This is a genomic window from Natronospirillum sp., from assembly GCF_022565775.1.
Taxonomy (GTDB): domain Bacteria; phylum Pseudomonadota; class Gammaproteobacteria; order Pseudomonadales; family Natronospirillaceae; genus Natronospirillum.
Window position 1 is genome coordinate 1 of record NZ_JAIUMC010000008.1, and the last position, 57,671, is coordinate 57,671.

General features: G+C 59.7%; 47 protein-coding genes (1 of these 47 running past the window's edge). 27 read left to right on the forward strand and 20 right to left on the reverse strand.

The features are described 5' to 3' along the window. Positions 1–80 precede the first annotated feature (80 nt). The 5 genes from LAT62_RS03330 to acnA all read right to left on the reverse strand — a co-directional run bounded on the left by LAT62_RS03330 (position 81) and on the right by acnA (position 10,814). Complete coding sequence (locus LAT62_RS03330; RefSeq protein ID WP_293378941.1) at positions 81–359, reverse strand: type II toxin-antitoxin system RelE/ParE family toxin; 279 nt, start codon at positions 357–359, stop codon at positions 81–83. 101 nt (positions 360–460) lie between these two features. Further along, positions 461–1,039, reverse strand: a complete 579-nt coding sequence (locus LAT62_RS03335) for a hypothetical protein (RefSeq protein WP_293378943.1) — start codon at positions 1,037–1,039, stop codon at positions 461–463. Positions 1,040–1,211: 172 nt separating this feature from the next. After that, on the reverse strand, positions 1,212–1,523 hold the full coding sequence (locus tag LAT62_RS03340; protein ID WP_293378945.1) for a hypothetical protein: 312 nt from the start codon (positions 1,521–1,523) through the stop codon (positions 1,212–1,214). Then, positions 1,517–7,525: an RHS repeat-associated core domain-containing protein gene (locus LAT62_RS03345; RefSeq protein ID WP_293378947.1), complete on the reverse strand. Its 6,009-nt coding sequence runs from the start codon at positions 7,523–7,525 to the stop codon at positions 1,517–1,519. The genes LAT62_RS03340 and LAT62_RS03345 overlap by 7 nt, the downstream gene beginning before the upstream one ends. 559 nt (positions 7,526–8,084) lie before the next feature. Beyond that, entirely contained in the window at positions 8,085–10,814 is a 2,730-nt protein-coding gene (gene acnA / locus LAT62_RS03350; RefSeq protein WP_293378949.1) for an aconitate hydratase AcnA, read from the reverse strand. A gap of 596 nt (positions 10,815–11,410) precedes the next feature. Here acnA and LAT62_RS03355 point away from each other — a divergent pair. From LAT62_RS03355 to LAT62_RS03365, 3 genes are all read left to right on the forward strand, one after another. After that, positions 11,411–13,129: a DEAD/DEAH box helicase gene (locus tag LAT62_RS03355; RefSeq protein ID WP_293378951.1), complete on the forward strand. Its 1,719-nt coding sequence runs from the start codon at positions 11,411–11,413 to the stop codon at positions 13,127–13,129. 265 nt (positions 13,130–13,394) lie between these two features. Further along, entirely contained in the window at positions 13,395–13,841 is a 447-nt protein-coding gene (locus tag LAT62_RS03360; RefSeq protein WP_293378953.1) for a hypothetical protein, read from the forward strand. Continuing rightward, entirely contained in the window at positions 13,802–15,622 is a 1,821-nt protein-coding gene (locus LAT62_RS03365) for an ATP-binding protein (RefSeq protein WP_293378955.1), read from the forward strand. Before LAT62_RS03360 ends, LAT62_RS03365 begins: the two co-directional genes overlap by 40 nt. On the opposite strand, the gene LAT62_RS03370 is transcribed toward LAT62_RS03365, so the two are convergent. Continuing rightward, positions 15,616–16,155: an acyl carrier protein phosphodiesterase gene (locus LAT62_RS03370; protein WP_293378957.1), complete on the reverse strand. Its 540-nt coding sequence runs from the start codon at positions 16,153–16,155 to the stop codon at positions 15,616–15,618. The genes LAT62_RS03365 and LAT62_RS03370 overlap by 7 nt on opposite strands. A 168-nt stretch (positions 16,156–16,323) precedes the next feature. On the opposite strand from LAT62_RS03370, the gene hemE reads away from it, so the two are divergent. After that, entirely contained in the window at positions 16,324–17,409 is a 1,086-nt protein-coding gene (hemE, locus tag LAT62_RS03375) for a uroporphyrinogen decarboxylase (protein ID WP_293378959.1), read from the forward strand. On the opposite strand, the gene mtgA is transcribed toward hemE, so the two are convergent. After that, positions 17,403–18,098: a monofunctional biosynthetic peptidoglycan transglycosylase gene (gene mtgA, locus LAT62_RS03380; RefSeq protein WP_293378961.1), complete on the reverse strand. Its 696-nt coding sequence runs from the start codon at positions 18,096–18,098 to the stop codon at positions 17,403–17,405. The two genes, hemE and mtgA, sit on opposite strands and share 7 nt — an antisense overlap. Positions 18,099–18,109: 11 nt before the next feature. After that, positions 18,110–18,769: an alpha/beta fold hydrolase gene (locus tag LAT62_RS03385; RefSeq protein ID WP_293378963.1), complete on the reverse strand. Its 660-nt coding sequence runs from the start codon at positions 18,767–18,769 to the stop codon at positions 18,110–18,112. Positions 18,770–18,894: 125 nt separating this feature from the next. Here LAT62_RS03385 and LAT62_RS03390 point away from each other — a divergent pair, with 125 nt between their 5' ends. From LAT62_RS03390 to radA, 3 genes are all read left to right on the forward strand, one after another. Continuing rightward, positions 18,895–19,287 (forward strand): thioesterase family protein, encoded by a 393-nt coding sequence (locus LAT62_RS03390; protein ID WP_293378966.1) that lies wholly within the window; start codon positions 18,895–18,897, stop codon positions 19,285–19,287. A 71-nt stretch (positions 19,288–19,358) separates the two neighbouring features. Further along, positions 19,359–20,594 carry an EAL domain-containing protein gene (locus tag LAT62_RS03395; protein WP_293378969.1) on the forward strand — a complete coding sequence of 412 codons (1,236 nt, stop codon included), beginning with the start codon at positions 19,359–19,361 and terminating at the stop codon, positions 20,592–20,594. Between the two features lies 1 nt (position 20,595). Then, positions 20,596–21,969: a DNA repair protein RadA gene (gene radA / locus LAT62_RS03400; RefSeq protein WP_293378972.1), complete on the forward strand. Its 1,374-nt coding sequence runs from the start codon at positions 20,596–20,598 to the stop codon at positions 21,967–21,969. A 324-nt stretch (positions 21,970–22,293) separates the two neighbouring features. Here the strand turns inward: radA and LAT62_RS03405 are convergent, their stop codons facing one another. Further along, entirely contained in the window at positions 22,294–23,103 is an 810-nt protein-coding gene (locus LAT62_RS03405; RefSeq protein WP_293378975.1) for a cyclic nucleotide-binding domain-containing protein, read from the reverse strand. Between the two features lie 519 nt (positions 23,104–23,622). Next, the gene (locus LAT62_RS03410) at positions 23,623–24,786 is read right to left on the reverse strand and encodes an OmpA family protein (RefSeq protein ID WP_293378978.1); all 1,164 of its coding nucleotides are present in this window, start codon (positions 24,784–24,786) and stop codon (positions 23,623–23,625) included. Between the two features lie 190 nt (positions 24,787–24,976). On the opposite strand from LAT62_RS03410, the gene LAT62_RS03415 reads away from it, so the two are divergent. From LAT62_RS03415 to LAT62_RS03425, 3 genes are all read left to right on the forward strand, one after another. Then, complete coding sequence (locus LAT62_RS03415; protein WP_293378981.1) at positions 24,977–25,555, forward strand: hypothetical protein; 579 nt, start codon at positions 24,977–24,979, stop codon at positions 25,553–25,555. A gap of 85 nt (positions 25,556–25,640) precedes the next feature. Further along, a complete protein-coding gene (gene msrB, locus LAT62_RS03420) occupies positions 25,641–26,060 on the forward strand; it encodes a peptide-methionine (R)-S-oxide reductase MsrB (RefSeq protein ID WP_293378984.1) in 420 nt (139 codons plus the stop codon). Next, positions 26,057–26,317, forward strand: a complete 261-nt coding sequence (locus tag LAT62_RS03425; RefSeq protein ID WP_293378987.1) for a hypothetical protein — start codon at positions 26,057–26,059, stop codon at positions 26,315–26,317. The genes msrB and LAT62_RS03425 overlap by 4 nt, the downstream gene beginning before the upstream one ends. Here the strand turns inward: LAT62_RS03425 and LAT62_RS03430 are convergent, their stop codons facing one another. Next, positions 26,318–28,279 (reverse strand): ATP-dependent helicase, encoded by a 1,962-nt coding sequence (locus tag LAT62_RS03430; protein WP_293378990.1) that lies wholly within the window; start codon positions 28,277–28,279, stop codon positions 26,318–26,320. It abuts the gene before it with no gap. An 89-nt stretch (positions 28,280–28,368) separates the two neighbouring features. Continuing rightward, positions 28,369–28,602: an RSP_7527 family protein gene (locus tag LAT62_RS03435; RefSeq protein ID WP_293378993.1), complete on the reverse strand. Its 234-nt coding sequence runs from the start codon at positions 28,600–28,602 to the stop codon at positions 28,369–28,371. A 144-nt stretch (positions 28,603–28,746) separates the two neighbouring features. Here LAT62_RS03435 and gcvA point away from each other — a divergent pair, with 144 nt between their 5' ends. Together gcvA and LAT62_RS03445 are read left to right on the forward strand one after the other, a co-directional pair. Further along, the gene (gene gcvA, locus LAT62_RS03440) at positions 28,747–29,658 is read left to right on the forward strand and encodes a transcriptional regulator GcvA (protein WP_293379089.1); all 912 of its coding nucleotides are present in this window, start codon (positions 28,747–28,749) and stop codon (positions 29,656–29,658) included. Next, the gene (locus LAT62_RS03445; RefSeq protein WP_293378996.1) at positions 29,655–31,151 is read left to right on the forward strand and encodes a methyltransferase domain-containing protein; all 1,497 of its coding nucleotides are present in this window, start codon (positions 29,655–29,657) and stop codon (positions 31,149–31,151) included. Before gcvA ends, LAT62_RS03445 begins: the two co-directional genes overlap by 4 nt. Before the next feature lie 13 nt (positions 31,152–31,164). Here the strand turns inward: LAT62_RS03445 and LAT62_RS03450 are convergent, their stop codons facing one another. Then, a complete protein-coding gene (locus LAT62_RS03450; protein ID WP_293378999.1) occupies positions 31,165–31,725 on the reverse strand; it encodes a glutathione S-transferase family protein in 561 nt (186 codons plus the stop codon). A gap of 210 nt (positions 31,726–31,935) precedes the next feature. Here LAT62_RS03450 and LAT62_RS03455 point away from each other — a divergent pair, with 210 nt between their 5' ends. Continuing rightward, positions 31,936–33,252, forward strand: a complete 1,317-nt coding sequence (locus LAT62_RS03455; RefSeq protein WP_293379002.1) for a DEAD/DEAH box helicase — start codon at positions 31,936–31,938, stop codon at positions 33,250–33,252. 9 nt (positions 33,253–33,261) lie between these two features. Here the strand turns inward: LAT62_RS03455 and LAT62_RS03460 are convergent, their stop codons facing one another. The 3 genes from LAT62_RS03460 to LAT62_RS03470 form a co-directional block, all read right to left on the reverse strand. Further along, positions 33,262–33,702 carry a universal stress protein gene (locus LAT62_RS03460; RefSeq protein ID WP_293379005.1) on the reverse strand — a complete coding sequence of 147 codons (441 nt, stop codon included), beginning with the start codon at positions 33,700–33,702 and terminating at the stop codon, positions 33,262–33,264. 79 nt (positions 33,703–33,781) lie between these two features. Beyond that, entirely contained in the window at positions 33,782–34,297 is a 516-nt protein-coding gene (locus LAT62_RS03465; protein WP_293379008.1) for a DNA-deoxyinosine glycosylase, read from the reverse strand. 9 nt (positions 34,298–34,306) lie between these two features. Further along, positions 34,307–34,633, reverse strand: a complete 327-nt coding sequence (locus LAT62_RS03470; RefSeq protein WP_293379010.1) for a DUF2288 family protein — start codon at positions 34,631–34,633, stop codon at positions 34,307–34,309. A gap of 129 nt (positions 34,634–34,762) precedes the next feature. Between LAT62_RS03470 and LAT62_RS03475 the strand changes: the two genes are divergently transcribed. The 3 genes from LAT62_RS03475 to LAT62_RS03485 all read left to right on the forward strand — a co-directional run bounded on the left by LAT62_RS03475 (position 34,763) and on the right by LAT62_RS03485 (position 38,569). Next, positions 34,763–35,779, forward strand: coding sequence for a Gfo/Idh/MocA family oxidoreductase (locus LAT62_RS03475; protein ID WP_293379013.1), 1,017 nt, complete (start codon positions 34,763–34,765; stop codon positions 35,777–35,779). Positions 35,780–35,961: 182 nt separating this feature from the next. Then, positions 35,962–37,929 carry an acetate--CoA ligase gene (gene acs, locus LAT62_RS03480; protein WP_293379016.1) on the forward strand — a complete coding sequence of 656 codons (1,968 nt, stop codon included), beginning with the start codon at positions 35,962–35,964 and terminating at the stop codon, positions 37,927–37,929. After that, positions 37,922–38,569, forward strand: a complete 648-nt coding sequence (locus LAT62_RS03485; RefSeq protein ID WP_293379019.1) for a response regulator transcription factor — start codon at positions 37,922–37,924, stop codon at positions 38,567–38,569. Before acs ends, LAT62_RS03485 begins: the two co-directional genes overlap by 8 nt. A 33-nt stretch (positions 38,570–38,602) precedes the next feature. Here LAT62_RS03485 and LAT62_RS03490 read toward each other — a convergent pair whose 3' ends face one another. Beyond that, positions 38,603–39,475 carry a hypothetical protein gene (locus LAT62_RS03490; protein WP_293379022.1) on the reverse strand — a complete coding sequence of 291 codons (873 nt, stop codon included), beginning with the start codon at positions 39,473–39,475 and terminating at the stop codon, positions 38,603–38,605. 229 nt (positions 39,476–39,704) lie between these two features. Between LAT62_RS03490 and LAT62_RS03495 the strand changes: the two genes are divergently transcribed. Both LAT62_RS03495 and LAT62_RS03500 read left to right on the forward strand, forming a co-directional pair. Then, positions 39,705–42,407: a G8 domain-containing protein gene (locus LAT62_RS03495; RefSeq protein ID WP_293379025.1), complete on the forward strand. Its 2,703-nt coding sequence runs from the start codon at positions 39,705–39,707 to the stop codon at positions 42,405–42,407. Beyond that, positions 42,388–43,173, forward strand: a complete 786-nt coding sequence (locus LAT62_RS03500; protein ID WP_293379028.1) for a LamG-like jellyroll fold domain-containing protein — start codon at positions 42,388–42,390, stop codon at positions 43,171–43,173. The genes LAT62_RS03495 and LAT62_RS03500 overlap by 20 nt, the downstream gene beginning before the upstream one ends. Here LAT62_RS03500 and LAT62_RS03505 read toward each other — a convergent pair. Then, positions 43,161–43,556, reverse strand: coding sequence for a hypothetical protein (locus LAT62_RS03505; RefSeq protein WP_293379031.1), 396 nt, complete (start codon positions 43,554–43,556; stop codon positions 43,161–43,163). The two genes, LAT62_RS03500 and LAT62_RS03505, sit on opposite strands and share 13 nt — an antisense overlap. Positions 43,557–43,632: 76 nt before the next feature. On the opposite strand from LAT62_RS03505, the gene LAT62_RS03510 reads away from it, so the two are divergent. Continuing rightward, entirely contained in the window at positions 43,633–44,379 is a 747-nt protein-coding gene (locus tag LAT62_RS03510; protein ID WP_293379035.1) for a spermidine synthase, read from the forward strand. Next, complete coding sequence (locus LAT62_RS03515) at positions 44,363–45,529, forward strand: FAD-dependent monooxygenase (RefSeq protein ID WP_293379038.1); 1,167 nt, start codon at positions 44,363–44,365, stop codon at positions 45,527–45,529. Before LAT62_RS03510 ends, LAT62_RS03515 begins: the two co-directional genes overlap by 17 nt. A gap of 4 nt (positions 45,530–45,533) precedes the next feature. Here LAT62_RS03515 and LAT62_RS03520 read toward each other — a convergent pair whose 3' ends face one another. Continuing rightward, positions 45,534–49,010, reverse strand: a complete 3,477-nt coding sequence (locus tag LAT62_RS03520) for a PAS domain-containing hybrid sensor histidine kinase/response regulator (RefSeq protein ID WP_293379041.1) — start codon at positions 49,008–49,010, stop codon at positions 45,534–45,536. Between the two features lie 172 nt (positions 49,011–49,182). Here LAT62_RS03520 and LAT62_RS03525 point away from each other — a divergent pair, with 172 nt between their 5' ends. The 5 genes from LAT62_RS03525 (at position 49,183) to LAT62_RS03545 (ending at position 55,622) form a co-directional block, all read left to right on the forward strand. After that, positions 49,183–49,461 carry a DUF4212 domain-containing protein gene (locus tag LAT62_RS03525; RefSeq protein ID WP_293379044.1) on the forward strand — a complete coding sequence of 93 codons (279 nt, stop codon included), beginning with the start codon at positions 49,183–49,185 and terminating at the stop codon, positions 49,459–49,461. Between the two features lie 18 nt (positions 49,462–49,479). After that, entirely contained in the window at positions 49,480–51,246 is a 1,767-nt protein-coding gene (locus LAT62_RS03530; protein ID WP_293379047.1) for a sodium:solute symporter family protein, read from the forward strand. Positions 51,247–51,323: 77 nt separating this feature from the next. Then, positions 51,324–53,171 carry a DUF294 nucleotidyltransferase-like domain-containing protein gene (locus LAT62_RS03535; protein ID WP_293379050.1) on the forward strand — a complete coding sequence of 616 codons (1,848 nt, stop codon included), beginning with the start codon at positions 51,324–51,326 and terminating at the stop codon, positions 53,169–53,171. 59 nt (positions 53,172–53,230) lie between these two features. Next, positions 53,231–53,920 carry a 3'-5' exonuclease gene (locus LAT62_RS03540; protein ID WP_293379053.1) on the forward strand — a complete coding sequence of 230 codons (690 nt, stop codon included), beginning with the start codon at positions 53,231–53,233 and terminating at the stop codon, positions 53,918–53,920. 133 nt (positions 53,921–54,053) lie between these two features. Further along, positions 54,054–55,622, forward strand: a complete 1,569-nt coding sequence (locus LAT62_RS03545) for a PAS domain-containing methyl-accepting chemotaxis protein (RefSeq protein WP_293379056.1) — start codon at positions 54,054–54,056, stop codon at positions 55,620–55,622. On the opposite strand, the gene LAT62_RS03550 is transcribed toward LAT62_RS03545, so the two are convergent. Then, a complete protein-coding gene (locus tag LAT62_RS03550) occupies positions 55,612–55,914 on the reverse strand; it encodes a GIY-YIG nuclease family protein (RefSeq protein ID WP_293379059.1) in 303 nt (100 codons plus the stop codon). The genes LAT62_RS03545 and LAT62_RS03550 overlap by 11 nt on opposite strands. Before the next feature lie 68 nt (positions 55,915–55,982). Between LAT62_RS03550 and LAT62_RS03555 the strand changes: the two genes are divergently transcribed. Then, the gene (locus LAT62_RS03555) at positions 55,983–56,759 is read left to right on the forward strand and encodes an AraC family transcriptional regulator (RefSeq protein ID WP_293379062.1); all 777 of its coding nucleotides are present in this window, start codon (positions 55,983–55,985) and stop codon (positions 56,757–56,759) included. Positions 56,760–56,899: 140 nt separating this feature from the next. Continuing rightward, positions 56,900–57,671, forward strand: partial view of a bifunctional proline dehydrogenase/L-glutamate gamma-semialdehyde dehydrogenase PutA gene (putA, locus tag LAT62_RS03560; RefSeq protein WP_293379065.1) — the 5' portion only. 2,408 nt of this gene lie beyond the right edge of the window; 772 of the gene's 3,180 nt are visible here — the first part of the coding sequence; it begins with the start codon at positions 56,900–56,902; the stop codon falls past the right edge of the window.

The following is a 57,671-nucleotide window of genomic DNA, read 5'->3' on the forward strand; positions in this document are numbered from 1 at the left end:
ACAGGCCCAAAGGTTCCAGACAAAGCTCGCGAATCACCTCGCCAGGGTGAGGGGGATTGTGCATCTGCATGGGCTGCACCTCAGTGATAGTCTTCGTAGTTCACGACCTCGGCATCTCCGTCTTCAAACCGGAATGTAACACGCCAGTTGCCACTCACTGTGACCGCCCAAACCCCAGAACGATTACCTGACAGGGCATGCAATCGAAGGCCTGGCAAATCCATATCCTTGACGTCTGAAGCCACATTCAACCGGCCAAGAATGAGCCGTAGCTTTGCGGCATGATTCGCCTGAATCCCCGCCGTGCTGCCGGTTTTGAAGAACTTCGCCAATCCTTTGTGTTTGAAGCTGCGAATCACTGTAAACTGTAAGCTATTACGTATCAGGTATCAAATTTTGCCGTGTTGGACCACATCCATCTAATCTCCCCAAGGGTGTGTTTTTTGCCACTGAGACGAATTTACTTCTTCTCTATTTTCTCCATGGCCGTAGCCTGCTTTTCGATCTCTTCCAGCAGATACTGCCAGCCGGACATATAGCTGGATATTTTGGTTTTCATCTTGCCCTGACGAATCACATATTGCCCGGAAGCGGGATAACAGGTGAGTGTGAAGGGTTGAGTCAGGTCGAATACCTTGGTGGCCCAGATTGATTTGTAAGTGAGAGTACCGTTTTCAATGGTGAAGCGGACGCTGGGGTAGTAAGTCACTCCAAATATAGAGGCGAGGAGGAATCCAAAAAGTCCCAACAGTATTGGCCACTCCTCGGACAATTGTTCCGTATCACTTATTCCCTCGTATACCCCATAAGCAACGAGTCCGCCAAACAAGAGAACGCCGAAGCCCAATAAAGCGATAGATCCCCTGCTGAACTTGTAGGTGCCACACTCAGGTTTTGAGCCCGCCTTTTCGATTAGGTATGCGAAAACCACGAGGCTTGCAGTGGTGGCAAAATAGATAAAGCCTTGGTTCACCGGTTGCTCCTTTCCGTTTTGGTCGTTTTGTTTGTCTGACCGCGCCGATGACATCCTGTCGCGCACAGGGTGCGCTCCTACGGTCGAGGCCTGCGGTAGCGACCTATTCGGCACCACGGGTGGGCAAGGCTCAAACGTGCCACAGTGGCAAAGCCTTGCCCACAGTGTTCATTAACGCCGGGGAGCGGTCATTATATGGGTGACAAATAATCAACTAGGGAGCCTCTGAATCGATCATTCAGAGGCTCCCTAAGTGTTGGTTAACCCATATTGCAGTAACGAGAATTGCCGCAACTACTGACAAACATGAAAAAGCCAGAAATGCCAATTTTATAATACCTCCGTGAACTTTGTACGCGTACACGGAATGCATAAAGAAGGCAATCATGAAGGCAAGAAATGGAAATGGTATAAAAAATGCCCATGCGGCCTCATCAAAAGATGGTCTAGCTGCCCTTAAGTAAAACAAAACAACTGCAATAAAAATTGCTAAAGCAATAGTTATCCAAAGCCATTTAGCCTGTTTTCTTCTATATCCATAAATTACCATGCTATACCCACCGTATATGTGCCACCAAACCCTAGTTTTGCTCCCATTTCTTTATTTGGGCTGAGCGTATTGTATAGGCTTCCGCTTTCTGTAAAGTCAGCAGATAAGTTGCCATCACAGGTTATGCCAGAAGTTATCCCAGTTTGACCGAACCAGCCACCTGCTATTGGACCAAAAGATCCACCAGCCCAACCTTGAAAACCAGTGTAAGCTTCAAGACCATCGTACTGTTGTCCATTATTGGGTGTCGGAAAAGAGCCCTGAGGATTATATGAAATTCCTCCTCCAAGACCAAAGCCAGCACCTACGGTAAAAAACCATTTATCGTTACTTCTACCGAAAGTTATATTACCTCCCTTGCCGATAAATGCATTTACTCTTATGCTCCATAAACCATTTATGTCCACATAGTTTATGGGATCTCCATAAGCATAAACATAATGATTCAACCCACCTTTAAATCCAATCGGATCCTTGGTCGTCCACCTTCCCACTTCAGGGTCATAATCCCGCGCCCCAAACCTCACCAATCCGGTATCACGGTCATAAATACCACCGGCATAGCCGAAGGGCTGGAAGCCGGGGTTGGTGTCTTGGGTGACATTGCCCCAGGCGTCGTAGTCGAGGAGCTGGGCGATGTCGCCGGTCTGGGCGTCGATGACCTGGCGTACGCTGCCGAGGTGGTCGCTGATGAGGCGGTAGCGGTTGCCGCCCTTGATCATGTAGCTGGGCACGTGGCCCTTGTCGCCATAGACAAAGCGGGCAATTACGTTGTTGTTGCCGTCCAGTTCTGCGACGGGGTTAAGCTGCCCCTGATACAGGAAGCCCTGTTCCAGTTCGCCATCGCGTTTTTTGCCCACGCGCCGATTCTGGCCGTCGATCACATACTCGATCTTGGTGCCATCGGGCAGGGTGACCTGGCGCAGGTTGGAGAAGGCGTCATAGTCGTACAGTGTGGTGTCGCCGGTGACGGTGTCGGTCTTCCGGGTCAGTTCGCCGTTGGCGGTATAGCGGTACTCATGGTCGCCATACTGGATAAGTCGGTCCTGGGCGTCGTACTGGGCGATCTGGGTACCGTTCTCATGGGTCCGGTTGCCATTGTCGTCATATTGCCAGGAGCCGACCACTTCGCCGTTCCGGATGACCTGATCCAGCCGGTCGTTCTGGTCATAGCGGTACTGGTACTCGACCGTGGTGCCGTTGACGGTCTCTGTTTTGCCGGTAATGCGGCCGGCGTCGTCCCGCTGCAGGCTGTAATGGAACACGGATGAACCGGAGTGGCTGGCGCTGTAGGCCGACAGTTCGCCCAGGTCATTGTAGCTGAGGCTGGTGTCGAGGTTGTCCAGACTGGTGCCGGTCAGCAGCGCATTGCCAGAGTGGTACTGGAGGCTCAGGTCGCCGGCTTCCGTTACCTGGCTGTCCTCATTGTATTGCCAGCTCAGGGTGTCGCCATTGATCGACTGGCTGATCGGTTCGAAGTAGTGGTTGTACTCGTAACCCAGGGCGCCTTCTATGGTGCCGCTCCAGTCGGTGCCGGTGAGCAGGAAGCCGTCATACTCATAGTCGATGTGCTGGCCACCCGGGGCGGTCAGGCGTTTCAGTTGCCCGCTGTGGATGGGGTCGTCGGCGCCGAAGTACTCATACAGATAGCTGCCCGTGTCCAGCGATATGGCTTCCAGCAGGCCGCTGGTGTCGCCATAGCCCAGGTTGATACTGGCGCCGTCCGGGCGAATCTTCTCGGTCAGTTGCCGATCCAGATTGTAGATATAGCGTGTGGTCGGGTGGTCAGCTCCCATCGGGTCTTCGGTCGCCAGATCATTGGCCTGTGGCGGCCGATAGCGCTCGATGTCTTCCCGTGAGGTGTAGTAGAAGCGATGGCGTTCGCCGGTACCCAGCGTGATTTCGGTAAGCTGGCCTAGCGCATCATAGTCATAGTGCACCTGGCTGCCGTCCGGATTGAGCTGAGACGTCACCCGCCCCACGGCATCGTTGGTCAGGTTGACCGACTGGCCGAGGGCATTGGTGACCCGGTTCAGATAACCGAAGTGGTCATAGTCGAACTCCACCGAGCGCTCGCCATGGGTACCGCGGTCGATACGGGTGGGGCGGCCGCGATCGTCATAGTGATAGCGGATGTCGGTCAGGTTGCCGGCCTGGGCGCGGTCCAGCAGGCCTTCCTCATTGAGCCACTGGGTGAGGCTGCGGCCTTCGGGGCTGGTGTGGGTCCAGGTGAGCTCGGAGGCATCGTAGGTAGAGACGCTTTCCCGGTCGTTCACCGTGCTCAGGGTCGTCAGGGTGTTGTGACTCAACTGATCGTTCTCGTCATCCAGCGATGCGCTGCGCTCGGTGGTGGCCTCGAGGGTAAGGCCACTGGGGGTTTCGATACGTTCGGACGAGGGCACGGGGGACTGCATGCCGAAACGCGGGTCCGGGGTATAACTGCGGCTGATCTGGGTGCCATCCGGCCGGGTGATGTCGGTACCGGCATCGGTATGAATCCGTTCGGTCCGGCTGCCATCGGGTGATTCATTGATGTAGATGCGCTCGTCGGTGCTGCTTCGCTGCACGGTGAATTGCGATACCCGCCCTTCGCCACTGATCATGTCCGTGCGGTAGCCGTTGCTAAGTTCGGTTCGCTGAATGGTCCAGCCGCCGCCGTCGGGTGCCTCGTCCTGTATCAGACGGCCGTTCTCGTCATAGTGAAAGCGGTTGGCGTGGTTGTTCGGCGTCTCGAACCGGGTCAGCAGGCCATCCGATGTGTACTCCATCGACCAGCGCTCACTGGCCGGGTTGCTCAGACTCACCAGGTGGCCGTTGTGATCCAAAGTCAGCTCCGTGCGCTGACCCTCCGGTGCCACAATGGCGGTGGCAGAGCCGTCGGACATACGTTCGATCTGCGTGGTGTTGTCGTGCTGGTCGGTCACGCTGATCAGCAGGTCATTGTCGTCATACTCGAAGGTGTAGAGGGCAACGCCAGTGGTGGTATCCGTGGTGCGAATGTGGCGGTTGGTACTGTCGAAATGGAAGAGGCGGGTGCCGTCTTTGGAGGGGATTTGAGTCTCATTCTCTGCATTTGGAATCGCCAGCGGGAGTCGAACTAGGCGTATACGATGATTTTGTGTATCTGCCGTGTAGAGATTGCCTTCGCCATCCAGAGCAACTCTATAGGGGAAATTGAGTTCGGCTTGGCTGGCTAGTCCACCATCGCCAGTGAAGCCTTGGTTGCCATCACCAGCCAAAGTGTGAATGACACCATCTGGACCTATCCAGCGTACGCGATTGTTACCTGTATCTGCTATGTAGAGATTGCCGCCACCTGAGGAGACCCCCCATGGTACATTCAGAGCAGCATCTGTTGCGCGCTCACCATCGCCGGAAAAGCCCCGGCTTCCATTACCCGCAAATGTCTCTATGATGCCATCTTGACTGATCCGACGAATTCGGTTGTTCTCCGAATCCGCGATGTATATGTTGCCCAATCTGTCAAGTTCGATACCAGTTGGGCTGTTCAACTGAGCCTCTGTTGCCGGGCCACCGTCACCGGAATAGCCACCGCCAAATCCTGAACCTGCTACTGTTTCTATATTGCCTTCCGAGTCTACTCGGCGAATACGATGACTGCTGTAATTCACAATGTAGAGATTGCCCGCGGTGTCCAAGGCTATATCTACTGGATTATTAAGCCGTGCCTGCGTGGCTGGCCCCCCATCTCCGGAATTGCCAACGACGCCATCACCAGCCACGGTTTCAATAACACCGTCGACGCCGACCCTGCGAACGCGATGGCTATGAGTGTCTGCGATGTAGAGATTTCCGAGATTATCTAGGGCAATCCCGTGAGGGTAATTCAATCGAGCCTGAATAGCCGGGCCCCCATCGCCGGAAAAGAATCCGTTTTGATTTCCAACACCCCCTGAGCCAGCTACAGTCTCGATCATGCCATTTGGGCTTACCCTGCGGACGCGGTGGTTCACAGTATCAGCTATAAATAGATTTCCAGTTTGATCGACTACTGCCCCAATTGGGCTATTCAGTTGAGCTTGAGTGGCAAAGTCGCCGTCTCCGGTGAACCCCTGCCCTATCCCAGTAATGGTATCGATCACACTACCAACGTTGGATTGCTGTTCGCCATTCCCCATTAGAAGCTTGCCGCGCTTGGAATCAAACATGTGGTGAACATCTAGGGACCATGCGCCAACTGTATCTGGTCTCACAGGCAAGGAACCCGTCAGTTGGAATTGCTGGCTCTGGTCAAGCACCATTGACTGGCAGTCACTGCGAGTGCCGACTGCCTCACCAGTATCGCCGAATTGAGCCCAAGCCTGACTGAAGTCAGAGCGGGCACTATAGTAAACACAGGGGTAGTAATGGCTGATGGTAATGTGGGCATCATGGTCCCCTCGCACCTGACGTCCAAAACCATCTCGTCCATCCCACTCGAATCGGTACTTTTGATTTGGGGCGGCACTAAAATATTCTCTAAAATGCTGCCCGGCGACGCGGATATCAAGCCGTATTTTTTCTAGGCTGGGGGGGACACTCGGCCCGCTGACGGCTATGTCGGCGACATTGTTCTTGTAGCCGGGTGTTCTGTCGCTGCGATAGACCAGCTCAAACGGCGTGCCGGCTACGGGCAGGCTTTCGCCCAGGGTCTGGCGCTGGGGGCTGATGACACAGCCGGGGCACTCGTTTTCTTCATCCGTGTTGTCGGGCTGGTAGAGGTTGTTGGTTTCCGGTGTGGGCACATTCGGCCGCTCGGCATCCAGCGGCGGGCCATAGGGCCAGTTGCAGTCCCAGGGGGTGAAGTGGTTGACGGGGGTGCGCCAGAGGGTCTTGCCGGCGTCATATAGATCGGCCAGCTTTTCCTGTTCTGCCGTATCAATACCCAGGGCGGCCAGTTCTTCTTCGGTGGCGGGGGTGCCGTCGCCTGTTACATCCAGTATGGCCAGATCCGATTCGATGCTCAGAATCTCGATCACGCGGCCGTTGTCGCCGGCTTTCCAGACGGCATCTTCATAGTCGTAGTAGCCGGCGGGGACGATTTCTCCGGTGGGAAAGTCCAGGAAGTTGTCCACATAAAGCGGAACCGGTTGATCAAAGTCGACCCGATTGGAGCCGGCAGCGATGGCTTCATCGACACTGAGTTCCACGGCATAGGTATAGGCGCTGGTAGGCGGCAGTTCGCCGGGCATGGCTTCAAAGCCATTGTCGCCCACCGTGTATTCGGTGGCTCGGACATTCAGTTCGGTCAGGGCCTGGCTGCTGCCATCCGGCAGGGTCATGCTGGCCTGGGTGCCTTCGGGGAACAACAGGGTGGCCTGACGGGTGCCGTCGGCGTCGGTTTGCGGGCTGCCCTGGGCGACCTGCAGCGGCTGGCCGTTGCCCAGTTCAACGGTGGTGACCTCAGGGTCCAGCGGGATCATGACGATGTCGTCGGCAAAGTCGAAGTCGTTCCACTGAGGTTCGACGGCACGCTGGATCGGCAGGTAGCCGTCTTTCTCGTAGTGGACGATCAGCCGCCCTCCGCCATTGACCACCAGATCAAAGGCGCCGTCGGCCCGGCTGAGTGTGCTGCCGAGTTGCGGTTGCCTATGAATGCTAACCGTGACGCCATGCAACGGGTCGTTGTTGCGGTCGAGTACCCGGCCGCGCACCACGGCGACCCGGTCTTCATCGAGGCTGTCCGGGTTCAGGTCTTTCTGAATCGGGGTGTCGGCAGAGAACAGGAATTCGACCTGCTCGAAAAAGCCGCCACCACCTCCGGCGGGGATTTCCGGGGCGATGGTGGCGGGGTCGGGAGGCAGGTCGGAGAGGTCCGGGCCGGAGTCTGTGTCGTCTCCTGAGTCGGAGCCGCCTTCGCTACCTTGAGAGCCGCCGGAGCTGTCATCCGGGGAGGATTCCGATGAATCGGAAGTATCGCTGGAGGCACTTGTTGAGCTGCCGCTTTCGCAGCCCCAGAGAACAAGCATTGCAAAGATGAGCGTCAGGAGACGTATCGGCATGACCTGAAGTCCTTTTCCACAGAGGTGCCTGGCTGTGCCGGCCGGCGGGTTTGTTTCGGAGCCGGCGGTTCTGCCTGTGCATTCCATGCACAGTGGTGCGCCGGGCCCTTTGTTCGCAGGGTATGAATTTACCGGAAAATGACCTGAACCTGGGGATAGTCAGGGCAGAAGTGTGACGGGGTGGGCAAAAAGATTGGGGTTTGGGGTTGGGGGAAGGGCGCCTGGCGGCGCCGAGTGCGTGAGCAAGCTCACAGCCTACAACGGAGGCTTATCTGTAGGCTGCGGCCCTTGGCCACGCACAAGCCGTTGGCACCATGCGTGAGCAAGCCCGAGACGTCGGACCGTACAGCCTACAACGGAGGCTTATTCTGTAGGCTGTGGCCCTTGGCCACGCACAAGCCGTTGGCACCATGCGTGAGCAAGCCCGAGACGTCGGACCGCACAGCCTACAACGGAGGCTTATCTGTAGGCGGTGGCCCTTGGCCACGCACAAGCCCTTGACACCATGCGTGAGCAAGGCCCGAAACGTCGGACCGCACAGCCTACAGGGCTCCGCCCCTCAGGCGGCGCCGATCATGCGGCGCAGTACGTAGTGGAGGATGCCGCCGTGGCGGAAGTACTCCAGTTCATTGCCGGTGTCGATGCGGCATTTGGCCTGTACGGTTTCGGTTTTGCCATCCGGGTAGGTGATGGCAACCGGTACCGTCTGCCCGGGCTTGAGGTCGTTCAGACCCTTGACGGTGAAGGTCTCTTCGCCGGTCAGTTTCAGGCTCTTGCGGTCGACGCCGTCGGGGAACTGCAGCGGCAGTACACCCATGCCCACCAGGTTGGAGCGGTGGATGCGCTCGTAGGATTCGGCCAGCACAAAGCGCACGCCGAGCAGACGGGTGCCTTTGGCGGCCCAGTCCCGCGAGGAGCCGGTGCCGTATTCCTTGCCGGCGATGATGGCCAGTGGCTGGCCTTCGGCCTGGTAGTTCATGGCGGCGTCATAGATGGCCATCTTCTCGCCGGAGGGGATATGGCGCGTCACGCCGCCTTCTTCGCCCGGCACCATTTCGTTGCGGATGCGCACATTGGCAAAGGTGCCGCGCATCATCACTTCATGGTTGCCGCGCCGCGAGCCGTAGGAGTTGAAGTCTTTCGGCTCCACGCCATGCTCTTTCAGGTAGCGGCCGGCCGGGCTGTCGGTCTTGATGGCGCCGGCGGGCGAGATGTGGTCCGTGGTGACGGAGTCGGCCAGCATGGCCAGTGGCCGGGCGTCGATGACGTCCTCGATCGCTTCGGGGGTGCGGCCCATGCCCTGGAAGAAGGGCGGGTGCTGGATATAGGTGGACTCGGGCCAGGCGTAGGTCTGGCCTTTCGGGAACTCGATGGCTTTCCAGTCCTTGTCGCCTTCGAACACTTCGCCATATTCCTTGCGGAACATGTCGGTGCGCACCTTCTCGACCGCGCCGGCGATCTCCTTGGTGCTGGGCCAGATGTCTTTCAGATAGAGCGGGTTGCCGTTCTTGTCTTCGCCGAGCGGATCTTCCGACAGATCAATCCGCACCGTGCCGGCCAGCGCATAGGCCACCACCAGCGGCGGTGAAGCCAGCCAGTTGGTTTTCACCAGCGGGTGCACCCGGCCTTCGAAGTTGCGGTTGCCGGACAGCACCGAGGCCACGGTCAGATCAGCGTCGCTGATGGCCTTTTCGATGCTCTCGTGCAGTGGCCCGGAGTTGCCGATACAGGTGGTGCAGCCGTAGCCAACCAGATTGAAGCCCAACTTGTCGAGCCAGTTCAGCAGCCCGGCGCTGTCGAGGTATTCGGTGACCACCTTGGAGCCCGGTGCCAGTGAGGTCTTGACCCAGGGCTTGCGGTCCAGACCCTTCTCGGCAGCCTTCTTTGCCAGCAGACCTGCGGCCATCATGACGCTGGGGTTGGAGGTGTTGGTACAGGAGGTGATGGCGGCAATGGCCACATCTCCATGCTTGATGCGATGTGTCTTGCCGTCGATGGTGAACTCGGCTTCGCCCGGCGGCAGGCCGGCACCCACGGCCGCACCTGCGCCGCCTTCGGCCTGCATGGCCTCGTCGCTGGTGGCGATGGTTTTGGACTGGGTATCCATGAAGTCGGCGAAGGCGCGCTTGACGTTCTGGATGGCCACCCGGTCCTGCGGGCGCTTGGGCCCGGCCAGGCTGGATTCCACTTCGGTCATGTCGAGTTGCAGTGTGCTGGTGAAAACCGGCTCATCACCCGGCTTGCGCCACATGCCCTGTGCCTTGCAGTAGGCTTCAACGCGTTCGACCACCTCCTGCGGGCGCCCGGTGAGGCGCAGATATTCCATGGTGACTTCATCCACCGGGAAGAAGCCACAGGTCGCACCATATTCCGGTGCCATGTTGGCAATGGTGGCGCGATCCGCCAATGGCAGTTCGGCCAGGCCGTCGCCATAGAACTCGACAAACTTGCCGACCACGCCATGCTTGCGCAGCATCTCGGTGACGGTCAGTACCAAGTCGGTGGCGGTGATGCCTTCTTTCATCTGGCCGGTCAGCTTGAAGCCGACCACTTCCGGAATCAGCATCGACACCGGCTGACCCAGCATGGCGGCTTCGGCTTCGATGCCGCCGACGCCCCAGCCGAGAATGCCGAGGCCGTTGATCATGGTGGTGTGCGAGTCAGTGCCCACCAGCGTGTCCGGGTAGGCCTCCAGCACGCCGTCGACTTCCGAGGCCCAGACAGTCTGGCCCAGATATTCCAGGTTCACCTGGTGGCAGATGCCGGTGCCGGGGGGCACAACGCGGAAGTTGTCGAACGCCTGCTGGCCCCAGCGCAGGAAGGTATAGCGCTCGCCGTTGCGCTCCATTTCATGGCGCACATTGGCTTTGAAGGCGCCGGCGGTGGCGTATTCATCCACCATCACCGAGTGGTCGATGACCAGATCTACCGGCGACAGCGGGTTGACCTTTTCCGGGTCGTCGCCCAGTGAAGCCACGGCGGCGCGCATGGAGGCCAGATCGACCACGCCGGGCACGCCGGTGAAGTCCTGCATCAGAACGCGGGCCGGGCGATAGGCAATTTCGCGGTCGGCCTTGCCGGCCTTCTGCCAGTCGACCAGGGCCTGAATGTCGTCGTTGGTGACGGTGTCGTTGTCGAAGTTGCGCAGCTGGTTCTCGAGCAATACTTTCAGCGAGAAGGGCAGGCGGTCGATGTTGCCGAATTGTTCGGCGGCTTTGGGCAGGCTGTAGATGCGGTATTCTTTGTTGCCTGCTTTGAGGGTATCTGTCGTAGCTGCCTTGGTGTTCATGTCGAGCTCCATTGAGTTTGGAACGAATAATCCATGTCTATTGTAACTCGATTGAGGGTGGTTTGCCGTGGTTTCAAGGGTGGGTTTAGTCGACAGATGACAGTCGACGGTTGTGAGTTGTGAGTTGTGAGTTGTGAGTTGTGAGTTGTGAGTTGTGGCTCAATTGTAGGCTTGGGGCCGCAAGCCCCCACAAGGCGGCTTCGCCGCCAAGCGCAGGCAAGCCAGCGCCCACAACAAAGCCACCATTGTAGGGGCCGGCCTTGGCCGCGCTCAGAGGACGACATGCTCATAAAGAAAAAACGAGCATTCGGGGAGCGGTTGCTGTATAGTCCGCGACTCAAAATTTGAGCCCGCAGTCAAAGTCCTACCGGAATCTGCTCAACGGAAAGTACCTCTGGCACCGTCTTCCCTGACCCCGCCACAGATAAACGCTCGTGGAAAGGCTGACCTTTACAGAGTCGTCAGCACACATGATCAGTACCCGACCGGGTTTTGCGCACGTCGAAAAAACGGGGTAATGCCAGCCAGAACGGCCGGCACTGGGCATTCATGTGTGCGATTCACAGAGTGAATCCTGAAAAACAGGTACTTTTTTAATGACTGAAGTCATCTCCAATGACGTGGCCGTTACTTTTGCAGATCTGGGTCTGCCCCAGAATCTTGTCACCGGTGTTGCCAACCTCGGCTACGAAACCCCTTCTCCGATTCAGGCTGCTGCCATTCCGCCGCTGCTGCAAGGCCGTGACGTACTGGGCCAGGCGCAGACCGGCACCGGCAAAACCGCTGCCTTTGCGCTGCCCTTGCTGGCGCGCATCAATGTCAGCCTGAACGCTCCCCAGGTACTGGTGCTGACCCCGACCCGGGAACTGGCCATTCAGGTGGCTGAAGCCTTTACCGCCTATGCCCGCCTGATTACCGGCGGTCACTTCCAGGTGCTGCCGATCTACGGTGGCCAGAGCTATGGCATCCAGTTGAAGGCACTGAGCCGCGGCCCGCAGGTTGTGGTGGCCACGCCCGGCCGTCTGATGGACCACATGAAGTCGAACAAGATCGATCTGTCCCGCCTGCAGGCGCTGGTACTGGACGAAGCCGACGAAATGCTGCGCATGGGCTTTATCGACGATGTTACCACCGTCATCGAAGCCTGCCCGGAAGGCCGTCAACTGGCCATGTTCTCCGCCACCATGCCGCGCGAGATCGCCCGCCTGACGCAGACCTACCTGAACAAGCCGGAACATATCCAGATTCAGGCGACTGCCTCCAATCTGGCGCAGATCGAGCAGTCCCATATTCTGCTCAAGCAGCACCACAAGCTGGATGCGCTGACCCGTCTGCTGGAAGTCGAAGAATTCGACGGCGCCATCATCTTCGCCCGCACCAAGGCCGCCACGGTGGAACTGAGCGAGAAGCTGACGGCCCGCGGCTATGATGCTGCACCGCTGAACGGTGACCTGTCACAGCAGCAGCGTGAAGCCACCATCGAGCGCATGAAAAGAGGCAAGATCGACCTGATCGTCGCCACCGACGTGGCCGCCCGCGGTCTGGACGTCAAGCGCATCGACCTGGTCATGAACTACGACATCCCGCTGGACGTCGAAGCCTACACCCACCGGGTTGGCCGCACCGGCCGTGCCGGTCGTACCGGTCGCGCCATCATGCTGGTGACCCCGCGTGAGCGCCACCTGCTGAAAGCCATTGAACGCCATGCCGGTCGCTCGATCGACAAGCGTGAGCTGCCGTCAGGCAAGGATATCGAGCAGAGCCGGGTTCAGACTTTCCGCGCCGATCTGGTCAACATCATCGGCAGCGAAGACCTGAGCGAGTTCGAAAAGCTGCTGGCCGAACTGCAGCAGCAGATCGACGTGCCGGTAGAAACCCTGTCTGCAGCCCTGCTGGCCATGGCCCAGAAGGACCGCCCGCTGAACGTGGCCGCCCAGTTCCAGGACATTGTTGCCGATGTGCGCCCCGAGCGCACTGAGCGCCGCAATGATCGGGATCGCAAGCCGGGTAAGCGCGTCGATACCAGCAACATCCGTTTCGAGAGCTACCGCATCGAAGCCGGCCGCCAGCATGGCGTTCGGGTGGGTGATATCGTTGGCGCCATCGTCAATGAAGCCGGTATCGAGAAGGCGCATATTGGCCGTATCAGCCTGCAGGAAGACCACAGCGTGATCGACCTGCCGGAAGGCATGCCGAAGGAACTGCACCAGCACCTGAGCAAGGTTCGTGTACGCCACCAGCCGATGCGCCTCAGCCGCGTTACCGGTGGCCACACCGAAGGGCGTCAGCCGGTGCGTCGCCCGCGCAAGAGCTGAACCTGACCATCTGAAAAGGCCTGGTGTCGATGTCCGTGCAGCACTGCATGGGCCTCGGCGCCTCGTGCCAAGAAAAAGTCTGCTTTTCACCCTTCACCAGAGTTGCCTAAACAGTGTACAAACCGTAACCTGTGCGATAAGCGTCAAGCGCAGTGTCAGCAATTGGATAAGCTGACGGCATTCAGGGGAGGAGGGCACCTTATAGCCGGAACATTCCGGTGGGTCATCAACACCAGGGTGGCGTATGCATCTTCGAAGTTGTTTAGTGTTTTCGTGTATCTTTGCCATTCCAGCGGCGGCTTTCGACCTGCATCTGGTCAGTGGTGATGACCGGTGGCGGTTCGGTCATGACGATCTGCAGGCCATGTCGGTTGTCGACATGACCACCGAAACACCCTGGACCGACTCTGTGGACCAGTATCGCGGAGTCACCATCGAGACCCTGCTCAGTGCAGCGGGCCTGACAACAGAGCAGCGAAAGCTGCGCCTGATAGCGCTGAATGATTATGCCATCAGCACAGATGTTGAAACCCTGCTGGATGCTGATGCGCTGATCGTCTTCGAGCGCAATGGAGATCTGATGCCCGTGCGAGATTACGGGCCCTACTGGGTGCTTTTTCCTTTTTCCGAGCGCCCGGAACTTTCTAACAGGGACATTAGAAACCTATCCGTATGGCAACTCAAAACCATCGAAGTCCTGCCTCTGCCCTAGGCAGCGCCCGCATCAACTGGCGTTCTCTGCGCTTTGTCAGCCTGTTTACCATCAGTACTCTGCTGGTCATTCTGGTGGCGTTCACGCTGTATTCCGTGCGCCAGGAAATAGAGGCGCTGGGGGCTTCCGGTGAAGACGAGTTGTCCTGGAATGTATCCCGCCTTGAATTGGAAAATCAGCGCCTGATCAATGCCTTGAGCCAGTTTGTTGCCACACCGGATGACGGGCAGGTTGCGGTGGTTGAACTGCGCCTGGAAATACTGCTGCATCGCGTACAACTGGTGCGCGGCCTGAGCCGGCAGCATCTGCCCACGGTGTCGCTGAGCCGATTGCATGATGCCATGGCCGAGCTCGAGCAGGAGCTGCTGGCCATGCAGCCCGTGCTCAACGATCTGACTGTCGAGTCGGCACAGGCCTATATTGACCGCGCACGCAGTCTAGAAGCAGAGCTGTTCGAGCTGAGCCAGACCTACATCTTCACGTCGACCGATCTGTCGACCCAAGCGCTGGAGACTTTGCAGAACAACTATCGCTGGATCCTCGGCCTGCTGCTGGTCGGCGCCACCCTTATTTTCATGTACACCAGCTTCATCATTTACGAGGTACGTCGATCGCGGCGCCTGCGTGAAGTGGCCGAAACCGCCAATGAGGCGAAGAGTCGTTTTCTGGCCAATATGAGCCATGAAATGCGCACCCCGCTGAACGGCATTATCGGTATTACTGAACTGTTGCAGGACACCTCGCTGGATCAGCAGCAGCAGCGCTACTTGCAGACTCTGGGGCAGACCGCCGACAACCTGCTCAAGCAGATCAGCGATGTACTGGATCTGTCGAAAATCGAAGCCGAACAGTTCGAGTTCGAGGAAGAGGATTTCAATCTTCTGGCCGCGCTGTCAGACATCCATAGCCTGGTATTTGCGATGCTGCGCCAACGGCAGAGCACAGAGACCCACTTCGATATCGAGCTGGATGAGTCGATACCCCGTTTTGCCAAGGGAGACTGGCATCGCTTGCGCCAGGTGATCCTGAACCTGCTCAGCAACAGTGTGAAATTCACCGAATCAGGGCTTGTCAGCATGCGCGCCCGGTTGGGCCACCGACACCACGGGCGCTTTCAACTGCTGATTGAAGTGGAAGACACCGGGGTAGGCATTGATCCGGAGTTCATGCCGCAGCTTTTCTCTGAATTCAGCCAGGCTGACGCCTCCACAACCCGACGATATGGCGGTACCGGGCTGGGTCTCGCCCTAAGTCGCAAGCTGGCCCGACTGATGGAGGGTGATCTGCAGGCAGAGAGCACGCCGGGTAAAGGCACCCGGTTCAAGCTATCGGTATGGCTGTCAGACGGACAGGAGCCCAATGACCAGCCGATCAGTGCGGACGAGAGAACTGAACTCGCAGGTTGCCGGGTGCTCGTTGTCGAAGACAACAGCGTCAATCAGATTGTGGTGCGCAAAATGCTGGAGAGCCTGCAGGCCAATGTCACCACGGCCTATGATGGCATGCGCGCCGTGGAACTGGTCGGCAGGGACGGCCCATTTGATGTCATTTTGATGGATATCCACATGCCCGGAATGGATGGCTTTGCCGCCACCGACCGCATTCGTACCCTGGAACAGGAGCGTCAGTGGGCGCACCAGTACATAGTGGCTGTTACGGCCAATGCCATGGCGGGTGATCGCCACCGATGCATCATGGCTGGCATGGATGACTATCTCGCTAAACCCTTCAAGCTGGCAGAGCTGGGCGACGTATTGAAAAGACGGGGCCAGGCTCAGTAGGTTCCCCGGGTCTGGGAGTTGACCGCCGCCCGCAATGCCGGGAAAAGGTCGGCGAAAACCTGGTCCACCTGATGGCCGTGGCTGTCGAGCAGGACGGGTGCTTCGGCCAGTGGAGTGCGAAAGCGGCTGCGCCTGTCAAGACTCTCTAGCGCCCTGGCCATGCCCTCGCGAGTGGCATACCCTGGCAGCCAGCGCCGCTGAACCAGTGCCGTGCGCAGCATCTTCAATCGTTCATTCTCCGGTCCGTTATAGGCGGCCAGCGCTGTATACACACCTTCGGCAAACTCCGGCAGCGGCTGCGCGCTCCATTGTGACCAGTTGCGCGCCAGACAGTGATCGAAGAACACATCCAGAATGACCCCGCCAAAGCGCCGATAGGGCGGTGGCAATGAGCGCCGGAGCGCCTGCACGGCCGGGTGGCTGTCAGTGAGTCGGTCGATGGTCAGATGCAGGTCGACATGGTGGCGCAACTCGTCCGAGACCCCCTCGGGAAGCTGTTTTGGAGGCATGCAATCGGGCAATAACTGGCCCACGCAGGAATCCGGTGTGAGCTCCGAGAAGTATAAATGGGCCAGGTAGTTCACAGAACTTTCCTGCCGAGTGACCACGGGTCATGTAATGCCTGCATGGCACTATGATAAACTGCCCGCCCGGCGACAACGACCCCCAACATTCATCTGCTGCCCTGGATATCACTACACATGGCTCAACTGGCTCCCGAACTGAAGAATGACCGCTTTCTGCGCGCCCTGGCGAGGCAGCCTGTGGACCGCACACCCATCTGGATGATGCGCCAGGCGGGCCGCTATCTGCCCGAATACCGGGCGACCCGGCAGCAGGCCGGCGATTTCATGAGCCTGTGCCGCAATGCCGATCTGGCCTGTGAAGTGACCATGCAGCCGCTGCGGCGCTACCCGCTGGACGCCGCCATCCTGTTCAGCGACATTCTGACTATTCCCGATGCCATGGGGCTGGGCCTGTATTTCGAAACGGGTGAAGGGCCGAAATTCCGCCATGTGGTGCGTTCCGCCGCCGATGTCGAGGCTCTGCCGGCGCTGACCGCAGAGACCGATCTGGACTATGTGATGCGCGCCGTGTCCACGATTCGCCGGGAACTGGCCGGCGACGTACCGCTGATCGGCTTCTCCGGCAGTCCCTGGACGCTGGCCACCTATATGATCGAGGGCGGGTCGAGCAAGGATTTTCCTCACGCCAAGGCCATGCTGTACAGCAACCCGGAGGTTCTCCATGGCCTGCTGGAGCGCCTGGCCACCGCCGTGACCGATTATCTCAATGCCCAGATCCGTGCCGGGGCGCAGGTGGTGCAGATCTTCGATACCTGGGGCGGCGCGCTGGCGCACAATGCCTATCAGTCCTTCAGCCTGCAGTATATGCAGCGCATTGTGGATGGCCTGATTCGGGAGCACGAAGGGCGGCGCGTGCCGGTGATCCTGTTTACCAAGGGCGCCGGCCAGTGGCTGGAAGTCATGGCCGACACCGGGGCTGATGCGCTGGGTCTGGACTGGACGACGGACATCGGCCAGGCGCGGGCTCGCGTCGGCGACAAGGTGGCGCTGCAGGGCAATATGGACCCGGCGGTACTCTATGCCGAGCCGGCGGCCATCCGGCAGGAAGTGAAGAGAATCCTGGCCAACTTCGGCTCCGGCCCGGGTCATATCTTCAATCTCGGCCACGGCATCACTCCGGGTGTGGACCCGGAACATGCCAAGGCCTTTATCGAAGCGGTGGTGGAGCTGAGCCCGGAATACCAGGCCGGAACTCACTGATACAGCGGTGCCAGCCAGGTGGTGCCGCCCAGCATGCGCTGCTGCTGCAGATTCCATTGCGCTCGTTCAGTCATGAATGCTGAAGGTCGACCGGGCGTATAGCGGGCCGGGCTGGGCAGTGTGGCGGCCAGCAGGGCGCTTTCCCAGGGGTTGAGCTGGGCAGCTGATTTGTTGAAGTGGTACTGGGCAGCTGCCTCCAGCCCGAAGACTCCGCCCGGGCCCCATTCGGCGATATTCAGATACACTTCCAGAATACGTTCCTTGGGCCAGAACCACTCGATCAGCAGCGTGAACCAGGCTTCCAGCCCCTTGCGCATCCAACTGCGACCCGTCCACAGATACAGATTGCGTGCCACCTGCTGGCTGATGGTGCTGGCCCCGCGAAGCTGACCTCGGCGCTCGCGTTCCAGCCAGGCATCGCGCATGGCGTCGACGTCAAACCCCCGGTGAAGCGGAAAGCGCTGATCTTCCGAGGCGACCACGGCCATGGCGGCATGAGGTGGAATATCCTGCCAGGCCAGCCATTGCCAGCGCAGGTCAAAGTCCTCGATTTGCGACCACCGATTGACCATGACCAGAGTGCCCGGCGGGTTCAGCCAGCGCAGAGGCAACACCAGCAGCAGGCTCAGCAGAATCCAGGCCGCCACCAGATACCCCAGTATCCGCAACACTCGCCGCACAATGCGCATGCCCGGGTGCTCTAGTCTGTCAGCCTGGCACGCAGCCAGTGGCCGATAACGGTGACTTGCTCCGGGCAGACCGCATGCGGCATCCGAAAGTTCTGATACTCGGCCGGATAACCCCACGCCAGCATCTGTTCATGGGCCTTGCGTCCCAGTACCTCGGGCACCACCGGGTCCTGGGTTCCGTGCTGGATCAGTGTGGGCAGCGCGCTGTTGGCCGGGTGCCGCTCCAGGGTGTCGGCGGTGGCCAGATAGGTCGACAGGGCCATCAGCCCGGCCAGCGGTTCAGGGTGGGACAGGGCGGCCTCATAGGCCACAGCGCCGCCCTGGGAAAATCCGGCGAGCACGATGCGCGAGCAGGGAATGCCGCGGTCATTTTCACGCTTGATCAGGGCCCGCACGGCATCGGCAGATGCCTGCAACTGGCCAAGGTCGACGCGCCGGTCCAGGTTCATTTCCAGAATGTCATACCAGGCGGGCATGCGCATGCCGCCATTGATGGTGACGGGCAGGTCCGGTGCATGCGGAAAGACGAAACGCACTGCCAGGTCCGACAGCCCGAGTTGTGGCACGATCGGCTCGAAATCATGGCCATTGGCGCCCAGGCCGTGCAACCAGATAACGGCATGAGTGGCCTCCCGGGCGGGTTCTATCTCAACGCAGGGCAGCAGTGGCATGTATACTCCAGTGAACAGGGAAACAGGTTGAATTTCAGGCGGCAATGATACCGGAATTGTTCCCTTTCTGTCTGTGACCTATGCTTAGCAGCCACTCTTTCCTTTCAAGCACGGAGTCTCCCAGTATGCTCAAGGAAACTTTTGAGCCCAGGTTCACGGATACAGACGCACTCGGGCATATCAACAATACCCGCATCCCTGTCTGGTTCGAGGGCGCGCGCAGCCCCGTATTCCGTATTTTTACCCCGGATCTCGACGTTCACAACTGGAAGCTGATGCTTGCCCGCTATGAAGTGCAGTTTCATGGTGAACTGTTTTATGGCCAGCCGGTTGAAATCAGAACCTGGATCTCGCGTCTCGGCACCAGTTCCTTCGATGTCTCCCAGGAAGTCTGGCAAAACGGCGAGCGCGGTGCGTCCGGCACCACCGTGATGGTGCATTACGATCATCAGGCGGGAAAGTCAGTTCCGTTGTCGGAAGAACTGCGTGCGGCGCTCAGCGCCCTGAGTGAATCCTGAACGGTGTTTGTTCCCCATTTGCCCAGTCATGATAATCTGTACCGCAACAAGACCAGCTTGCGAGGGTCGTGATGACGGAACAGCAGTTCGGGAAGCAGCAACGCCGCCGGTTTGAACCCGGTGAGGTGATTTTCAGGCAGGGTGAGCCCGGGGAGCATGCCTACATCATCGAACGTGGAGAGGTGGAAATTTCCTACTCGCGGGCCGAAGGTGACGTGCTGCTGGCCAATCTGGGTGAAGGCGAGATCTTCGGCGAAATGGCGTTGATCGACAATGATGTCCGCTCTGCCACGGCGAAAGCCGCCGTGCCGACCGAGGTGTTCGAGGTCGATCTGGAACTGTTTCAGCGTCATGTGCAGACCGCGGAACCCATTCTAAGCTGTGTCATTCAGGCCCTGCTGGATCGTTTTCGGGCGTTTCAGCAGCGGGTCTCCAGTGCTGACCTGGATGTGGATGCACTGGCCCGGCTGTCCAGCGAACCACTGAGCGATGCCCGCCACCAGAGCCCGGTACACCAGCAGGCGCTCACCGAGCTGAAATTCGAGCATGAACTCAAGCGCGCCCTGAGTCCAGATGGCCGCGAGGTGCAGTGTGTCTATCAGCCCATGGTTTCCCTGCAGGATGGCCGCCCGCTGGGGCTGGAGGCGCTGGTACGCTGGTATCATCCCGAGCTGGGCACCCTGGCCCCTGACAGTTTTCTGCCGCTGGCCGCCCGGTCCGGTTTGATGCGCGAACTCGATATCAACAGCCTGCAAAAGGCTTGCGAGTTTCTGCACAAGATAGACACTGAAACGAATTGGACGTCGCTGTTCATGGCCGTCAATCTGTCTGGTGACCACTTGAGTGACGACCGCATCGTGATGGCCGTCAAGCAGGCACTCGAAACACATCATCTGGAGCCTCATCGGCTCAAGCTGGAGGTGACCGAGAGCGAACTGGTGCGGGAGCCCGAGCGGGCCCGGGAAATTCTGCTGGAACTGAAAGCCCTGGGTGTCAATCTGGCTCTGGATGACTTCGGCACCGGCTATTCGAGTCTCAGCTACCTGAATCGCTTCCCCATCGACCAGTTGAAAATTGACCGCACTTTTATCAAGACGCTGACCACCAGTGAGCAGAGTCAGGACATCGTGCGTGCCATCCTCAGCCTGGCCAGCGCGTTCGGGCAGCATACCGTGGCGGAGGGCATCGAACACCCGGATCAGGTGGCCCGTTTGCTGGAAATGGGGTGTGACGTCGGTCAGGGTTACTGGTTCTCCCGTCCGCTGCCGCCCGAGGCCCTGATACGCTGGCTGGAAGATCGGACCTGACATGGTAAAGAAAAGAGAGACCGCTTTTGTCTGCACCGAGTGTGGTGCCGAATACTCCAAATGGCAGGGCCAGTGCTCCGAGTGCAAGACCTGGAACACCATTCAGGAATTCCGTCCGGCCAAGGCCACGGTAGCGGCCCGTCGCCAGGGCTTTGCCGGCACGCTGGCCGAGGTGCGCCAACTGAGCGAGGTCGACCTCGCGGAGGTGCCGCGACTGAGTACCGGTATCAACGAATTTGATCGGGTACTGGGCGGTGGTCTGGTGCCGGGCTCGGCCGTGCTGGTCGGTGGCCACCCGGGGGCCGGCAAGTCCACGCTGCTGCTGCAGACGCTGTGCGCTCTGGCTAGGCAGTACCGGGTGCTTTATGTGACCGGTGAAGAAAGCCTGCAGCAGATAGCCATGCGCGCCCGGCGGCTCAACCTGCCGACTGAAGGCGTCCACATCATGGCCGAGACCAATGTGGCTGCCATCCTGGATCAGGCCGAGACGCTGCGCCCGGACATTCTGCTGGTCGACTCTATTCAGGTCGTGCACCACCCGGATATCGAATCAGCCCCCGGGTCAGTCACGCAGGTCCGTGAAACGGCGGCCATGCTGACCCAGTATGCCAAGCGCAGCCAGGCCGCGTTGTTCCTGATCGGACATGTCACCAAGGACGGCTCTCTGGCCGGGCCCAAGGTGCTGGAGCACATGATTGACTGTTCGGTGATGCTGGAAAGTGCCCACGACAGCCGATTTCGTACCCTGCGCTCGATCAAGAACCGCTTCGGCGCGGTCAACGAGTTGGGCGTGTTTGCCATGCTCGAACAGGGCCTCAAGGAAGTCACCAACCCCAGTTCCATTTTTCTCAACCGGCAGGCGGAAGCCACACCGGGCTCACTGGTGACCGTGCTCTGGGAGGGCACCCGCCCGCTGCTGGTTGAACTGCAGGCACTGGTCGATGACACCACCGGGGGCTACCCCAAGCGGGTGACACTCGGGCTGGATCAGAACCGGCTGGCCATGATGCTGGCTGTATTGCACCGCCACGGTGGCATCTTTACCGGCGATCAGGATGTGTATCTGAATGTGGTCGGTGGCGTGAAGGTCACGGAAACAAGCGCCGATCTGGCCAGCCTGCTCGCCATTCTGTCGAGCCTGAAGAATCGGTCATGGCCGAAAGATCTGTGTGTGTTCGGCGAGGTGGGGTTGTCGGGCGAGGTGCGCCCAGTGCCTTCAGGCCAGGAGCGGGTCAGTGAAGCGGCCAAGCACGGCTTCACCCACATTGTGGTGCCAAAGTCGAATGTGCCGCGCAAGGCGATCAGGGATGTCGAGGTGATAGCGGTCAGCAGTCTACAGCAGGCGCTGTCAGCGGTGGAACATCTGATGCAGTAGGGGATTGAACCGCTTGAAGAAGGGTCTGCCTTCAGGGAAGACGAGTTTAGGAAATCCTTTTCCAAGTTATGCGTCCTGCAGACATGCCTGTCATTGGGCCGTCCTGTACAGCCCGATCCCGAGCTCTACGTTTGCTGGCCTGTCCCTTCCGGTGGGACGATGTATCCTGCCAAGTCCGATGAAGATAATCACGTCCTGTGAACAGCGTCCTGCCGTCGTTTCCCCGTGCTCTTCTTGAGCACATGAGCAAGATAACAGCATGAGGTCGGAGATGTGATAGCGATTTTCGGTCAAGCCGTGTAAGACATTCGCTATAGTTGAGTGTCAGTCCTGACTTTCAGCCACCGCGCTGTCACGACTGTAGGCCTGGAGCCGGCCATTGAGGTCGTTGATGGCGCGGGCCATGTTCTCCATCAGGGTGACTGCCGTCTCGGGGTGCTGCTGAATCAGGCCCTGAAAGTCTTCCTGGGGCACTGCGGCCACCAGAACATCGTCACGTGCGACGACGGTCGCGGTGCGGGGTGTTCCGCAGAGCATGGCCATGGCGCCGAACAGTTCTCCGGGGGGCACTTCGCCCACCACCACGCCGCCGCGATAGACATCGGCGTGGCCCTGCACCATATGGTAGACCTCGCCGGCAGGATCACCTTCACGAATAATGGTATCGCCCGCCGAAAATTGCAGAAATCCGGTATTGCCCTGATCTCCGGTGGTCTCGGACAACAGGCCCTGCTGCGCAAAGCTGAGTTGCGTCAGCAGGAAGGCGGTCCACTGGGCAGCCCGTTTCTTGCTCTCGTGCAGATACTTCAGTACCCGGTCTACTTCATACAAGGCGACTTCGCTGGGGGCCTGCGCTACCTGCGACAGGTCGGGCAGGCCATAACCGCTGGTCAGTCCGAAGAGATCACCGGGGCCATACTCGATGACGGCCTGCTCTTCCAGCAGCCCCCGAATCACGCCTTGGCGCAGCCAGCTCCAGTTTTCGGAGCGCTGGGCAACGGACAGGGACTCACCCGGCTGCAGCGTTACAACCTCATCAGGATCACCCAACTGCAGAAAAAGCAGCTCATTCAGTTGGTTGAGGCGCGTCGCCAGTTGTTGCGAGAGTTCGGATTGTACCGCCAGTAAATGCATGATCGTCCCGGACGTATTATTGTCGTCTACCTGTTTTTGTAGTCATAGTAGCAGCGCTTGGCAAGCAAAGGTATGAACCAGTTTGCAAACCACACATTTATGCAAAGAACCGCAGCACAGACTCGACATTGAATTACGCACTGTAACCAATCTGCACAATAGAGCTGCTATTCCTGTTCTAAGCTCAATTGCACGAAAGGTCAACAGGAGGTTGTCTCATGCTATCCCCCAATGTATTGCTCCATAGTGCCCAGCCCGTGGTGCGTCGTCAGGTCGAGTCGGCGCTGCTGAACAAGATGCCCAATGCCAGCCTGTTCGAAGCCACAGACTGGAGCGCGGTCGAGGCGCTGGCCGAGCAGCACGATCTCGACATCGTGCTGCTGAGCAGCAGTCGGGAAGTGCCGGCAGAGGCAGAAACCCTTGCCATACTGCGTCGCCTGCAGCCCACTGCGCGCATGATTCTGTTGACCCTGGATCCGTTGCCGGCTCGCCTCAACCCTGTGCTGGACACACTGGATATCAGTCAGGTGTCTCTGCGCTATCTTGCGGCAACTCTGTTGCGTCCGGTAGCAGCCGGGTCCCCTGACTTTGCCGCAGGCGCAGCACTCTCTGCTCTATCGGCGGGTAAAGCATCAGTTCGACACGGCGATTTGCCGCCTCACGCGGGTCGCTGGTGAGCGGGCGAGTGCTGGCATAGCCCACGGCCCGCAGCCGCTCCGGATCAATGCCGGCAGCCTCCAGCGCGGCAACGGTCGCTGCGGCCCGAATGGCAGACAGGCCCCAGTTGTCCCTGATGTCGGCGGTGGCAGACTGGACCAGAGGCAATGCATCCGTGTGACCCTCAACCGTGATGCCGTAGTCGGGCAGCGCCTGCAGCAGCTCTGCCACTTCGCGCACCCGTTGCTCGCCTTCTGCCGACAACTGCGTGGCGCCGCTGTCGAACAGGGCCACCTCATCCAGCGACAGCAGGGTGGTGCCCTCGGTCAGTTCAGTGATCAGGGTCTCTGAAAGGTCCTGCCATTGGCGCTGCAGGGTGGTCAGCGCTTCTCGCTCGACCGCAAGCTGCTGTTCGAAGTGGGCCAGTTGCTGCTCGAAGCGAATGCCATGCGTGCCCGCCAGTTCTCCGTCAAGGCCGGCCTGCAGCAACGCGGCTCTGAGTCGGGCCCGCTCGCTGTCATGCGCCTGTTGCTGCTGATTCAGGCGGGTCCGCAGGTCGCGAATCTCGGATTCAGCGTCGGCCAGATCGTCGGCCTGAACCTGATAGCGGTCATCCAGAGCGGCATAGCGTTGCCGCAAGGCGGCGATGTCATTCTGCAAATCACCCAGTGACCCGGCACTCAACTGGGCTGTTTCAACCTGTTCGCGCACCCGGTCGGCGATGTCGCGAACCTCCGCACGCACGGCATCGCGGGATTCGCGCAGAGCAGCCAGTTCTCCCTGATGCTGTTCAACCAGGGCATCCCGCTCGGCTTCAGCTTCTGCCTGCAACGCCTGGGTGGCCTGTTCGCCCTGGCCTTGGCCGACTGAAAAACCCAGGCCATAGCCCATTCCCAGCAGCAACAGGGCAACCAAAAGGATGAACAGCAGCGGCGAGCGAAAGGTGCTGCGGCGCTGACTGACAGAGTTCAGCCACCAGCGACGGGCCGAATCAATCCGGGATGTGAGGCGGGTGCTCGGTTTCATGGCTGCGAGTCTAGCATGCTGCCCGCCGGCGGCGGCAGAGATCAACGTGATCTGGTGCACGGACCGGCAGAAAATTTACGCACTGGTACGGGATGTGCTTGGTAAGCTGTTCATGGCCTCGCAGTCAGAAAACTGACGGGGTGTGCCCGCAAGGTTAATGATGGATGGCAAAAAAGGTCTCACAGTGCACTTGAAGCTGAGCCACAATTTCAGTATCCGCTGCCTTGGTCTGCTGGTCGGCCTGAGCCTGGGCTCCGCGGCGTCGGCAGTCGAATTTCGGTTTGATCCCTATCGTTTGTGGCAGGGCCTGGAAGGCTATACCGGTGGCGATCAGGCCGTGATGTTCGATATTGCCATCGATGTGCCGCTGGAAAACAGCATGTGGGGGCCGCAGTACAGCTACTATCAGGATGACGGCGGTACCTTTCATGCGCTGGGTGTGCAATGGACCCGCATGATGGAGCGCGAGTCCGGTTTCTACTATGGGGCCGGACTCAACTGGTTGAGCATCGTGCCCGACAGTGATTTCGAAGATGAACTGGCCGATGTCTGCCGGCCACTGGTGCCGCTCAATGCCCAGGGCCGCTGGGGATACCGCTGGCAGTTCAATCCGGTGTTCAATGTGCAGCTTGGCCTGACGGTATCGGCGGGGGAAGTGACGGCCCGTCAGGGTGAGCGCTGTGTGACCGACGGCGAAGAAGTGGACCTGGGCACGATACAGAACTTTGTGGACCCGCGGCTGGACTTCAAGTTTTCTTTCCGGCTTTGATACCGACTGATCAGACGGGCGCTCTTGTATCACTGGCCGGGTCTTTGTAAAGTCTGGCCACATCGTTGAGAAGGCGCATTGGGCCATGAGCAGGGTTGAAAAAAGCGACGCGGAATGGCGGAAAGCACTGACCGAGGACAGTTATCGGGTGGCCCGTCAGGCCGGCACCGAACGGCCCTTCACCGGGGAGTACTGGGATCTGTTCAAACCCGGTACCTATCACTGCATCTGCTGTGATGCACCTCTGTTTACCCATGACACCAAATTCGATGCCGGTTGCGGCTGGCCCTCGTTCAGTGATGTGATGGCCAGCGACCGGGTGATCAAGCGTGACGACCGCAGTCTGGGCATGCATCGGGTCGAGGTGCTGTGCGCCACCTGTGATGCCCATCTGGGGCATGTCTTTCCGGATGGCCCGGCGCCGACCGGGCAACGCTACTGCATCAATTCGGTGTCGCTGCGGTTCAAACCGGGCACAGCGGCTACAGAGGGCTCCGATTCGTGATTGTGACCTACCTGATTCTGTTTGCCATTCTTCTGGCCTCGCCGGCGTTGTGGTTTCGCTGGTGGCACTTCAGCCGTTTTTCGGCCTACGCCTGGGGCATGCTGGTGTTCATGGCCTGCTTCGGTGTGGTGTACATGGGTTTCGGAGAAGTGGTCTGGGGGCACACGATCGGTCTGTTCGTCTTTGTGCTGATTCTGTCGGTCGCCAAGCGGATGCATGCCCGCAAACGGGCGGATGAGGCGGCTGAAACCGAGTAGTCAACGGGCCTTGTCGAGCCCCAGTTCCTGCACAAAGGCACTCTGCTCCTGCCAGTCTTTGGGGGTCAGCAGGTGCAGTTCCTCTCTGGCGCGTGTGATACCTACGTATAGCAGGCGTCGCTCTCCTTCTTCATCGACCGGCAGACGCAGATGCCCCTCCGGGCGATAGGGATAAAAGTGCCGGTTCAGCCCGGGAATGATCACCCGCCGCCACTCTCTGCCTTTTGCCTTGTGCAAACTGGTCAGGCGCACCGCCGGCACAGTGTCCGATTGCGCCTGGCGCTGGGTCAGCAGGTCATTCAACCAGCTCATCACCTCTACTGCCGGTCTGTCATGCTGGCGCATGAAGGTAAGAAAACCGCGCACGGTCTCCTTCTGCTCGTCGGCCTGCTGGGCAGAAAAAGCACTTTCATCGAAACTGTTCAGGTAATCGGTCTGGTTCAGCCAACTGCTGAACAGCCGACTGGCGGTTACTTGTGGCTGTTCTGTCAGGCGGATGACATCAGCACGCAGAGCCAGTTGGTCCTGCTGCCAGTAAGACAGCCGGTCGGGCAGGCTGGCCATCAGGGCGCGATAGGGCGGCAGGTCTGACCGGGCAGCGGCCTGTGCCACTTCACGCAGTATCTTGCGCTGAATCTTCGGAAAGGGCTGGCTCAGCAGGCAGTGCCAGAGCTCAAAGCGCTGCTCCGGAGTGGCCGTCTGCAATTCTCCCCCAGCCAGGCGGAGCAGGGCCAGCAGTGGGCGCAGCTCACTGCGTTGCAGCACTGAACCGCCGTGTTCCAGCTCGAACGGCACCTGATCGGTCAGCAGTTGCAGTTCCAGTCTGCCCGCCTGGGCCCAAAGGCGGTGCAGAATGGCGACATCATGGAGCTCTCCTTCGGCGGCCCAGCGCTGCAACAGGGTCGTGATGGCGGCGACTTCGTCGTCCGTCTGCTGCAGGTGTACCTGCGTCGACGCGGCCCCAGGGTGAGCGCGGGTCTGCACCGCTTCACGCTGCCGGTTGTGGGCAATCAGGGCATTGGCGATGCGGGCGAGCTCCGGGCCATAACGAAAGCTGGCGCTCAGGGTGCGCGTCTCTGCAGTCGGATACCGCTCGGGAAAATGATGCAGCATGAAGGTCGGACTGGAGCCGCGGAATTCATAGATGGTTTGATCCGGGTCACCGACGATGGTTACCGTGGCTCGAGTGCCGGCCACCGTGTCCAGCAGCAGGTGCTGACAGGCATTGATGTCCTGGAACTCGTCGACAATGACGTGGTCGAGATGATCGGCAAAGCGGGCGGCTAGCTCGGGGTTTTGCGCAAACAGCCGGACCGGGTCGTGAAGCATGTCGGCATAGGTGATTCGGCGATGTTCCTTGCGCCACTGCTCCAGCCGATTGTAGACCCGGATAAAGGGCTGGGCCTGCAGGTTCAGGTTGAGCTGGTCAAACACGATGTCCGGGGAGTCCAGCCCGGATTTCACCCGCTCGATGAAATTCATCGCCGGCTCGACCCATTTGCGCCGGTTGGCCTGAATGTCCTGCGCCTGCTCTCCGGTGGTGGCCAGCTCCTGCAGCCAGTGCCAGATTCTGGGTTCCAGGTCGCGGTCACTCATGATGTCACCCTGCCACGCTGGCAGGTCGCCGGTGCTGACCAGGGTGCGATAGATGCTCAGTCCCAGCGCATGAAAGGTGCGCACGTCGGGCAATGTGCCCTGGCGTTGGCGCGAGAAGCGGCCGAGGAAGTCGTTGCGTGCGGTGCGGTTGTACATGAGCACCAGCAGGCGGCGCGGGTTGACGCCGTCATCGAGCAGTGCGTTGGCCTGTGCCAGCAATGTTGCCGTCTTGCCGGATCCGGCAACGGCAATGACTCGCTGGTGGTGATGTCGACCGGACACCACTGCCTGTTGCTCGTCAGTCAGTGCGGGCGCAGTTGCTGCGCCGGCAACAGGCAGGGGTTGGGATGCAATGCTCTGGTTCACGATGCCCGCAGGATTGAAAAAACCGGCAGGCAGAATAACGGAAAAGCGGGTCGGGTGCACTCGCCCCCGGGAGAGCCCTGAGCTCGCTCTCAGGCCTGCCGCGAAACCTTGCTCAGTGACTGCAGGGTATCACCCAGTTGAGTCAGGCCGCGACCGGTGACCGCGCCGAGAAACAGTAGAGCGGTGCGGACGCTTTGGCCAACAACCTTTACACTGTCAAAGAAGGCTTCAGAGCGCATGCGACGCGCCTGTTCTTCATAATACATAATGTCCAGGTTGCCGAACCGGTCTACAACGATATTGGGTTCAAAGTCTTTACTCATTTCAGGTCTCCATCAACCGGTTAACAATTTTGGCAGGCCGCTTCTGTTTGGCCTGCATACCGGTATGATAAGGATCGCCTGCAGGGTCACAAACGATCGTTTCTCAACTGGTAGGTGAATAAAATTCATCTGTAGGGGTTTGCTATCAAGCGTCTTCCGCCACTGAACAGTCTGCGCAGCTTCGAGGCTGCAGCGCGCATGGGCAGTTTCCAGAAAGCTGCCGGTGAGCTGCATGTCACCCCGTCTGCGGTCAGCCATCAGGTGAAATCGCTGGAAACCTTTCTGGAGCTTGATCTGTTCATCCGCCAGACCCGTCGCGTGGAGCTGACGTCGGCGGGCCGGGCCTACCTGAAAACAGTGCAAAAGGCACTGCGCAGTATTGAAACAGCCACTCAGAAGCTGCTGAGTGAGCACGGCAGCGGAGAGTTGCGCCTGGCCGTGGCCCCAGCTTTTCTGACCCGCTGGTTGCTGCCACGCATGAGCCGGTTTTATGACGAGCACCCCAATATCGAATTGGATATCTCGGCGTCTACCGGGCTGATTGATTTTCCCCACAGCAGCATGGACATGGCCGTCTACTACGGGGATGGCGAGTGGGATGATGTCACCTGCCATTTTCTCAAGTCATCAGAACTGGTGCCGGTGTGCTCGCCCGAGCTGCTGGAACGACATCCGATTGACCAGCCTGAAGACCTCGGTTGGCACACATTGCTGCATGTCAGCAAGCGGCCGGAAGACTGGCCCATGTGGTTTGAAGCGGCGGGGGCCACCTACAAGGAGCGGCGCAAAAGCATGATGCTGTCCAGTTCGCTGCTGACTACGGGGGCAGCGGCAAGGGGATTGGGCGTCGCGCTGGCCGACATCAACCTGATAACCGAAGAAATCCAGTCCGGGCAACTGGTGATTCCGCTCGATATCACGCTGAGCAAGGGCAAGTCCTTCTATCTGGTCTACGAGAAAGACCGACCCATGACCTATGCCATGCGCGAGTTTCGGGACTGGATCATGGCGGCCATGGCCAAGGATGCGCTGACCGCCAGGGCAGAGTGGTTATGAGTCAGTTGTTCGGCAAGGCCTACTGGCAGCGCGCCACCCCCGGGAATTTCGGTGAATTGCTGGCGCAGGATCCGACCCTGCAGGCCCTCAACGAGGCCGAGCTGCAGGAGATCGAAGACCACCTTCCGGATTTGCAGGGCTATCAGGTACTGGACCTGGGGGCCGGCAGTGGCCGCTTCACCGGTCGGCTGGCCGCGCGGGCAGACCGGGTAACGGCTCTGGACCTGTCCGAGGGCGCCCTGGCTGAAAACCGGAGCCGCCATGCTGACCTCACCAATATCGACTATCAACTGGGCGATGCGGTACAGGCTGATCTGGGTCGGCAGCGCCATGACCTGGTATTCAGCAACTGGTTGCTGATGTACCTGGAGGAGGAGGACAACCATCGTCTGCTGAGCAATCTCTACCAAAGTCTGAAGCCTGGTGGCTGGCTGTTCGTGCGTGAAAGCTGCCGAACGCCGGACACCGGCTGGCGCCGATTGCTGGCGCAGGGGCGCTTCTGGCGGCAACCCCCGGTGCCCCGACTGGCATTGCAGCATGTGCCTGTGCCGCTGTGGCAGCGCTGGCGCTTCCTGTGGCCGGGCCGACGCCGCGTGCTGGCGCACCGACCGGCGGAGCAATATCAGAACTGGTTTGCCGCCAGCGGATTCGAATTGATCGACAGCGGCCATCTGAGCAGCTATGAAGCCGCTTATGAAACGCTGCAGCAGAATTTCTGGCTGTTGCGCAGACCCGCGGCGAACTATGGCGAGGCAGCCGCTGACGCCGAGAATAGCGTCGGGGATGGCATTTTTGCGTCACCAAGAGCGTGGACCTTCGGTGGGGAAACCTGGCGCAGCTTTGACGACCACATCCGTCGGTCGATTCCGTTCTACGACCAGCTCCATGAACTGATCTGCGGTCTGGCCTCGGACCTGGCCCGACCCGGTGGCTGGATCTATGAGCTGGGCTGCTCGACTGGCGCACTGGCAGAGCGGCTCAGTCAGGCCTGTCCGGACAGCCGTATCTGTGGGGTTGATGCCGAGCCGACCATGGTGGCTGCTGCCCAGCGTCGTCGTCATGACAATCTGGAATACCACTGCGCCGATATCCGGAACTATCCGTTGCAGCCTGCAACCGGGCAGGACGCATCACCGAATGATCTGGTGATTCTCTGCTATACCCTGCAGTTTGTCCCGATGACAGATCGTCTGCCGCTGCTGCAACGACTCTGTGCCGGGCTGAGGCCGGGCGGCGGGTTGATACTGGCGGAGAAAGTTATCCGCCGGGACCCCGACTTCGAGACCAGATGCCGGCGGGTGCATCATGCGTTCAAGCGAAGTCAGGGCTACACCCAGGCGGAAATCGACGCCAAGGATCGAAGTCTGGACGGGGTGCTGGTGCCCCTGTCCGAGGATGACAACGAGCAACTGTTGCGTCAGGCCGGGTTCACGTCGGTGCAACCCGTGTTCGAGAACACCAGTTTCAAGGCCTGGTTGGCCCTCCGGCCCTGAGCAACAGCATCGCTTATTGCGGCGGTGGTGCGGTGGCCTTGAATTCGTCGCGCGCAGACGCCTCCTTCAACCATTGCGTCAACGTCGGGTAGGCACTGAAATCAAACCGCTGCCGGTAGATGGCCCAGTCCATGAAGCAGGCCAGGCGGATGCTGCCGTCATTCCATTGCAGACCCCGCTCCGCTGCCAGTGCTTCCAGCGCCTCGACGGTGGTGCGAATGCGTCCCGACTGCCGCTTCAGATAGTCATTGCTCTGCGGGTCTACGCCGGAGCGCTCCAGCAGAAACACATTGATGGTCGCATCCAGCGCGGTATTGCACAGGCAGAAGAGATCATACTGCTGCACATCGGCCATCCAGGCCTGACCGGCCCGTTCGCGCACATACTTGAGAATACTCGCGGAATCATGCAGCCGGACATTGCCATCCTCCATGAAGGGCACGCGCTGCGCCGGTGATTGTTTTGCACTGGCGGCGTGGTCGGTTTCGGTCAGGGTAAACTCGGTGCCGGTCTCCGACAGAGCGATTCGGCAATGGCGCACGTAGGGTGAAGTGTAGCTGCCAAACAGCTGCATGGTGGTCTCCTGTGTTTCATTGTTGTGCTGGCCCGAAAGGGCTCGACTGGGCAATATGCGCTGCTGCCGACAATTCGTCAATCCGGGACCAATGCTGGCTATTTTCCGACGAGTCGCGTAGACTTCGCGCGAATTCCCGCCCGGAGTCAGATGTACCCAAACCATTGTACTCGCGCGCGGACCCAACCCGTGACACTTTTCGAGAGTACTATGTCATTTGATTCCCTCGGCTTGTCTTCAAGCCTGCTTGATGCCGTTCGTCAGAAAGGTTATACCCAACCATCCCCCATTCAGGCCAAAGCCATTCCCGCTGTTCTTCAGGGCCGTGATGTCATGGCGGCAGCCCAGACCGGCACCGGTAAAACGGCCGGCTTTACGCTTCCTCTGTTGCAACGCCTGTCTGAAGGCCAGCGCGCACAGCCCAGGTCGGTGCGGGCACTTGTGCTGACGCCAACCCGCGAGCTGGCGGCACAGGTCGAAGACAGCATCAAGGCCTATGGCCGACACCTGCCGCTGCGCTCTGCCGTGGTGTTTGGTGGCGTCGGTATTCATCCGCAGATTGCGGCGCTGAAAAAAGGTGTGGATATTCTGGTGGCGACACCGGGTCGTCTGCTGGACCTGTGCCAGCAGAACGCATTGCACTTCCGTGAACTGGAAATTCTGGTGCTGGACGAAGCCGACCGCATGCTCGACATGGGCTTTATTCACGACATACGACGTGTCATCAAGATGCTGCCCAATGAGCGCCAGAACCTTATGTTTTCGGCGACGTTTTCCGATGATATCCGCAAACTGGCGCGCACCATCGTGCGTGACCCGGTGGAAGTGGATGTCAGCCCGCGCAACTCCACGGCCGAACTGGTGGTGCAGACTATCTTTCCGGTCGACAAGAAGCGCAAGCCGGCCTTGCTGAGTCATTTGATTCGGGATCGCAAGTGGCACCAGGTACTGGTGTTTTCACGCACCAAGCATGGCGCCAACAAGCTGGTCAAAATGCTGGAAGCCGATGGCATCCGGTCTGCCGCCATTCATGGCAACAAGAGCCAGACGGCACGCACCAAGGCATTGGCAGATTTCAAGGCAGGCAAGGTCACCACGCTGGTGGCAACTGACATTGCCGCGCGCGGTATTGATATCCAGCAACTGCCGCAGGTGGTCAACTTCGACCTGCCGAATGTGTCCGAAGATTATGTACACCGGATTGGTCGTACGGGCCGCGCGGGCGCCAATGGCCATGCGTATTCGCTGGTCAGCGCGGACGAATTCGATGACCTCAAGGGCATCGAGCGTCTGATCAAGCGGACCTTGAAACGCGAACAGATTGATGGCTTCGAGCCGTTGAACAACCTGCCTGCCTCACCCGATCCGACGCAGGCGCGCCGCGGCGGCCAGGGTCAGCCTCGACGCAATGGCGGTGGCAACAACAACGGTGGCCGCAACAACTCGGGCCGCTCGCAGCAGCGGCGCAGTGACAACAATGGCGGCAGTCGCAACAGCAGTGGCAACCGCCGCCGTCAGGTAGCCTAGAGCAAGCGCCTAGCGCACCACTACGCAGGTACACGGCGCGTGTTGCATCACCTTGTGTGACACGCTGCCCACCAGCAGGCTCTTGAAGTCGCCCATTCCGCGTGATCCTATCACTATCAGATCTGCCTTCAGATCTTTGGCTTTGTCGACGATCTGCTGTGCCGGGTTGCCGATGCTGACTGATCCTTCCACGGCTTCGAAATCCTTCGCCCGCACATTGTCCATGGCTTCGGCAACGATATCCTGGCCGATCATCTCCAGGCGCTCTGTGGTCTTGCTGACATCAATGGAATAGCGATCCACGAATGCCAGCTCGCTGGCGCTGGGCAGATCGGGCACGTGCAGCAGGTGCAGTTTCGCATCGTGGCCGCGAGCCCAGTCGACAGCAAAGTCGATGGCCTGCCGGGCATGGGCTGACCCGTCTACGGGTACCAGTACTAGTTTGGTCATGACATTATCCTCCTGAGGTGCATAGCGGTTGTCCTCAATACCACTGTAAACCTCACGTGCGAACAGTCGTTGATCCAGATCAGTATTTCATTCTCGCAAGTGCTGCCTGCCACGTTTTCAGCTTGTCGGAAAAACTCATGGCCGCATATGCCGGACTGGTTGACGGCAGACAATGGAGAGGCAGCCCGGCAGAGGGTGCGGGCAGGGCCGGCAGGACATGGCGTCGGTAACTTTCCCAGGCCTTGCGCCCATTGCAGAGCACCGCCTGTGTTCCCGGATGGCGTTCGAACCAGCCGGCAAAGTCATTGGCTACGATGCTGGATTCGACAATGTCCGAATCCAGACTGGAGTCACGGGTGCAGGTTTGCAGCACATCCCATAATCCGACTCCGGCGGCCTGCAGACGGGCCAATCGCTGCTCATAGGGCAGCTCGAGGTCGAAGCCCAACAGCGTACTCATGATCGGCCAGAATGCATTGCGCGGGTGGGCATAATAGCGCTGCGCCTGCAGCGACGCCCTACCCGGCATGGAGCCCAGAATCAGCACCTGGGCTGACGCAGGCTCAATCGGCGGAAAGCTTTGGACCTGACTCATGCAGGGACGTCAGTGTGCGCTCGCGGGAGTCGACTGCACCAACACCCAGGGTGCCACCACCACAGCCCAGACATCCGCTTTTTGATCATACCAGGCCTGTGCCTGTTCATTGCTTACGCCGGCGACCTGACCCTGCTCGGTCCAGGCCTCGAATTGGGCTTTGTTGTCCCTGATCATTTCCCGGGCCACTGCCACCAGGTCAAGATTGTCGGCCACATGAATCACCTGGCCTCGGGCAAAATTCGGTTGCAGTTCAAGCCAGTTGATGCGGGCAGTTTCCGTGTTCAGGACGGCGTTCAGCTCGTCATCGGTCAGTTGGCGGCGATCCGTGGTCATGCGGTGTCATAGGCTCCTGAGGGACTGTCGAAAAGCATTCTACCGTCTGCAACAGATGACCGAAACCGCATCTTGGCTTACCTTCATGGTAGAGTTCTTACAGAGTCACGAGTAACTGAGCCAAAGACAATGAACAAGACCAATCTGATTTTCAACTGGGGCATCATTGCCCCGGGGCGTATTGCACAGAACTTTGCCCGGGCTCTGCCGGTTGTGCCGAATGGTCGTCTGGCAGCGGTGGCGAGCCGCAATACCGACCGTGCCCGGGACTTTGCCGACACCTTTGGTGAAAGCGGTTACTCGGTGCGTGTTCACGACAGTTATGACGCCCTGCTGGCCGATCCGCAGATTGATGGCGTCTACATCGCAAGCCCGCATCGGTTTCACGCCGAACAGGCGATGGCGGCACTGCAGGCGGGCAAGCCGGTGCTGTGCGAAAAGCCGCTGACGGTGACTGCTGCCCAGGCGAAGCAGCTGATGGCCGAAGCCGAAGAGCGTGGAGTGTTCCTTATGGAGGCTCTTTGGTCGCGGTTCCTGCCGGTCTGGCAACAGGTGCGGCGCTGGCTGGATGAAGGGCGCATCGGCCAGGTACACACGCTGAGCTCCAGCTTCTGCGTGCACATGCCTTTCGACCCCGAGAACAGGCTGTATGACCCGGAACTGGCAGGCGGCAACCTGCTGGATATGGGGGTCTACTGCATTGCCATGAGCCGGTTTGTGACCGGTGAAGATCCTGCCCGCGTGGTGTCTTCAGTGCGTCACGCACCCAATGGGGTCGATGTGCGCACGGCAGCAACGCTGGAATACCGTGACTGTGTCAGCCAGTTTACGTCCGGGTTTCTGAGCAATAGGGACAACAGCATGCTGATCGAAGGTGAGCTCGGTACCATCGAGGTATTGGGGCAGTTCTGGGCCAGTACCGAGGCGAGATTGCTGCGGCTGAATGGTCGGGACAACGAACCAATGGAGACGTTTTCCGAACCGCACCGGAGCAATGGCTTCGAGTACCAGATTGAGGCGGCCCAGCAGGCCATCCGGGCCGGTCAGCTCGAATGCCCGGGCATGCCCTGGGCGGCCACACTCGGCACCGCTCGGGTGATGGATCAGATCCTCCGCGAGGGCGGCGTTACCTACCCCTTTTTGTAGGAGTGTCGGTCCGACGTTTCGGCCCCGTGCGCTATGGGCCGCGAAGTGGCCCCACAGAAACAGCCACTGAGGGTGCCCCGCCGCTACCCACCCTCCGACCAACGTCTAATGGGCGCTTGCCGACAGACAGGCTATAACGTCAACACCACAATAATTACGACGTTACAGAAAGGGAGCCTCCCATGTCAGTGACTGTACCCATGCCCAACCCCAGGGGCCGCCGTACCCGCTACAACCCCGACAGCTATGCCGAACTCTATGCCGCCTCGCTGGACAACCCGGAAGGGTTCTGGTCCGCCCAGGGCGAGCGCATAGACTGGTTCCAGCCGTATTCGAAGGTCAAGCATACGTCCTTCGACCCGCACAATGTCGACATTCGCTGGTACGAAGACGGCACCCTGAATGCCTGCTACAACTGCCTGGACCGGCACCTGCCCGCCAACCGCAACAAGGTCGCTTTCATCTGGGAAGGCGACAGTCCGGATGTGCAGGCCACCCTGACCTATGGCCAATTGCATGAGCAGGTCTGTCGCTTTGCCAACAGCCTCAAGTCACTGGGTGTCACCAAGGGCGACCGGGTGGCCATCTACATGCCCATGGTGCCCGAGGCCGCCATCGCCATGCTCGCCTGTGCCCGTATCGGTGCCGTGCATTCGGTGATTTTTGCCGGGTTCTCACCCAATGCGATAGCTGATCGGGTGAACGATTGTTCCGCCAGGGTGGTGATTACCAGTGATGAGGGCAAGCGCGGTGGCCATCGTATTCCACTCAAGGCCAATGTGGATCAGGCACTGAAGAATGACGCCTGCCCGAGTGTCACCGACGTGGTGGTACTGCGCCACACCGGCGCAGACGTGAGCTGGACAGAAGGGAGAGACCTCGATTGGAAGACACTGGTCGAGGCTGCCGATGTGCAGTGCCCGGCCGAAGAAATGAACGCCGAAGATCCACTGTTCATCCTCTACACCTCCGGCTCGACCGGCAAACCCAAGGGCGTGCTGCACACCACTGGCGGGTATATGGTGTATGCCTCGCTGACCCATGAAGCCATCTTCGATCTGCAGGATGATGACATCTACTGGTGTGCTGCCGATGTGGGCTGGATTACCGGCCACACCTATATTGTCTATGGTCCGCTGGCCAACGGGACGACCAGTGTCCTTTTCGAAGGTGTCCCGACGTCTCCGGGGCCGGGCCGTGTGGGCGAGATTATCGACAAGCATGGCGTGACCATTCTCTACACGGCACCGACGCTGGTGCGGGCCCTGATGGCCAAGGGTGAAGAATCAACGGGTACCAGTAACCGTTCCACACTGCGCCTGCTGGGCAGTGTCGGCGAACCGATCAATCCGGAAGCCTGGAACTGGTACTTCGAAAAGATGGGCAACGGCCAGTCGCCCATCGTCGACACCTGGTGGCAGACTGAAACCGGCGGCGCGCTGATGACCCCACTGCCCGGCGTTTGTGACATGAAACCGGGCTCCGCCATGCTGCCCTTCTTCGGCGTGCGCCCGGCGCTGGTGGACAACGAAGGCAACGAACTGACTGAACCCGGCGAGGTTCAGGGTAATCTGGTACTGCTGGATTCCTGGCCCGGCCAGGCCCGAACGCTCTGGGGCGACCATGAGCGCTTCGTGCAGACCTATTTCAGCAGCTATCCCGGCATGTATTTCACCGGTGACGGGGCACGGTGCGATGCCGATGGCCACTACTGGATCACCGGCCGGGTAGATGACGTGCTGAACGTCTCCGGTCATCGTCTGGGCACCGCCGAAATCGAGAGTGCACTGGTGGCCCATGAAGCCGTGGCTGAGGCGGCGGTTGTCGGGTATCCACATGACCTCAAGGGGCAGGGCATCTACGTCTATGTCACCCTGAGCGAGGGCGTCGAGCCGAGCGCTGCGCTGGAAAAAGAGCTGCGCCAATGGGTGCGCACCGAGCTGAGCCCGATTGCCACACCGGATGTGATCCAGTGGGCCGGCGGCCTGCCCAAGACCCGATCCGGCAAGATCATGCGGCGCATCTTGCGCAAGATCGCCACCAACGATTATGGCAGCCTGGGGGATACCTCTACGCTGGCTGACCCCTCTGTGGTAGAGTCGCTGATTCAGGAACACGAACGGCGACAGACCACCGAGGCTGATGGCTAGATTCCTTGTAGCAGATGATCACCCCCTGTTTCGCGAGGCCCTTCAGGGGGCGCTCGCGAAGCAGTTTGCTGCCCTGGAATTGCGCGAAGCCGACAGCCTGGAAGCCACGCTGGCGGCGCTGGAAGAGGACGACGATGTCGACCTGCTGCTGCTCGATCTGCATATGCCGGGCAGTGGTGATCTCTATGGCCTGATCCGGGTCCGTGAAGACTATCCCCTGTTGCCCGTCGCGATCATTTCAGGCAGCGAAGACCCGGCCATCATGGCCCGTTGCATCGGCTTCGGCGCACTGGGCTTCATCCCCAAATCTCTGCCCTCAAACCAGATCGCGGAAGCCATTCAAAGCATTCTCGACGGCGATACCTGGGTACCTGAAGGCGTGGCAGACCGGCTCGCCGGGCTGTCCCGGGAAGATCAGGATCTGGCCCACAAGGTGGCTGAACTGACGCCCCAGCAATACCGGGTGCTCTGCCATTTGCACGAAGGTCTGCTGAACAAGCAGATCGCCTATGCGCTGGGCATCACCGAAGCGACGGTCAAGGCCCATATCACCGCCATCTTCCGCAAGCTCGATATCAACAACCGGACTCAGGCCGTGCTGATGGCCGAGCGGCTGCGGCTCACGCCTTCCGAAACCTGAGATAACTGAATCAAGCCAGGGCTGATGCCGATCTCAGGGCCTATACCAGAGCTCAGCTCTATCCAAAGGGGTGTCTGCTGGCAGCAGTGGATTGTCCAGTTCCAGTATCACTCTATCGTCCAGACGAGCCTGTGCCAGATAGTGCTCATAGAACCCGAGGAAAAGGGCTTCCAGTGAGCCGTCGGCCAGGGCCGTCTCCAGGCCGTTCTCTATCGCTTCTGCCAGTGCATCATTGTCGGGCGCCACAAAATAGTAGACTGCCGCCGGATAATGCAAGGCCAGATGGGGGCTGACCACGATGCCGTCCTCGGCATACGCCTCGGCTTCGGCCCAGATTTCGAGTACCGACCGGGGAAAGTAGTCGAAACGATTCTGCAACAGCATGGGGAAAAGCTGGCGGTAGTCGCCGCCGGTAATAACGGACAGGCTGTTATAGGCCAGGATCTCTGTATCCGGCCAACCATAACCCTGGCCGGCCTGCAGGTTCTGCAGGTCACGTAGGGTTTCGACGCTGGCCAGACTCTCGATGCGCGCCTCGGTAACCAGCGGCAACCTGATACCAATCAGCCCGCGGTATACCGGGAACCGGATGGGACGGGCGACGGCTTCGCGGTCTTCGGAGGTCATGGTCCACATGACATCAAGTCGCTCCCCGGCAATCACTTCCTGCAAGGCTCTCTGCTGCTGCATGCGCGTGGTGACACCGACCATCGTATGATCAAGGCCGGATTTCTCCAGCGCCAGATAGAGCAACTCAATGGCATAGTCGGAGCGCTGATCGCCGGTGGTGGAGGCCAGGTAGCGCACACTGACGGACTCGCCATAGGCTTTGGCGGACAGCAGAATGGCCAGGCAAAGGGTCAGCAGCCATTGGTTGCGCATGGCCAGTTGGGGGTGCAGCAGCATTCGATATTACCTCTGCCATGTTACAGCTGACAGTATAGCTGCTGATTATCCATCTGGCTGGCTTGGCCTGATACCTATCGGGTCACAATTTTCTTAATTTCGCGACATGAGTGACTGGAGCCCGCAGAACTGCCAAGTACTTCACACTTGCCCGAACGCCGGCCTGACAAAGGCTGTCTTTTGCTTTAATCATGGCGGCAGACAATGAACAGAACAGGGAGTCAGGGCCATGAATCCGGGAAAGTCTCCTGTGGCGCCTCAACACCGCAACGTCACGCCGCTCCGTATAGTGTTGCCAATGGCCAGCCTGCTGCTGGCGGGCTGCATTTTCGGGAGCTCCGGTGGCTCTTCCAGCAATGATTCTGATGACGGCAGCGGCACAGCTTCCTCAAGCCTGGGTCAGGGTGATGCGGAAATGATCACAGACGTCATTACGCGAACCTTCGAAGGGCCTGGGACGCTGCGCTTTTCCTGGCGCCTTGATGCCGATGACGCCGACCCGTCACCTAACATGGCCGTGCACGTGAACGGATCAGAAGTGTCCAGAGTTGAAGGGTCCTCCGACTGGCAAACCCGAACCTTTGTCGTGCCTGAGGGCGAAGCTGAAATCGAGTGGCACAGTGAACATGTGCGTTGGGATGACAGCGAAGACCGTGCTCAGGGGCACTATGCCCGGCTGAACGAGGTCGAATTCTCCGCCGGGGTGGTCGAACGCCCGGCGCAGGTTTTCCCGTCCGGTGCCCGCTACTGGTCCGAGCTGTATCCTTCCGATGCGCCCAATCAGGATATCATGATCGGTCCCAACCAGGTGGTGATCATGGACGAGCCCGAGGTCAGTATCCGGTCTCTGATGATTCACGGACAATTGTTGTTCCAGGACCAGGACGCGCATCTGGAAACCCACTGGATTCATGTGCACGGTTCCAATGCGAAACTGGAGCTGGGCACGCGGGAGCGCCCGCTGGCCAGCGATATTCGAATCACTTTCAATGACCCGCGCCGCGTCTATCGCGAATTGCTGGAAGAAGACGAGGACGCAGGCCTGCCGCGTGGGCAGGCACTGTGGCATGTGGATGCTGACGGCGAGAGAGAGGCCCGTACCGACTTTGGCAACTACAAAACCTTGATGGTGATGGGCGGCGGAACCCTGTCGGTGTACAGCGAAAGCGCCATGAAGCGAACCTGGACGCAGCTTGACGAGCCCGCAGAGCCCGGTGATACCAGCCTGCTGTTGACCAGTTCCACCGGCTGGCAGCCGGGAGACCGCATTGCGCTGGCGCCTACCGGTTTCATTGCCACCGAAGCGGAAGATTTCACCATCGAGTCGGTACAGGGGCGCCGGATCTATCTGGACCGTGCCGTGACCTATCCGCGCAGTGGCCATGTCGAATACTACCGTGATGGCAGCGACGAGCTGCGCGAACTGGACCTGCGCGCCGAAGTGGCGCTGCTGAGTCGCAATATCGTGTTCGAAGGTGATGACAGTTCCGTAGACCATAATTACGGCGTGCACACCATGTATATGTATCCGTCTACAGTGAACATCTCCGGCCTGGAGTTGCGTCATTGTGGTCAGCAGGGCAGTCAGGGCCGATATTGTTCCCACTGGCACCGGCCCTATGTGGACAACATGGAAGCCATCTATGCCAGGGCTGAATTCAAGGCTATGTGGGATCGCTATGAGGGGCCGGGCAAACCGGACGAGATGCCCAGTACCAATGTAGAGCGCTGGCGCTTGTATACAGTGAACAACAACGGCAGAAACATGTATGTCCAACTTGGCGAAGACGACCGTCAGCAGATGGATCAGTGGCTGATCGACTCCATCGACGCCACGGGCGACTATATCCGCAACAGCAGTGTCCACTCCTCGTTTCAGCGGGCAGTGAACCTGCATGGCACGACGGGCGTGGTGGTCGACAACAATGTCGGTTATGACATCAGCAATCATGCGTTCGTGTTTGCAGAGGACGGCACCGAGTTCGGCAATACCCTGTCACGCAATCTGGCCATGCTGGTGCACAATGTGCTCGACCCGGAGAAGACAGCGTTTTTGCGGCGGCAGATTCGGGTGCCGGGCACCGACCAGCGGGCCAGTCCCTGTTTTGAGCGCCGGGCGGTCACCATTCCCCAGACCAGCTCCTGTCAGGAAGAAGACAAGGTGGGTGCTTTCTGGGGCGAAAATCCTTTCAATACGCTGCGCGGCAATGTGGCGGCTGGGGTGACCGAGCGTGGCACCGGCTTCTTCAACAGTGCTGCCTTTGTTGGTCGAGCCCGTTGGGACGACGAGCGTGGCCTGTATCGGATGTACAGTGGCAACAGCAATCAGAACCAGGCCAGTGCCATGTGGCCGCGCGACTGGGAAGACTGGGAGATAGTGGCGCCCGCGCCGATGATTTTTGAGGACAACAGGGCCCACACCATTTCCTGGGTTGATGGCGAGGTGGCCCGTGGTCCGGCCGATGGCAACATCTATCCGCCGCAGACGCGCGGCATGGGTTTCTTCTTCCGCGGTTTCCGCGGCGACGGTGCCGCCATTGGTCCGGGAGATTTCGTGCTGCGCAATATTCAGGCCTATGGTCTGCAGGACCACGGCGTATGGATCGAGAACGATCAGATCGTCGATGGCTGTGTGATTGCCAGCAGCTACAAGCGGGCCATTGTGCTGACCGGCAGCAATGACAATTCGGGTGTGCGCAATTGTGCGCTGGTCGGTGATGCTGAATCACCGCAATTGCAGCGCAGTGGCAATGATGTGCGCAATATGTTTTACGCCTTTGCGCCCAACTACGGTCGATCCTCGGATAGTTTCCACCCGTTCATCCATGACACCGTGATCTACAATCATGCTGGGGGGCTGCTGACACCATCGGGCCCGGGTATGAATGAGGACAGTCTGATGGATGTGCGCAATGTCGATGTGGTGGAGTGACCTGCGAGTCATCGCTGCTCTGACGCTTGGCCTGCTGGTCGCCGGGTGTGAAAAGCCGCAGCAATCTGATGCCCGCCAGGCCGCTATTGGTGCATACGACTATCCGGGCTCCGTGCTCTGGTTTTCGGCCGATCATGATGACATCCAGGCGCCGGGCGACAGAATCACGGCGGGACGGGAAAACGCACTTCTGCCCCCGACCCATATCCAGTTTGACCCGGAACACCTGTCCTATGAGCCCGGCAAGCGCGGTCAGGCTGCTTGCCTGCAGTACGGTGATTTGCGCTTTGTCATGAATTCGGAAGAACTGGAAGAACCCCTGCAATACACGGTGCTGACCTTTGCCTTCTGGATCAATCCCGGGTTGCCGGTGGACAGCACGCGCCGACTCTTCTCGTCGGATTTTACGCCACAGTCCGGGCTCAGAGTTCTGGCGAATCCGTCGCAACTGGATGTACTGCTCTGGGATCGTCTCCAGGACTGGCACGTGCATCTGAAAGGGCCTGCCTTGCCGGCCACCGAATGGAGTCATGTCGCCCTGACCATCAATGCGTCAGATTCCGGAGCGCGACACGATGGCGTGCAGCTTTACGTTAACGGCAAACGCACCGATCAGGCCGATGCGGTCGTGCTGACCGATGTGAATCCCGCCTACCGACTGCATGGGCATCCCGGTGAGGACACCCACTGTGTTGACGACTGGCTGCTCTATCTGGACCCCCTGACAGAGCAGAGCCTGCGCGAAGTGATGGATCACTCCATGTAGCGCAGCCCCATCAGGCCTTCCGTTCGGCTATTGGTGACCTCGAAGCGCACCCGCTGAACCTCGCCGTTGCTTGGCCGGGTGGCTTCGATACGATAGTAGCCGTCCGGCAAGTCAACTCTCAGCCAGGGACCGACATGGTCGGTGTCCAGCAGAACATTACCCCCGTCCACTTCCGATATCCTCACTTCAAGACCGGTCAGATAGGAACCATTGCGCTCGAAAAACTCGAAATGGGTATTATGCCCACTTGGCGCGTCAGCGCGCGATTCAGCGCCCACACCTCCTGACCAGTAATCAACGGCCTGGGCATGGCCCAGCAGGCCGAATACCAGTATCAGCAGGGTCAATGCGAAAGGCTTTAATTTGCCGCGGGGGTGTGTCATGTTCTGCTCCTTGAGTCACGCTGTGGATGAAACTCCCACAGTTATTATAGTCGTCCTGCAGCGAGTTCAAGTATCCATGACCAAACCCGTGTTTCAGCAACTCGATCGCCAGCCCTCTGTGATCGGTGATATCAGCTTGCGGCGGCGCCGTTTCCCGGCTACCGGAGAGCGCGATATCTTTGAAGTCAAACTGGGCGACGAGTTCCTGATGTCCAGTCTGTTTGTCGATGCCGAAGTGGCACTGGCCAACCTGGGGCTCAAGGCACTCTCCGGTGATCAGTTGGATGTGGTGGTTGGCGGTCTGGGGCTGGGTTATACCGCCCGAGCCGTTTTGCGCTGCGAACGTGTGGCCAGCCTGCGTGTGGTGGAGTACCTGCAGCCGGTCATCGACTGGCACCGGCAGGGACTGGTACCGCTGGGCCCTGAAATAACCGGCGATGCGCGCTGCGCGCTGGTCTGTGGTGACTTCTTCGCCCTGGCCACTGAGCCCGAGTGCTCGTTCGACGAGCAACGACCCGATCACCGGTACGACGCCATTCTGCTCGATATCGACCACACGCCCGAAGCTCTGCTGGACCCGGCCAATGCCCGGTTCTACGGGCCGGCTGGCCTGCGTGCCATGACCCGTCAGCTCAAGCCGGAGGGCGTATTCGGGCTCTGGTCCGATGCGGTGGCAGACGAGCGCTTTGTGGACGGTCTGCGCGCCGTCTTCGACGAGATACAGGACCATGAGGTCCGCTTCGCCAATCCCTTTACCGGTGGCGAGGCCAGCAATCGAATTTATATTGCTCAGGGAACACTGAAAAATGAAGGAGACACCTAAGGCTGTCATTGTTGGCGCTGGTATCAGCGGACTGGTCTGCGCGATTGCGCTGCAGCGTCAGAACATCTCTGTAAGGGTGCTGGAACAGGCGGACACACTGGCTCCGGTCGGAGCCGGCCTGTCGCTCTGGCCCAATGCGCTGCACGCATTGGGGGCGCTGGGGCTCAGTGATGCGGTCACTGCAGCGGGCGCTCGTCTGCGCCGCGGTGAAATACGGCAGGCCGATGGTCGGGTACTCAGCAGCATGGACACAGCTGGTCTGGCGGCCAGAACCGGCATGCCCTGCGTGATGATCCATCGTGCAGCGCTGCATGGTCTGCTGCTGCAGGCATTGGCGCCGGACACGGTGAGTACCGGACAGACTGCCGAGTCAGTGGTGGCCGCCGGCGGCGAGGGGACGCCCGCCCGGCTGCGTCTGCACAGTGGCGAGGAACTGGAGGCAGACATCCTGATCGCGGCCGACGGGGCGAATTCCCGCATCCGCCGGCAGCTCTGGCCGGCTAGCGATCTGGTCTATCGAGGGTACACGGCCTGGCGAGGCATCGTGCGGGCTCCGCACAGTGCCCGGCTCGGTGAGTCCGGCGAGAGCTGGGGCAGGGGCTGTCGGTTCGGCTGGTCGGCAGTGGATCACGAGCGCATCTACTGGTTTGCCACCGCCAACCAGCCCGCCGGAGAAACCGTCGGCGGAGAAGCGCGACTCAGTCGGTTGCAGACCCTGTTCGGTGACTGGCATGCCCCCATTCCCACCCTGCTGGAAGCCACGCCGGCCGAGGATATTCTGCAAAACGACATCCACGACCTGCCGCCATTGGCGAGCTGGCACCGGGGCCGCACCGTATTGCTTGGCGATGCGGCGCACCCGACTACACCCAATCTCGGTCAGGGCGCCTGCATGGGCATTGAAAGCGCGCTGGTGCTGGCGCGTCAGTTGGACCGGCACACGTCTCCGGAGGCTGCCTTCAAGGCCTTCTTTCAGCAACGCCACAAGCGCGTGACCGGTGTCATGCTGCAGTCGCGCCGTATCGGTGCAGCCGGTCAGTGGTCCTCGCCAGCAGCCTGCTGGCTGCGCAATCGACTGGCGTCGGTCATACCCAGTCGACTGTCCGAATGGCAACTGGACAGGCTGGTGCAAGGGTTCACATTGCCCTGATGACTCACTGACGAAGGGTGTCGCGTGACACCTGCACCGCCACATGCCGCAGCAGGGCGCGCAGGTTCCCGGGCTTCACCGGTTTGTTGAGCACCTGCACGCCCTGGGCCCGGGCGCTCTTCTTGAGTTCCGGGTCATGCATGGCGGTGACCAGAGCAGTAGGGATATTGTGCTGCCAGCGTTCACGCAGGGCCTGGCCAAGTTGCAGGCCGTCCATGTCGCTGCCGAGCTGATAGTCGAGCAACAGCAGGCTGGGCGCCTCGTGAGTCTCGGCCCAAACCAGTGCGTCTTCAGCGGTGAGGAAACAGTGGACCTGACAATCCCAGCGGTCAAGCAGGGCAGACAGGGCGGACAGATTTTCGGCTTCATCATCGACGCAGACGATGGTCAGATGATCCAGAGCATCGTGGCTGCTACCGGCAGCCGCGCGTGTTTCGGTGTCGGCCGGGTTGCCGAGTGGTACCCGGACCGTGAAACAGCTGCCGCGGCCTTCCCGTGAGTTCAGGGTAATCGGTGTGTCCAGTTGTTCCCCCATGCGCTGCGCTACAGCGAGGCCCAAACCGACACCACTGACGCCACTCTGGTGCAGGCGGATAAAGGCATCGAAGACCCGCGACTGCTGCTGCGGTGAAATGCCCGGACCAGTATCCCAGACACTGATCAGTATGGCGTTGTCATGCGAACGTCGGCGAACGCCCAGCAAAACACCGCCTTCTTCAGTGTATTTTACCGCATTGGACACAAAGTTCTGCACGATGCGCCGCAGGTAGGTGGCATCGGTATGCACCACCACATCGTCCAGCAGGTGTGCCCTGAATCGGAGGCCCCGGCGTTCCGACAACAGACTGTATTCGCTGACCAGCGGTTCGAGAATCTCGTTCAGGCGCACCGACCGGTATTGCGGCACCATGGCGCCCTGTTCCATCTTGGCAATGGAGAGCAGTGTCGACATCAGGTTTTCGGTCGAATCCAGTGCGCTGTCCAGCTTTTCGGTCAACTGGCGATTGCGGTCATCGAGCTGCTCCGTATCCAGTGCCGACAGATAGAGCCGAGCCGCATTGAGGGGCTGCAGGATGTCGTGGCTGGCCAGCGCCAGAAACCGTGTCTTGCTGGCATTGGCCGATTCGGCTTCAGCCTTGGCCTGTTGCAGCTCGATCTCCGTCTGGCGGCGGCGCTCGATCTCTTCACTCAGTTCGCGGTTGATCTCCTTCACCTCGTCGGTGCGCGTGCGAATGCGCTGCTGCAGATCGATGTTGGCGTCTTTCAGTGCCTGCTGGGTTTCAATGTGCTCGGTAATGTCGGTGAAGCTGGTTACAAAGCCGCCACTGGGCAGCGGGTTACCCACCATTTCGATCACCCGGCCGTCGGAGCGTCGACGGATGAACCGGTGGGGTGAGCCGGCTTCCATGAAGCGCAGCCGCTTATTGATCAGGTCTTCCACCTCGCCGACACCGCACTCACCCCGTTCGGCGTTGTAGCGGATCAGTTCACTGACGTGACGGCCCGGCTGCACCAGACCATCCGGATAGGGAAACATCTCCAGATAACGCCGGTTCCAGGCGGCCAGGCGCAGATCGGCGTCAACCACGCTGATGCCCTGATCCAGATTTTCCAGCGAACTGAACAGAATGGACTGCTGGGTCTGCAAGGCCTGGGTGGTGTCGTCAAAGAAGTGCACCACCTGTTCCAGATTGAGCTGCTCATCGGCCAGGGCTGCGCGGATCAGCGAGCGGGCCGTAGCCGCCCCCAGCACGCCAGCGATGGACTTTTCCACATAGTCGATAAAGGCCGGTTCGGCGCGCTCCGGTCGGCGCAGGGTGATTCTTTCGCTGTGCTCGAAAGACTCGATCAGTTGATGGGCCCGCTCGCGGCCGAGAAAGGTGACCAGCAGCAACTGCAGGTCTTCGTTGCGCAACCGATGGTCAGCGGTGTCGGCCTGTTGCGGCAACTGGGCACTGGGTTGTACGAAGGCAGTGGCCTGAATGCGATCGGTCAGCGCATGGGTGGCCTGCCAGGAACCCACCACATAGGCCACCACATTGACCAGCAGGCTGATCATGGTGCCCTGGGAAATCAATTGATCGGCTGACGCCCCTGTATCCATGATCAGGGGCCAGAGCACCACCAGCACCCAGGTCAGGGTGCCCAGCCCGAGACCCCAGTACACGCCCCGGGCATGGCCGCGCATCCAGTAGAGGCCGCCCAGCATGGGGGGCAGCAGTTGCAGCACCAGCGAGAACGCCAGCAACCCGATGCTGACCAGATCCATTTGCGCGGTCCACAGGTGATAGCACAGCCAGCCGAGCAGCAGAATGACCAGAATCGCGGCCCGGCGGATCAGCAGCAGGCGCCGCTGGAAGCGGTGGGCGCGGGGCAAGGGGTTGGTGCGCCCCTGCAGCAGCATGGGCATGACCACGTCATTGCTGATCATGGTGCTCAGTGTGACTGTGGCCACGATCACCATGGCCGTGGCCGCCGAAATGCCGCCTATGTAGACCACCAGCATCAGCCAGAACTGACCCTGCTCAAGCGGCAGTTGCAGCGCCGTCATGCTGCGGTCGGCAAAGCCGGGCAGCAGGGCTTCACTGGCAACAGCCAGTACCATGATGGCCAGACTGGTCAGCACCAGATACAGCGGAAACAGCCAGCGCGCGGTTTTCAGATGCTCGATGGCACCGTTTTCCACCACCATGACATGAAACTGGCGGGGCAGGCAGAGAATGGCACCTGCCGCCATGAACATCTGGATCATGAATGTCGAGGTGACCCAGGTAGCGCCGCCCCAGCCCGGGTTGAGATCCAGTTCGCGCAGTGTGGCGACGGTTGATTGAGCACTGCCCTGGCCGAGCAGTACCCAGGCGAAAGCGGCCGCCAGCAACAGGGCAAACAGCTTGACCGTGGATTCGAAGGCCACCGCCAGCATCATGCCGCTGCGATACTGGGTGACATCCACCCGCCGGGTGCCGAACAGCATGGCGAATATCGCCATCAGAAAGGCCACCAGCAATTCCACCAGTGAGTATTCACTGCCCAGCATCGGGTTGCCCGAGGCGGCGCTGAAGCTGACGGCAACCGCCTTCAGTTGCAGGGCCACATAGGGAATGATGGCGGCGGCAGCCAGGATGGTCACGGTCAGCGCCAGCCCCTGTCGCTTGCCGTAGCGCGAGGCAATGAAGTCTGCGATGGAGTTGATGTTCTGTTCCTTGCTCACCGTGACCAGCTTGATCAGCAGGCGCTGACCAAACAGGAACAGCAGCATGGGGCCGAGCAGAATGGGCAGAAAGGTCCAGCCGCTGGTAGCCGCGTTGCCGACGGCGCCGTAGTAGGTCCAGGAGGTGCAATAGATGGCGATCGACAGGCCATACACCCATGAATGATGACTCCAGCGCTGGCCCAGCGAGCCGGCTCGGTCGCCCCAGCTTGCCACGGCAAAAAGCAGCGCTATGTAGGCCAGTGCAGCCAGAATCAGCAACAGTGTCATGGGTCAGTATTGCCTGCAGCTCTCAGTCCGCCAAGCATACCCTGCCGCAGGCGCCGGCGACCACATTCTCGTCACCACCTTAGACCAACGTCGAATTTCCTATTTTCTGGCAGAGCGTAGATTCGGCAATGCACCAAACAAGAACAACAGCATTGCCCTGGAGGGAATACGCATGTCTGAAGAAAAAAACTCGCAGCACCAGGAGGATCGTCGCAACTACTGGCGAACCAACCTCCGGGTCATCTTTGGCTGTCTCATCGTCTGGGCTCTGGTATCGCTGGGGCTGGGCATAGTCTGGGCCGAGCCGCTGAACGCTTTGAGTCTGGGCGGCTATCCGCTGGGCTTCTGGTTTGCGCAGCAGGGCTCCATCTACACCTTCCTTGTCCTGATCTTCTTCTATGCCTGGCGCATGAACAAGCTGGATAAAGAATTCAACGTCGACGAAGAATAAGCACAAGAGGACGACAGCATGAGTTTGCAAGTCATGAGTTTCCTGGTGGTGGGGCTGACGTTCGCCCTGTACATCGGGATCGCCTTCTGGGCACGCACCGGCAGTACCAGCGAATTTTATGTGGCCGGCAAGGGAATTCATCCGGTCGCCAACGGTATGGCCACCGCGGCTGACTGGATGTCCGCGGCCAGCTTCATTTCCATGGCCGGCCTGATTGCCTTTCTGGGCTACAGCGGCGGCGCCTACCTGATGGGCTGGACCGGCGGCTATGTGCTGATGGCACTGCTGCTGGCGCCTTATCTGCGCAAGTTCGGCAAGTTCACGGTACCTGAATTTATCGGGGATCGTTTCTACTCCAAAACAGCGCGCGTGATTGCGGTCATTTCGCTGTTGGTGATCTCCATTACCTATGTGATCGGCCAGATGCGCGGGGTCGGCATTGCCTTCTCCAACCTGCTCAATGTGCCGATTTCCATTGGTCTGATTTCCGGCATGGTGGTGGTTTTCCTGTATGCGGTTTTTGGCGGCATGAAGGGGATTACCTACACGCAGATTGCGCAGTATTGCGTGATGATCTTTGCCTACACGGTACCGGCGGTCTTTATTGCCCTGCAACTGACCGGCAACCCGATCCCGCAACTGGCCCTGGGGTCGACGGCGGCGGGGACAGACACCTATCTGTTGGAAGCGCTGGACAACACCCTGGTCGACCTGGGCTTTGCAGCCTATACCAGCCTCAGCGGCATGAGTCAGATCAACATGTTCCTGCTGACCCTGTCGCTGATGATCGGCACCGCCGGCCTGCCGCACGTGATTGTGCGCTTCTTCACCGTGCCCAAGATCCGCGATGCGCGCAAATCTGCTGGCTGGTCGCTGGTGTTCATCGCGCTGCTGTACACCACTGCACCGGCAGTGGGTGCCATGGCCATGTGGAATTTCGTCAAGACGGTACAGCCGGGTGAAGTCGGCTCCGCCGAGGGCAACATCCATCTCGACAACCTGCCCGAGTGGACCGAGCGCTGGCAGCAAACCGGACTGCTGGCCTTCGAGGACAAGAACAACGACGGCCGCGTTCAGTACTACAATGACGAGAACGAAGAATTTGCCGCCATGGCCCGCGAAGAATGGGGCTGGGAAGGCAATGAGGTTACCACGCTGGATCGCGACATCATGGTACTGGCCAATCCCGGTATTGCCGGCCTGCCCAACTGGGTGATTGCGCTGGTGGCGGCCGGCGGTATCGCCGCCGCCCTGTCGACCGCGGCAGGTCTGTTGCTGGCCATATCGTCATCGATCTCGCACGACCTGCTGAAAGGGGTGTGGATGCCCAATATCAGCGAGAAGAACGAGATGCGGGCGGCTCGTCTGAGCATGGCCGGAGCGATACTGCTGGCCGGTTATCTGGGGCTCAATCCGCCCGGCTTTGCGGCCGAAGTGGTGGCGCTCGCCTTCGGGTTCGCTGCTGCCAGTCTGTTCCCGGTGCTGATGATGGGTATCTTCATGAAGTCGGTGAACAAGCAGGGCGCCATTGCGGGCATGCTCGCGGGCCTGATCAGTACGGCACTGTACATCTTCACCTACAAGGGCTGGTTCTTCATCCCGGGTACCAATATGCTGCCGGATACGGCCGACTACTGGTTGTTCGGCATCAATACCGGTTCATTCGGGGCCGTGGGTGCGGGGATCAACTTCCTGGTCGCTATCCTGGTGAGCCGCGTGACGGCTGAAACACCGGAGCATATCAAGGCGATGGTGGAAGAGGTGCGGGTACCCCGTGCGGCATAGGCATCACGGCACAAGGGCATTGCGCCTCATCCCGCTTGGCGGTTTGTGGCGCGATGCCAACAAAGAGGAACACTTCATTGTCCAACAAACCTGACGGGCCGGCAGACTTCCTCGGCAGTCTGCCGCCGTTTGACCGGCTGCCCGCGGCGGAGCGTGACCAAGCGCTGCGCCGTCTGGACAGCCTCTACATCAACGCCTCCAATGCATCCGAGCTGCTGGCTCAGATGCCGGAGGCGTTTTACGTTCTGTATTCCGGGGTGATTGATGTGCTGGGTCCGGACCAAGAGCCGGTGCACCGACTGGAACGAGGCGACTTCCTCGGGCCGGAGGTTGGCCTGCCTCTGGATCCGACTGCCCCGGGCTATCGGCCGCTGGCAGTGCGCCAGGACGGCATTCTCTACCGCTTGTCGGCAGAAACGCTGCAGGGACTCCTGCAACGTCAGCCGCAACTGGAGGCACAGTTTGCCGACTGGCAGATTGGTGTGCCGTCGTCCCCTGTCCTTGAGGCCAACGAGGCTGACTGGAGTCAGCAGCCGATATCCAGCCTGGGTTCCCGGCCGCTGGTGGCCGCAGAGCGGGACGTCGACATTCGAACGGCAGCCACCCGGATGGCAGAGGCCAGTGTGTCCTGTCTGCCGATACTGGATGACGGCTCCCTGTGCGGTCTCATTACCGACAGAGACCTGCGCAACAGGGTGTTGGCTGCCGGTCTCGATCCATCGTCGCCGGTGGCGGACATCATGACCCCGGGGCCGGTGACGATCAGAATGAGTGAACCCCTGTTCGAGGCGCTGGCACTGATGAGCCAGCACAATATCCATCACCTGCCGGTATTGGACGAACGGGACCAACCCGTAGGCATCGTCACGACCACGGACCTGTTGCGACAGCAGAAGAACGCTCCACAGATCTTCAGCAAAAGCCTGCACAAGGCCCGGGATCTGGACAGTTTGCGCATCGTTGCCCGGGAATTGCCGGATCAGGTGCGCAGCTTCGCCCGCAATGCGCGTGATGCGGCGACGGCGGGCCGACTGGTAACGGCTCTGACCGATACCCTGACCAGGCGTCTGATCAGCCTCTATGGCGAAGCGCACGGGGCGCCGCCGGCGGCCTATGCCTGGCTGGCGTTCGGCTCCCAGGGTCGTGCCGACCAGACGCTGTATTCCGATCAGGACAATGGTCTGCTGCTGGCCGACGACCCTAGTCCGCAAGCTGAGCGCTGGTTTGCCGGGCTGGCGGACTATGTCTGTGACGGTCTCGCCGCCTGCGGAATCCCGCTCTGTCCGGGCAATGTCATGGCGAAGAACCCGGAATGGCGACTGTCTCGTGAGCAATGGGCCGGGCGTTTTCAAAGCTGGGTAACCGAGCCAACGCCGAAAGGTGTGCTGAACAGCATGATCTTCTTTGACAGCCGCTGTGTTGCCGGTAATCAAAACCTGTATCGGCGCCACCGACGCCACGTTGCAGAACTGGGTCAGCAGAGCCGGTTTCTGGCTGAGGTGGCGGGTACCGTGGCACGTATTCCGGTGCCCTTGGGTCTGTTTGACCGATTGCTTACCGAATCACGGCAGGGCAAGGCCAGTATCGACCTGAAAACACTGGGCATTGCCGTGGCCAATGATCTGGTGCGGCTGCATGCCCTGCAAGCCGGACTGACCGAGCCCGGGACGCTGGAGCGCCTGCAGGCGCTGGAGAAAACCGGCCAGCACGCACACGAAGACTTGCACAACCTGGCGGACACCTGGCGTTTTCTCACCAATTTGCGCCTGCACTGGCAACTCGGTGAACACAGTGTGGCCGATGCCCCCAATGCCATACTGCCTGAATACCTGAGCTCTCTCGAAAGACGCCAGCTCAAGGCGGCCTTCCGGGTTTTGAAAGATGCGCAGGAGGGAGCGGCACTGCACTACCGCCATGGGTTGTGACAGGTGTCTAAGACCAAGGTCTAATGGTGGGTTGGACAGGGCTGTGTAGAGTCGACAGTATGACTATGACAGCTCACACTCTGCCCACCCGCTTCAAGACTCATTGGCTGAACTGGCAGCAGCAACGGCTGATGCTGCGCCAGGACTGGCGAACAGTGCGCTTTCTGGCTCTGGATCTTGAAACCAATGGCCTGGACTGCGGTGCCGACGGCATTCTGTCGATGGCCTGGGTGCCCATTCACAATGGCGTGATGGGCATGTCGGAAGCTCGTTACCATGTGATTCAAACGCCAGTAGCGCTCAACCAGAGCGTGGTTCATCATCATTTGACCTCAGCAGACATCGCGGACGGCGAGACTCTGGACAGTGTCATGCGGCAGCTGGCCCAGGCAATGTCCGGCGCGGTGCTGGTCGCACACCATGCGGGTCTGGACTGGCGCCTGTTGCGCGCTGCGTCGAAGCAGACTGGCGTGGAGTTGTCACCTCTGGCTGTGGTCGACACTCTGCTCCTGGAGCGGCGTCGACGCGCGCAGCGCTATCAGCATGAACAGATGGGCGCAGAGCGCTTGGATGCCTATACCCTCTCCGCCTGTCGACAGCGGCATGGTCTGCCCCCCCGAGCGGCTCATCATGCCCTTGAAGATGCTGTAGCCTGTGGTGAGCTTTTTCTGGCGCAGGCCTGGAAGCAGGCCGGCAATGCCCACCTGCCGGCCGCAGATCTGGTGCGCCGGAGTCGCCCGACATTCTGAATTGCGACTTGCTCTATGTCAGTGTTTATAAGGTTCTGCTCTCCTTCGATGGTACCCACTACCCCTTAAGTTATAATCCAGACTGCCGCTAGTACTTTTACCCTGAACCCTGAACCCTGGAGAAGTTACGCTCATGCGCAAGACGGGCCCTGTCACGCAAAAAGAAGTAGAGATAAAGCCTGGTGAGGAACTGATCTCTGCCACGGATCCCAAAAGCCGCATTACGCACTGCAATGAGGTCTTCGTGCGCATCAGTGGTTATAGTGAAGCGGAGCTGATTGGCGAGAGTCACAACCTGCTGCGGCATCCGGATATGCCGCAGGAGGCGTTCCGCATGATGTGGGACCGTATTCAAAACGGTCGACCCTGGATGGGGCTGGTAAAAAATCGGTGCAAGAACGGGGATCACTACTGGGTGGACGCCTATGTAATGCCGGTCTGGGAAGGGGACACCATTGTCGGTTACGAGTCGGTTCGGGTGCATGCGCCAAAGGAAATGAAAGCCCGGGCGGAGATTCTTTACGCCCGTCTCAATGCCGGAAAAAAGGCCTTCACCTGGCGCGAACATCTGCGTGCCTGGAAAGTCTTCACCGGTGTCGGCGCCTTGATGGCGCTGGTGGTGTTGGGACTGGTCAATATCACCGGCTTTGGTGCCATGAACCTCTGGAGTCAGTTGGTTACAGCGGGCCTGACTGGTCTGGCCGTGACCTATGTGATTCCCACCCTGCTCAGGAAGCGCCTGGATTTTCTGCACGAGGTCATCAATGATCCAGTGGCGCAGTATGTCTACACCGGCGACATTGGCATATTGGGCGCCGTGCGACTCGCCCTGTTCGCCCAGCAACATCATACGTCAACCGTACTCGGGCGCATGGGCGGTTTGGCACGCGATCTGAGCGCCTCCACTGAAGACACCAGCGAGCGGCTGACCCATGTGGTGGACCGAGTAAAAGAACAGCGCACGGATACCGATACCATGGCTTCGGCAGTGCACGAAATGTCGGCCACCATTCGCGATGTGGCCGAAAACAGCCGCAGCACCGCCGGTGAAACAGCGCGCGTCACGCAGCAGGTTCGGGACGGCAACGGCGTCCTGCAGAATGCCGTGAGCAAGATCAATGCGCTCAATTCTGAGGTCCGGCGTGCCAATGAAGTGGTGAGCAAACTGGCCACCGATTCGGGAGACATCAAGGCGGCTGTGGACAGCATCGGCGCCATCGCCGAACAGACCAATCTGCTGGCCCTGAATGCTGCCATCGAGGCTGCCCGGGCCGGTGAGCAGGGTCGAGGTTTTGCCGTGGTCGCCGATGAGGTGCGCAACCTGGCGCAGCGTACCCAAGAGAGTACTGTTTCCATTGCCGACCTGCTCAATCATCTGGTCGGAGCCACGGCCGATGCCGTTACGGCGATTGAAACCAGTCATGAAGAGGCCGAGGCCGGGGTCGCCGCGATCAATGAACTAAGCGAGAAAATGGAAGATATTCTGCGTGGTATTGGCGATATTGAACGAGGTACGGAGAATATATCGGAAGCCGTGAGCCAACAGGAACTGGCCTCCAGTGAAATGGCCGAATCGACCAATCGCATTGCCGAGCGGGCAGAAGCCAATCAGGGTGACATGGATCAGGGTGCAGCGCTGGTTGACAATATCCGCCGCATGGCTGCCGAGCAGGCGTCTCTGATCGACCGCTTCAGCCGCTGATCAGGTCCAGTTTCTGTTGTCGGGTGAGGCGCCGCAGGCGCGCCTCTTCCTTTGCTGCGAGAGAGCGGGATGCACAGTGGCAATGCCAGGCCAGTTCAACGGGGCGCCGAGGCCGGGTATATCGGGCACCGCCACCCAACTCGCCATTGTGCTGGCGCAGTCGCCGAGTGATGTCGGTGGTGATGCCGGTATAGAGACTGGCATCGGCACAGCGCAGCATGTAGACCACCCACTCTCGGGTGGGGGCTTTCGACGTTGCCGGATGATTGGGTTCGGGCTGATTCATGTTCATTGGATTGTCAGAATCTGCAGTTCGGTCTATCCTGCACATGATACCAGCATCGCGATGCCGAGCGGATCATGTCAACAGATACCCAGATTCAACAACTGCCTTCCAGTGGCCAGACGCATCACCATGCACACCACCAGATGGTGTTCGGGCTGCGCGGGCGAGCTGAGTTTGAGCTTGAAGGGCCGGGCGGTCATGAAGTGACCCCTTGGGTGGGATGTCTGGTACCTTCGGAATACAACCATGCCTTTCAAGGTGTCGGGGACAATCAGATGCTGATCGTGAATATCGATCAAAGCCCGCAGGCCGCTGCCCTGATTCATCCGCAACTGGTTGCCCCTTTGTTCAGCCAGCCACGCTATGTCAATCTCGACCTCGATTTTGTGCGACTGCTCAGTGTGGTGGGTGCTGAAATGAGCCGACAGCCGAGTGATCGCTGGCTGGGTGCGCACTTTACCGGCACGCTGTTGCACGCGCTGTATCACCGCCTGTTCGATCAGAGCCCCCTGGCGGACAGGCGGGACAAGATCCCTCTGAACCGGATCGACAACTGGCTGCACCAACACCTCTCGGAGCCGATTAAGGTTTCCGACCTGGCCAGCCTGTGTTATCTCAGCGTCAGCCAGTTTCAGTATCTGTTTCGGCAGAAAACCGGCCTGACGCCCTATCAGCATGTGCTGAAACGGCGATTACAGACAGCCAGTTGGCTCCTGCAGCACAGTTGTCAGCCGATCGCGGACATCGCGCTGCAGGTCGGCTTTGCCAATCAGAGTGCCCTCACCAAAGCCATGAAAGCCCACTTGGGCAGAACACCCGCCGAAGTGCGACGGCAGTCCCGTCTGCATTGACGAGCGCGCCATGATGCGAGCGGAAATTCGTCATTTCCGCAGTTTTTGACAAAGCCTCCCGCCTTAATGACAAGAATCCGGACAATGCCTCGAAGTACTGTCGACCCATAACAAGTCAACAATACTGGAGGCATACCGTCATGCGCCTGTCCTTTGATCCCGCCGCGCTGCTTGCCGGAGACTACCGTGACTGGAGAGATGCAGACTGGATGCGTCACATCACCCAGCTGTATGCGGTCGATGAAACCGAGTGGATGAATCATCTGCTACCCATTGCCGAGGGCACGGCTGCGGAAGATCAGACCATCGTTGACCGGGCCGAGAGGATTGTCACGCGGGTCCGCAATGAAACCGAAGTGGCCCATGCGGTCGACAAGCTGCTGCAGGAATACAGCCTGGACAACGAGGAAGGCGTGATCCTGATGTGTCTGGCGGAAGCGCTGATGCGGGTCCCGGATGCGGAGACGGCGGATGACCTGATTCGGGACAAGTTGTCGCCCGCCGATTGGAAAGCCCACCTGGGTAAATCCGACTCACTGTTTGTCAATGCCTCCACCTGGGGCCTTCTGCTGACCGGCAAGGTAACCCAACTGGAAACACGCGAGAAAAATGCCGGCTCCGTCTTGGAAAAACTGATCAACAGGGCTGGTGAGCCGGTCATCCGTCAGGCCATGCATCAAGCCATGCGCATCATGGGTCGTCAGTTCGTGCTCGGCCAGTCCATCAAGGAAGCGCTCAAGAACGGCAAGTCCTACCGAGCGAAAGGGTATACCTACTCCTTCGACATGCTGGGCGAAGCCGCCATGACCGAGAAGGATGCAGAGCGCTATCTGGAAGCCTATCGCAACGCCATCCAGTCGATCATCGATTTTCGCAAAAAGTGGCCGGACGACGTGCCGCTGCCCACCATTT

Coding starts and splice junctions, on each gene's coding strand:
- LAT62_RS03340 (WP_293378945.1), bottom strand. CDS start 1,523: ATGGTAATTTATGGATATAGAAGAAAACAGGCTAAATGGCTTTGGATA.
- LAT62_RS03345 (WP_293378947.1), bottom strand. CDS start 7,525: ATGCCGATACGTCTCCTGACGCTCATCTTTGCAATGCTTGTTCTCTGG.
- acnA (WP_293378949.1), bottom strand. CDS start 10,814: ATGAACACCAAGGCAGCTACGACAGATACCCTCAAAGCAGGCAACAAA.
- LAT62_RS03355 (WP_293378951.1), top strand. CDS start 11,411: ATGACTGAAGTCATCTCCAATGACGTGGCCGTTACTTTTGCAGATCTG.
- LAT62_RS03365 (WP_293378955.1), top strand. CDS start 13,802: ATGGCAACTCAAAACCATCGAAGTCCTGCCTCTGCCCTAGGCAGCGCC.
- hemE (WP_293378959.1), top strand. CDS start 16,324: ATGGCTCAACTGGCTCCCGAACTGAAGAATGACCGCTTTCTGCGCGCC.
- mtgA (WP_293378961.1), bottom strand. CDS start 18,098: ATGCGCATTGTGCGGCGAGTGTTGCGGATACTGGGGTATCTGGTGGCG.
- LAT62_RS03385 (WP_293378963.1), bottom strand. CDS start 18,769: ATGCCACTGCTGCCCTGCGTTGAGATAGAACCCGCCCGGGAGGCCACT.
- LAT62_RS03390 (WP_293378966.1), top strand. CDS start 18,895: ATGCTCAAGGAAACTTTTGAGCCCAGGTTCACGGATACAGACGCACTC.
- LAT62_RS03395 (WP_293378969.1), top strand. CDS start 19,359: ATGACGGAACAGCAGTTCGGGAAGCAGCAACGCCGCCGGTTTGAACCC.
- radA (WP_293378972.1), top strand. CDS start 20,596: ATGGTAAAGAAAAGAGAGACCGCTTTTGTCTGCACCGAGTGTGGTGCC.
- LAT62_RS03405 (WP_293378975.1), bottom strand. CDS start 23,103: ATGCATTTACTGGCGGTACAATCCGAACTCTCGCAACAACTGGCGACG.
- LAT62_RS03410 (WP_293378978.1), bottom strand. CDS start 24,786: ATGAAACCGAGCACCCGCCTCACATCCCGGATTGATTCGGCCCGTCGC.
- msrB (WP_293378984.1), top strand. CDS start 25,641: ATGAGCAGGGTTGAAAAAAGCGACGCGGAATGGCGGAAAGCACTGACC.
- LAT62_RS03435 (WP_293378993.1), bottom strand. CDS start 28,602: ATGAGTAAAGACTTTGAACCCAATATCGTTGTAGACCGGTTCGGCAAC.
- LAT62_RS03445 (WP_293378996.1), top strand. CDS start 29,655: ATGAGTCAGTTGTTCGGCAAGGCCTACTGGCAGCGCGCCACCCCCGGG.
- LAT62_RS03450 (WP_293378999.1), bottom strand. CDS start 31,725: ATGCAGCTGTTTGGCAGCTACACTTCACCCTACGTGCGCCATTGCCGA.
- LAT62_RS03455 (WP_293379002.1), top strand. CDS start 31,936: ATGTCATTTGATTCCCTCGGCTTGTCTTCAAGCCTGCTTGATGCCGTT.
- LAT62_RS03460 (WP_293379005.1), bottom strand. CDS start 33,702: ATGACCAAACTAGTACTGGTACCCGTAGACGGGTCAGCCCATGCCCGG.
- LAT62_RS03465 (WP_293379008.1), bottom strand. CDS start 34,297: ATGAGTCAGGTCCAAAGCTTTCCGCCGATTGAGCCTGCGTCAGCCCAG.
- LAT62_RS03470 (WP_293379010.1), bottom strand. CDS start 34,633: ATGACCACGGATCGCCGCCAACTGACCGATGACGAGCTGAACGCCGTC.
- LAT62_RS03475 (WP_293379013.1), top strand. CDS start 34,763: ATGAACAAGACCAATCTGATTTTCAACTGGGGCATCATTGCCCCGGGG.
- acs (WP_293379016.1), top strand. CDS start 35,962: ATGTCAGTGACTGTACCCATGCCCAACCCCAGGGGCCGCCGTACCCGC.
- LAT62_RS03485 (WP_293379019.1), top strand. CDS start 37,922: ATGGCTAGATTCCTTGTAGCAGATGATCACCCCCTGTTTCGCGAGGCC.
- LAT62_RS03490 (WP_293379022.1), bottom strand. CDS start 39,475: ATGCTGCTGCACCCCCAACTGGCCATGCGCAACCAATGGCTGCTGACC.
- LAT62_RS03495 (WP_293379025.1), top strand. CDS start 39,705: ATGAATCCGGGAAAGTCTCCTGTGGCGCCTCAACACCGCAACGTCACG.
- LAT62_RS03500 (WP_293379028.1), top strand. CDS start 42,388: ATGTCGATGTGGTGGAGTGACCTGCGAGTCATCGCTGCTCTGACGCTT.
- LAT62_RS03505 (WP_293379031.1), bottom strand. CDS start 43,556: ATGACACACCCCCGCGGCAAATTAAAGCCTTTCGCATTGACCCTGCTG.
- LAT62_RS03510 (WP_293379035.1), top strand. CDS start 43,633: ATGACCAAACCCGTGTTTCAGCAACTCGATCGCCAGCCCTCTGTGATC.
- LAT62_RS03515 (WP_293379038.1), top strand. CDS start 44,363: ATGAAGGAGACACCTAAGGCTGTCATTGTTGGCGCTGGTATCAGCGGA.
- LAT62_RS03520 (WP_293379041.1), bottom strand. CDS start 49,010: ATGACACTGTTGCTGATTCTGGCTGCACTGGCCTACATAGCGCTGCTT.
- LAT62_RS03525 (WP_293379044.1), top strand. CDS start 49,183: ATGTCTGAAGAAAAAAACTCGCAGCACCAGGAGGATCGTCGCAACTAC.
- LAT62_RS03530 (WP_293379047.1), top strand. CDS start 49,480: ATGAGTTTGCAAGTCATGAGTTTCCTGGTGGTGGGGCTGACGTTCGCC.
- LAT62_RS03540 (WP_293379053.1), top strand. CDS start 53,231: ATGACTATGACAGCTCACACTCTGCCCACCCGCTTCAAGACTCATTGG.
- LAT62_RS03545 (WP_293379056.1), top strand. CDS start 54,054: ATGCGCAAGACGGGCCCTGTCACGCAAAAAGAAGTAGAGATAAAGCCT.
- LAT62_RS03550 (WP_293379059.1), bottom strand. CDS start 55,914: ATGAACATGAATCAGCCCGAACCCAATCATCCGGCAACGTCGAAAGCC.
- LAT62_RS03555 (WP_293379062.1), top strand. CDS start 55,983: ATGTCAACAGATACCCAGATTCAACAACTGCCTTCCAGTGGCCAGACG.